Below are 57,671 nucleotides of genomic sequence, written 5' to 3'. Positions count from 1 at the left end.
GGGTGGCAGGGCGAGGATCGGGGTGGAGGCGTACAGCTTGATCCGCTCGGTCACCGCGGCCAGGCCCGCCATCAGCGTGAACGACTCCAGGCAGTGGTCCCAGAACTCCGTCTCGCCGCCGAAGCCCTTGAGTTTGATCATCGACAGGGCGAAGTCGAGCCCGTGCTCCTCGGCCTTGCGCACGACCGCCTTGTTCAGCTCGAAGGTCGGCAGATACTGCGGGGAACTCTTCGAGATGAGCCAGCCGTTGTTCCCAATGGGGATGAAGACACCGATGTCCACGCCGTTCCGTCCGTCCATGATCGGATACTTCCCGCACGGCGACGCGTTACACGAGTGCCGTTTCGACAACTCGCCTTGCTCCAGCGACTGTTGATGCACGGCTGAACGAGGAGACCTGGAAGGGAATCCGTGAAACAGGTTTCGAACAGGGAAAGGAACGATACGTTCCTTGCATGAACGCACGGCTCGCTCTGCTGGACACGGTCGCCCCCGGTGTCACGGAGAGCGAGGTCTTCCGGCTGGCGTTGCAGCATGCGATGGGAGAACTGAGCGCACTCGGCGCCGCCGTGCACCTGCGGGGTCCGATGTCCGCCTTGCGCCTGGTGTCGGCCGTGGGGCTGCCGCCCGCGCTCACCCGTTCCTGGGAGATCATCGACCAGGAGGGCCCGTTGGCCCCGGCCCGTGCGCTGCACCGGGGCAGCGGAGTGTGGATTCCGCTCGCTGACGCCGGTCGCCACACCGCGTCCGGCACGGGTCCCGCCACCGATCCCGCAGCAGTCCGTCGTCCGGGAGCCGCCCGCTCGGCCGGCCCCGGCGCCGCCGCCGTCCCGGGCGCCCCGGTCACCGGCTCCTCAGGCGGCCCGGCCGCAGGCTCCTCGACCAGTCCGGCCGCCGATCGGACCGCAGGCTCCTCAATCAGCCCGGCTGCCGACCGGACCGCGGGTTCCGTGGCCGGCCCGGCCACCGGCCGCACGACCGCGCCGGGCGCCCCGGGCGCCGGACGCGCCGCCGCCCCGGCCGCCGGACTCGGCACCGCCCCGCCCGGCGCCGGCGCCCCCACCTTCGCCGCCAGACCGACTGATCCCGTCTGGCCCGGCACCGGTCTGGCCGCGCTGCCGCTCTTCAGCGGCCGGCGCAGTGTCGGCGCGCTGACCGTCCTGGCGGGCGAGCGGGGCGAGCCCACCCGGACCGAATGGGACTTCCTGCGGTCCGTCGTCGCCTGGACCGAGGACCGCATGGCCCAGGCCCCGCCGCCGTCCGGCCACGCGCGGGCCGAACTGAGCGACACCAGGCTGCGGCAGGCGCTGAAGGAGGTCCAGGTCGGGTCCTGGGACTGGGACATCCGCAGCGGCGACCTGATCTGGGACGACGCGGCCCTGGCGCTGTACGGCACCCGCCCCGACGACTTCACCGGCAAGATCGAGAACTGGATGCGGATCGTCCACCCCGACGACCTTGCTCCGACGCTGGCGGCGGCCCAGCGGGCGATCCTCGACCACAGCGTCTACGAGGCCGAGTACCGGGTAAGGCGCCTCGACGGCACGTACGGCTGGACCCAGGCCCGCGGCCGGGCCACCTACGACGAGCGGGGCGAGCCGCTGCGGATGATCGGGGTCGGCTGGGAGAGCAACGAGTCGCGCACCGCCCGCGCCCTCGGGCGGGCCATGCGGCACATGAGCGACGGCTTCCTCGCGGTGGACGACCACTGGCGGATCACCTTCGCCAACCTGACGGCCGAGCGGTTCCTCGGCTCCTCGGAGGAGGAGTTGTTCGGGCAGCTTCTGTGGGATCTGCCGACCGCACGGCAGGTGCCCGGCCTGGAGAGCAGGTGCCGGACCGCCGCGGCCGAGGAGAAGCCCGTCGGTTTCGATGTACCCATGCCGGACTCGGAGCGGCGGCTGCATGTGCGGCTGGTGCCGGGCCCCGACGGGCACACCCTGTACTTCACCGACGTCACCGACAAGCGGCGGCTGGCCGGCGAACGCGCCACGGCCAAGCGCGCCGCGGCCGAGCGGTCGGCCCGGATCGCGGAGCTGAACGCCGACCTGGCCAAGGCCACCACCTCGCAGGACGTGGTGGACGCCGCCGCCCGGCGGGTGCTGCCGCCGTTCGCCGCCACCGGCCTTCTGGTGCAGGTCATCGAGGACGAACGGCTCCACTACGTCGGCGCCGTCGGCTACCCCGACGACTTCCTGCGGGCCATCAACTACCGCCCCCGCACCCCCGACCCGGCCTGGGACGCGATCGTCACCGGCCAGCCGCTGTTCGTGTGCTCGCCGCAGGAGATGGCCACGCTCTACCCCAAGCTGTCCGACCTGCCGGAACGCTCCGGCAAGCGGGCGTGGGCGTTCCTGCCGCTGACGGCGTCCGGCCGGACGTTCGGGGTGTGCGTCGTCTCCTTCGCACAGCCACGCCGCCTCACCGACGAGGAGCGCGCCCTGCTGAGCACGATCAGCGCGCTCGTCGCCCAGTCGCTGGAGCGGGCCCGGCTGTTCGACGCCGAGTACACCCGGTCGCGCGAGCTCCAGCGCAGTCTGCTCCCGCAGGCGCTGCCCGAGCTGCCCGCGTGCACGGCCGCCGCCCGCTATCTGCCGGCCGGGCAGGGCGCGGACGTCGGCGGCGACTGGTACGACGTCATCCCGCTGTCGGGCGGGCGGGTCGCGCTCGTGGTCGGCGACGTCATGGGGCACGGGCTGCCCGAGGCGGCCACCATGGGCCGGCTGCGCACCGCCGTGCACACCCTGGCCGACCTCGAACTGCCGCCCGACGAGATCATGAGCCACCTCAACGACATCGTCGTCGGCATGGGCGAGGCGTCGTACGTCACCTGTCTGTACGCGCTCTACGACTCCACGACCCGGATCTGCGTTCTGGCGCGCGCCGGGCATCCGCCGCCCGCGCTGGTCCACCCGGACGGCACCGTGCGCTTCCCGGAACCGGACGCCGACCCTCCGCTGGGCGCGGCGGAGCCGCCGTTCGAGACGGCCGAGCTGGAGGTGCCCGAGGGCAGCATGCTCGTGCTCTACACCGACGGGCTGATCGAGTCGCCGAAGCGGGACATCGACGAGGGCATGGCGGATCTGGCCCGGATGCTGAGCACGGCGTACCGGGACGGCGCGGTGACCAGCACGGCGGATCTCGAACGCCTGTGCGACACACTGACGGACGGTCTGCTGCCCGTCGACCAGCAGGCGCCGGACGACGCGGCGTTCCTCCTCGCCCGGCTGCACGCGCTGCCCACCGACCGGATGGCGTCCTGGCCGCTGTCCGACGACCCGAAGGCGGCCGGGCAGGCCCGCCGGCACGTCCGCGAGCAGCTCGCCGTCTGGGATCTGGACGACCTCACACCCACCACGGAGCTGCTGGTCAGCGAGCTTGTCGGCAATGTCGTACGGCATGCCCGCGGCCCGGTCCGGCTGCGTCTGCTGTACGGCGCCGAACTGATCTGCGAGGTGTACGACGGCAGTCAGACGATGCCCCGCATCCGCCGCGCGAAGGAGACCGACGAGGGCGGCCGTGGGCTCCAGCTGATCACGGCGCTCAGCGGGCGGTGGGGCGCGCGCTACACCCCGACCGGCAAGTGCATCTGGACCGAACAGCCGCTGGCGGGCCCGGGGGACGGGCCGGCCGACCCGACGGCGCTGATGTTCGCGGACGCGGCGGCGTTCACCGGCGACTGGGAGGCGCTGTCGTGACCCGTCAGGGGTCTATGAGTCCGGCCCGGATCGCGTAGCGGGTCAGTTCCAGCCGGTCGCGCATGCCGAGCTTGTACAGGAGGTTGGCGCGGTGGCGTTCGACCGTCTTGGCGCTGATGAAGAGCAGCGCGCCGATCTCCCGCGAGGTGTGGCCCTCGGCGACGAGCTTGAGGATCTCCTCCTCGCGCTCGGTGATGGGCCGCTCGGGCAACCCGTCGCCGCGGTGCAGCCGCTCCAGGTACGAGCGGACCAGCGCCCGCTCCGCCCCCGGGTAGATGAACGGCTCGTCGCGCATCACCGCCCGGCACGCCTCGACCAGATCCCGGTCGGCGACCGACTTCAGCACATAGCCGCCGGCTCCGGCCCTGAGGGCCTCGAAGAAGTACTGCTCGTTGTCGTACATGGTGAGGATGAGGATCTTCAGGTCGGGCAGCCGCCGGGACAGCTCGCGGGCCGCCTGCAGCCCGGTCATCCGGGGCATGGCCACATCGAGGACGGCGAGATCGACGTCCCCGGCCCGCGCCCGCTCGACCGCCTCCGCCCCGTCCCCCGCCTCGGCCACGACCGTCAGATCGGACTCCCCGTCGAGAATGAGCCGCACACCGCGACGGACGAGGGTGTGATCGTCGGCGAGCAGCACCCGAACCGGCCCGCCGCCGGTCACCGGCCCGCTCCGAGCAGCACCACCGGCTTCACCGGCACCCGCAGGCGTACGGCCGTCCCCACGCCGTCGGCGCCCTCGCCCGCCGCCCCGATGGTCAGCATCCCTCCGATCAGCAGCGCCCGCTCCCGCATCCCCCCGATCCCGGCGCCTTCCCGGACCGCCGTACCGAGGCCTCGGCCGTTGTCCCGTACGAGGACCTCGATGCCGTCGGCGACCGGGCGCAGCCGGAGTTCGGCGCGGTCGGCGCCGGAGTGGCGGGCGGTGTTGGTGAGGGCCTCCTGGGCGACCCGGTAGAGCACGAGTTCGGTCTCCTCGGTCAGCGGGGGCAGCCCGGCGCGCAGGTCGTGGCGGACGGTCAGCCCATGGGTGGTGAACTCGCCCGCGAGCGAACGCAGCGCGCTGAGCAGCCCCAGCTCGTCGAGGACCCCGGGACGCAGCCGGCGGGCGATGCGCCGGATCTCGTCGAGCCCGGCCCGGGTGGCCTCCTGTGCCTGGCCCAGTTCCTCGCGCAGATCGCCCGGCGCCCGGTCGGCGACCCGCTTGAGCTGGAGAAGCACCGCGGTGAGGGTCTGGCCCACCTCGTCGTGCAGCTCGCGGGCGACGCGGTGCCGCTCGCGCTCCTGCGCGGACAGCGCCCGCCCCGCGCTCGCGGCGCGCTCGGCCTCCAGCCGGTCGAGCATGGCGTTGTACGTCGTGATGAGCGCGGCCGTCTCGACCGGACCGGAGACGACGGCCCGGGCGCCGGGCCGCAGCAGGTCGGCGTCGGCCATGGCCCGGCCCAGCCGCCCCAGCGGGGCAAGGCCGACCCGCAGCACGAGGACGTTGACGGCCAGCAGCACGGCGAGCCCGCCGAGGACGGTCAGCGCCTCGCCCGGCAGCACCGGCGTGGAGACGGTGACCGGACCGAGCAGCAGCGCGGCGGCGGCGACGAGCCCGACGGCGTTGAGGGCGAAGATCCGCACGAACAGCGACACGCCCCGCACCTCTTCTCTCCCGCCACGCCTCCACAGCACCTCCGTCACCAGCCTCCCGGCACTCCCCCGGGCCCGTCCATCCGTCACAACACCCATGTCGCCACCGTACGGGCGGATGGCAGCATGGCGGATCGGGCACCCGTGACCGAACGACCAGTCAACGAACCAGCCAGCAAGGAGAAGAAACGTGTCTGCGCCACGCCTCCGGACGACACCGCTGCCAGGCATCGGGGTCCAGTACGACCTCGTGACGCGCGAGCAGGGCCACCTGTCGGTGGTGGCGCACCGCGACGGAACCCGCACGGTCAACGTGTACCGGACCGACGACCCGGACTCCTGCGCCCAGTCCCTGCGACTGACCGGCGCGGAGGCGGGCTCGCTGATCGACGCGCTCAAGCCGTCGCACCACAGCGCGAGCCTGCTGTACACCACGGACCTCGGGCTGATCGCGGAGCGCATCGAGGTCGCGGCGGCCTCGCGCTGGAACGGGCGGCTGCTGGGCGACACCCGGATGCGCACGGAGACGGGCGCGTCGATCGTGGCGGTGCTGCGGCGCGCCGAGGCGATTCCGTCCCCGGCGCCGGACTTCCGGCTGGCGGGCGGCGACACCCTCATCGTGATCGGCACCCGCGAGGGCGTGGACGCCGCCGCATCGATACTCGGGCGGGAGTGATCGCGTGCACTCCGCAACCCTGCTGATCGAGTTCGGCGCCATCATCCTGGCGCTCGGTCTGCTCGGCCGGTTCGCCGCCCGGTTCCGGTTCTCCCCCATCCCGCTGTATCTGCTGGCCGGTCTGGCCTTCGGCGAGGGCGGGCTGCTGCCGCTCGGCGCGAGCGAGGAGTTCGTCGCGACCGGCGCCGAGATCGGTGTGATCCTCCTGCTGCTGATGCTCGGTCTGGAGTACACGGCGAGCGATCTGGTCTCCAACCTGAAGTCCCACTACCCGTCGGGCGTGGTCGACTTCGCCCTGAACGCCCTGCCGGGGGCGGCGGCCGCGCTTCTGCTGGGCTGGGGTCCGGTGGCCGCGGTGGTCCTCGCCGGAGTCACCTGGATCTCGTCGTCCGGGGTGATCGCGAAGGTCCTCGGCGACCTGGGCCGGGTCGGCAACCGCGAGACCCCGGTGATCCTCAGCGTCCTCGTCCTGGAGGACCTGGCGATGGCGGTCTACCTGCCCATCGTCACCGCGCTGGTCGCCGGGGCGGGGCTGGCCGCGGGCAGTCTCACCCTGGCCATCGCGCTGGGTGTCGCGGGGCTCGTGCTGTTCGCGGCGGTGCGCTACGGCCGGGTCATCTCCCGCTTCGTCTCCAGCGACGACCCCGAGAAGCTGCTGCTGGTCGTGCTCGGGCTGACGATCCTGGTGGCCGGGGTGGCGCAGCAGCTCCAGGTGTCCGCGGCCGTGGGCGCGTTCCTGGTGGGCATCGCGCTGTCCGGGGAGGTCGCGGAGGGCGCGCACACGCTGCTGAGCCCGCTGCGGGACCTGTTCGCCGCGGTCTTCTTCGTCTTCTTCGGACTGCACACCGACCCGGCGAGCATCCCCCCGGTCCTTCTGCCGGCCCTGGCGCTGGCCCTGCTCACCGCCGCGACGAAGATCGCCACCGGCTACTGGGCGGCCCGCCGGGCGGGCATCTCGGTCAAGGGCCGCTGGCGCACGGGCGGCGCGCTGGTGGCGCGCGGCGAGTTCTCCATCGTCATCGCGGGCCTCGCGGTCACCGCGGGCATCGAACCGTCCCTGGGCCCCCTGGCCACGGCCTACGTCCTCCTCCTGGTCGTCCTGGGCCCCCTCACCGCCCGCTGGACGGAACCCCTGGCGACCCGCTGGACGAACCGCCGCCCGCCGCGTACGGACGACCCGGCGCCCCCGCTGCCGGAGTCCCGCCCGCAGACGCCGGTGGCCGACTGAAGCGTGGCGGGGCGTCCCCACCGGGCGCCCCTCCTCGTGTCGTAGGTCACAACACCTGATGGTCGAATCGTGGAGCCCCTGTGGGGCCTCCGTGGCATGCTCATGTTTCGTTACCGGCCGGTAGCCACGCGTGCCCGGCCGGTCTCCCTTGTCTCCCCCCTCCCCCACAGGACTGACCTTGCGCCGACGCACGAGGCACACCCATGCCCTCATGCCCGCCTTAGCCGTATCCGCCCTGCTCCTCGCCGTGGGCTGCTCCTCCCCCTCGGCCCACACCGAGTCCGCCGCCGCCACGGCCGGCCGACAGACCGACACCGCGGCCCCGGCCTCCTCCGACGACCGGTCCCTCACCGTCGCCGCCGCGCCCGCCGGCACCGCGACCGCCTCGGCCCACCCCGGCGACTCCGGCTCGAAGGCCCACCGGACCGAACTCAGCGTCGCCTCCTACGACAGCAAGACCCGCCGGGCCGTCATAGCCAGCAACTCCGGTACAGGGAACGCGAGTTCCTCGCCCTCCCCGAGCTCGACCTCCTCGGCCCCGGAGACCGCCTCCACCTCCCCGAGCGCCTCGGAGACCGGCGGCAGCGCCGACCGCACCGCCGTCGGCGACGTCATCGCCAGCGCCCCGGCCCCCGGTGCCCCGCAGGGCCTTCTCGCGAAGGTCACCAAGGTGCTCGGCGAGACCGACGAGGGCACGGCGGTGCAGACCGAACCGGCCCAGCTCAACGCGCTGCTCGGGGACGACACCGCGAAGGGCAGCGTGCCGGTCGACCCGGCGGCCTTCGACATCGACAAGCTGCTGCCCGACGTCGACGTCTCCTGGACCCGCACCGGTGACGTGCACGTCGGCCCGGAGGGCGCCACCGTCCCGCTCGGCAGCCTGCGGCTCGACGTCCGCGCCGAACTGCCGACCGTCACCAACGGCACCGCCTCCGCCGACGCCTCGGTCGAGGGCTTCGTCCAGGTCGCCCCCCAGGTCGACTTCCGCTACGGCGGCGAGGGCGCCGACGCCGCGCCCGCCTCGGCCTACCTGGGCGTGTCCGGCGACTGGACCTCGGGCTGGTCGCTGAAGGGCCAGGCCAAGGCCTCCGCCACCCCGGTGCGGATACCCTTCGCCACCCTGCACGCCGACCCGGTCCTCCAGGTCGGCCCCGTCCCGGTCGTCGTCAACCTCGACCTGACCTGCTACGTCCAGATCAGCGGCGACGGGAAGATCACCGTCGACGTGGAGCAGAGCATCGAGGGCGACTTCAAGGCAGGCGGCACCTTCGGCCTCACCCAGGGCTGGACCCCGGTCAGCTCCTCCGACATGACGAGCACCCCGGTACGGACCTCCGTCACCACCGCCGGAAGCGTGAAGGCGGCCCTCGGCGCCCAGGCCACCGTCGGCCTGTACGGCACTGTCGGCGTCGTCGCCGACCTCGCCCCGTACGTCCGTGGCGAGGGCGCCGGCACGATCACCGGAGGCCGACGGCTCCTGGGCGCTCTACGGCGGTGTCGACCTCAGCGGCACCCTGCGGCTGCAACTGACCATCTTCGGCACCCCGGTGTTCCAGAAGGACATCCCGCTGGGCGCCCTGCACCGCGAGTGGAAGCTGGCGGGCGGCGGAACCGCCTGACTGCGACCGGCCTCAGGACGCGCCGTCAGGTATCCACCCCTGGCGGCGCAGCACCGCCGACACGTCCGGCGCCGCGTAGTGCTCCCCCTTGAGGACCTTGCCGTCCGGGCGGCGGACCACCTGACCGTCCGGGCCCAGCTTGGTCATGTTGGAGCGGTGGATCTCGGCGATCACCGCGTCCAGGTCGATCCCGTGCACCAGCGCCGTGCCGTACGCGACGTAGACGACATCGGCCAGCTCGTGCGCCAGCCTGTCCAGGGGGCCGCCCACCGACACCTCGGCGACCTCCGCGGCCTCCTCGGCGAGCAGCTCCCCACGGTGCGCGGCGAGACGCGGGGACACCTCCGTCGGCGTACTGCGGGCGTCGAGCCCGAAGGCACGGTGGAACTCACGGACCAGGTCGGCGGGCGAGGAATTGCTCATGCACCGACTGTAACGACGACCACTGACAGTCCGGACACGGTAGCCGACCGCGCGCCCCGGCTGGCAGGATCGCCGCATGTCCAAGACGCTCCCCCAAATCGGCAGACGCCTGGCCCTGCGCAGCGCGGCGGTCGGTGTCGTCGTGCTCGGGCTGCTGCTGTGGTGGCTGTTCCCGCTGGGCGAGGACCCGCCCAGCGGGTCGATCACCTTCAGCACGGGATCAACCGGGGGCGTCTACCAGCAGTACGGCACGATGCTGCGCGACGAGCTCACGCAGGACATGCCCCGGCTGAAGGTGCGGCTGACGAACAGCCACGGTTCGCAGGACAACGTCGAGCGCGTGGCGACGGGCCAGGCGGACTTCACCATCGCTGCGGCGGACGCGGTACAGCTGTACGAGTCGGAGCACTCGGGGTCGGCGGCCGAACTGCGCGGGGTGGCCCGGCTCTACGACGACTACGTCCAGCTGGTGGTGCCCCGCGACTCGGACGTGCGTTCCATCGCCGACCTGCGGGGGAAGACGGTGTCGACAGGCCTGTCAGGCTCCGGTGTGCGGCTGATCGCCGAGCGGGTGCTCAAGGCGGCGGGCCTGGACCCGGCCAAGGACGTGGATGCGGTCGACGCGGGCATCGACACCGGCCCGCAGCAGCTGAAGGACGGGAAGATCGACGCGTTCTTCTGGTCCGGCGGGGTGCCGACGCGCGGCCTGGCGGACCTGGCGAACACCTTCACCTTCCGGTTCGTGCCGATCGAGGCCGACCTGGTCGCCAAGATGCACGACCAGGACAGCTCCACCAGCTACTACCGGGCCGCCAACATGCCCGAATCGGCGTATCCGATCATCCAGAACGGCGAGACCGTGCCGACGATCGCGGTGTCCAACGTGCTGCTGACCCGCACGGACATGAACCCGCGGATCACCGAGTGGCTCACCCGGACCGTGATCAAGAGCCGTGACAACATCGGCGGCAAGGTCCATTCGGCGCAACTGGTCGACCTGCGCACCGCCATCTACACCGACCCCCTCCCCCTCCACGACGGCGCCCGCCGCTACTACTACTCGGTCAAGCCGTAGACGGCGCCTGTCCATTCGGTCAAGAGGTCGACCGCCGGTCACGCCGCAGACCGCGACCTGGGCACCGCCACGGTCACCCGCAGCCCGTTCGGCTCGTGGTGGTCGTACGCCAGACTGCCGCCGCCCGCGGCCAGCAGGGTGCGGGCGATGGACAGGCCCAGTCCCGAGCCCTTGATGTTCTGGTGGCGGCCGCTGCGCCAGAAGCGGTCGCCCACGCGCGCGAGTTCCTCGTCGGTGAGACCGGGCCCGTTGTCGGTGACGACGACGGTCGAGGTCTCGCCGTCCACCGCGACCGTCACCTCGACGCGCTCCCCGACGGGCGTGAACTTGACGGCGTTGTCGATCAGCGCGTCCAGGGCGCTGGACAGCGTGACCGGGTCGGCCCAGGCGGTGGTGGCCGGGCAGTCGCCCACCAGCCGGACGCCCTTGGCCTCGGCGGTCGGCGTCCAGGCGGCGACGCGCTCGGCGGTCAGCGCGCCGATGTCGGTGACCCTGAGATCGGCCTCGGTGTGCTCGGCCAGGGCCAGGTCGAGCAGGTCGTCCAGCACGTGGGCCAGGCGTTTGCCCTCGCTCTGGACTGAGCCGATCTCCTCGTTCCCCTCCGGAAGTTCGTAGGCCAGCAGTTCGATGCGCAGCAGCAGCGCCGCGAGCGGGTTGCGCAACTGGTGCGAGGCGTCGGCGACGAAGGCGCGCTGCTGCTCCAGGACGTCCTCGACGTTGTCCGCCATCTCGTTGAACGACCGGGCCAGCCGTCTGAGTTCCGGCGGTCCCCCGGCCGCCGCGACCCGGGACTTCAGCCGGCCGCTCGCGATGGCGTGGGTGGTGAAGTCCAGGACGCGTACGGGCTTGAGGACCCAGCCGGTCAGCCGTAGGGCGGCCCCGATGGCCAGCAGCATCGCGGCGGCCTCGCCCGCGCCGATGATCAGCCAGCCGTGCAGGATCCGCGACCGCATCGGCCCGGTGGGCGAGTCGGTGACGACGACCGCCACGACGTCGCCGTCCCGGATGACCGGCGAAGCCACGACGAGGTGGCGGCTCTGCCATGGCCACACCTGCTGCGGGTCATGGCTGCGGCGGCTGAGCAGCGCCTCCGCGAACGCCTCGCGCACCTCACCCGAACGAGGGAGGAAGAAGCCCTCCGGTGCCCGGGCCAGAGGGGCGTCGGTGGGGTAGAAGACACCGGCACCGATGCCGTAGACGTGGTGGTAGCTCTCGATCTCGCGGCTAAGGGTCGCCCGTCGTTCGTCCATGGACGCGGACACGGAGCCGTCCGTGCTCGACGGCGCGGTGACGAACTGGGCGAGCGCGGCGAACCGCGCGGTGTCGTCGATCCGGTCGACGACCACCCTTTGCTGCTGGGCACCGGCCACGCTGACGGCGAGCGGCACCCCCAGGGCGAGCAGTACGGCCGCCAGCAGGACGATGAGCAGCGGCAGCAGACGTGTGCGCAATGTGCCCCGCTACGCGCCCGCCGGGGCGACGAGCCGGTAGCCGACGCCTCGCACGGTCTCGATCAGGGCAGGCATGCGCAGCTTGGCGCGCAGCGAGGCGACGTGCACCTCCAGGGTGCGCCCGGTCCCCTCCCAGCTGGTGCGCCATACCTCGCTGATGATCTGCTCGCGCCGGAAGACGACCCCGGGCCGCTGGGCGAGCAGGGCGAGCAGATCGAACTCCTTGCGGGTCAGTTGGATTACCGAACCGTCCACCGTGACGCGCCGGGTGGGCAGCTCGATAAGGACCGGACCGAGGCGCAGCGCGTCCTCGCCGCTGCCGGCCGCGTCCTCGTGGACGGTGCGCCTGCTGACGGCGTGGATCCGGGCGAGCAGCTCTCCGGTGTCGTACGGCTTCACCACGTAGTCGTCGGCGCCCAGGTTGAGGCCGTGGATGCGGGAGCGGACGTCGGAACGGGCGGTCACCATGATCACCGGGGTGGCCGTACGTTTTCGGATCTTGCCGCAGACCTCGTAGCCGTCCTGGTCGGGCAGGCCCAGGTCGAGCAGGACGACCCCGAAGCCGGGACCCTCGGGGACCAGCGCCTGGAGGGCCTCCTCGCCGTTGCGGGCATGCGTGACGTCGAAACCGTGCCGCCTGAGGACCGCGGACAGTGCGGCGGCGACATGGTTGTCGTCCTCGACGAGGAGCAGTCTCATCCCGGCCCCCTCCGATTCATCGGCCGTTTGGTCTGGCTATGTACAAAAACAGCGACACACGCGCGCGTGCACCATCGCAGTCACGCTGATGGACGATGACGCCGTCAAGTCGGTTCCGGTTGCGGGCGGCTTCCGTTATCCCCCCGATACATCCCCCGGAGATGCGCGCAGTTCGCAAGTGCTACGACACGTGTCCGATTGCTATCGGATCGTGATGCTCAGATTCCCCTCAGATGTAATGACGCTGGTCGTGGCGGGTTATTACTGTCCTCCGAAACCGAGGAGGACGGAGCCTGAGAGCGATGACCGAAGTATCGGTGGCCAAGGAAGATGCGGCCCCATCCGGCGATCTCGTCGTCCTGAAGAGCGTCAACAAGCACTTCGGCGCGTTGCACGTGCTCCAGGACATCGATCTGACGATCACCCGCGGCGAGGTCGTCGTGGTCATCGGGCCCTCCGGGTCCGGAAAGTCGACCCTGTGCCGCACCATCAACCGCCTGGAGACGATCGACGAAGGCTCGATCACGATCGACGGGAAGCCGCTGCCCGCGGAGGGCAAGGCGCTGGCCCGGCTGCGTGCCGACGTCGGCATGGTCTTCCAGTCGTTCAACCTCTTCGCGCACAAGACCGTGCTCGAGAACGTGATGCTGGGCCAGATCAAGGTCCGCAAGACGGACAAGAAGAAGGCCGAGGAAAGGGCCCGGGCACTGCTGGACCGGGTAGGAGTGGGTACTCAGGCGGACAAGTACCCCGCACAGCTCTCGGGCGGCCAGCAGCAGCGTGTGGCCATCGCCCGGGCGCTCGCCATGGACCCGAAGGTCATGCTCTTCGACGAGCCGACATCGGCCCTCGACCCGGAGATGATCAACGAGGTTCTCGAGGTCATGCAGCAGCTCGCCCGCGACGGCATGACCATGATCGTCGTCACCCACGAGATGGGCTTCGCCCGTTCGGCCGCGAACCGCGTGGTCTTCATGGCCGACGGCCGCATCGTCGAAGAGGCCGTACCCGACCAGTTCTTCAGCAACCCGCGCAGCGACCGTGCGAAGGACTTCCTGTCGAAGATCCTTCACCACTGACAAAACCCGCACCGCATCAGTCCTTCATCACCCATCCTTCACCACCAGGGAAGTAGTCATGAAGCTTCGCAAGGTCACCGCCGCCTCGGCCGCCGTCATCGCCCTCGCCCTCTCCGCCACCGCGTGCGGCGGCGACAGCAAGGACGACGCGGGCAGCAGCTCCAGCAGCGGCAGCGGTGGTGGCGGCACCATCAAGGTCGGCATCAAGTACGACCAGCCCGGTCTCGGTCTGAAGAAGCCCGACGGCTCCTTCGCGGGCTTCGACGTGGACGTCGCGACGTACGTCGCCAAGCAGCTCGGCTACGAGCCGGACAAGATCGAGTTCGTAGAGACCAAGAGCGCCGACCGCGAGAACGCCCTCGCGCGCGGGGACGTCAAGTTCATCGCGGCCACCTACTCGATCAACGACGAGCGCAAGCAGAAGGTGGACTTCGCCGGCCCCTACCTGCTGGCCCACCAGGACCTGCTGATCAAGTCGGACTCGGACATCACCAAGGGCACCGACCTCAACGGCAAGAAGCTGTGTTCCGTGACCGGTTCGACCTCGGCGCAGAACGTCCAGAAGTCGATCGCGCCGAAGGCGAACCTGAAGGAGTACAGCACCTACTCGGAGTGCATCGCCGCTCTGCAGAACAACGCCGTGGACGCGGTGACCACCGATGACTCGATTCTCGCCGGCTTCGCCTCCCAGGACCAGTACAAGGGCAAGTTCAAGCTCGCGGGCCTGAAGCTCAGCAACGAGAACTACGGCATCGGCGTCAAGAAGGGCGACACCGCGACCCTCGACAAGATCAACAAGGCCCTGGAGCAGATGGTGAGCGACGGCTCCTGGGACAAGGCGGTCACCGCGAACTTCGGCCCGGCGGACTACAAGAACGAGCCTGCTCCGAAGATCGGCGTCATCGTCCCGAACGCCTCGTAATCACAGCCCAGCCCAGCGGGGTTCCCGCGGTGCGCCGCCGTCCGTTGCGATCAGGGCGGCGGCGCGCCCGCCCTCCACATACGTCACCCACCCGGAAGCGCGGGAGATCGTGTTCGATTTTCTTGAAGGTTACGACGTCCTCGGGGCGTTCTGGATGACAGTGAAACTGACCGCTCTCTCCGCCGTGGGCTCCCTGATCTGGGGCACTCTGCTGGCCGCGATGCGGGTCAGCCCGGTCCCGCTGATGCGCGGATTCGGCACCGCCTACGTCAACATCGTCCGGAACATCCCTCTGACGGTCATCATCCTGTTCTGTTCGGCCGGCCTCGCCGACGTCTTCGGGGTCACCATGGGCGCCGAGGACTTCAAGATCCAGGGCTTCCGGCTGGCCGTACTCGGTCTGGTCGCCTACACCGCGGCCTTCGTCTGCGAGGCGCTGCGCTCGGGCATGAACACGGTGCCGCTCGGCCAGGCGGAGGCCGCCCGGGCCATCGGCCTGAGCTTCACCCAGACCCTGTCGCTCATCGTGCTGCCACAGGCGTTCCGTTCGGTCATCGGCCCGCTGGCCAACGTACTGATCGCGCTCACCAAGAACACCACTGTCGCGGCCGCCATCGGCGTCGCCGAGGCCGCCTATCTGATGAAGACGATGATCGAGAACGAGGCGCAGACGCTGCTCATCGGCGCGGTCTTCGCGTTCGGGTTCGTGGTACTGACCCTGCCGACCGGCCTCATCCTGGGCTGGCTGGGCAAGCGACTGGCGGTGAAGCGATGAGCTCGGTCCTTTACGACACACCCGGCCCCCGCGCCAAGCGGCGCAACGTCCTCTTCACGGTGGTCTTCTCCGTCCTGCTCGCCCTGCTCCTGTGGTGGGTGTGGCAGAAGATGGACGACAAGGACCTGTTCGCGTCCGCCCAGTGGAAGCCGTTCACCGAGTCGGAAGCCTGGACGACGTATCTCCTGCCCGGCCTCGCCGACACACTGAAGGCCGCCTCCCTCGCCATGGTGATCGCCCTCCCGATGGGCGCGGTCTTCGGCATCGCCCGGCTGTCGGACCACCGCTGGGTGCGGGCCGTGTCCGGCACGGTGGTGGAGTTCTTCCGGGCCATCCCGGTCCTGCTGCTGATGCTCTTCGCCAACGAGTTCTACGCCCGCTCCACGAACGTCAGCAGCGAGGACCGGCCGCTCTACGCGGTCATCACCGGCCTGGTGCTCTACAACGCGGCCGTCCTCGCCGAGGTCGTCAAGGCGGGCATCCTGGCCCTTCCCAAGGGCCAGACGGAGGCGGCGTACGCCATCGGTCTGCGCAAGGGGCAGACGATGGGCAGCATCCTGCTCCCGCAGGCGGTCACCACGATGCTTCCGGCGATCGTCAGCCAGCTGGTCGTCATCGTGAAGGACACCGCCCTGGGCGGTGTGATGATCGGTTTCACGGAGCTGCTCAACACGCGCGGCACCCTGGCGGCCAACTACGCCAACCCGATCCCGAGCTTCATCGTGGTCGCGGTCATCTTCATCGCCCTGAACTTCATCCTGACCACCTTCGCGAGCTGGCTGGAGCGCCGGCTGCGGCGCAGCAAGCGCAGCACGGGCGCGGTGCTCGGCGTGGACAAGGTGGACGACCTCAACGCGGCCGAGGTCGGTGGCGGCTTCGGGGCTGGCGCGGGCGGCAGCATCTGACGCACACTCAAGTGATGTGACCCAGTGATGTGATCTGCCGGAGGCAGTGGCCCGCGCGCCGCTGCCTCCGTCGCTTGACGCAAACAACGCCAATGGGTTGCATACGTTCTGTGATCGTGCACCCTGCTCCAACCTGTTGTTCACTCACGCCCGCGAGGACACCGTCGAAGGCAGGGAGTGCCGCGCCGTGGACCCGGTGATCATCGTCGGAGCGGGGCCCGTGGGGCTCACGCTCGCCCTGGCGCTGGCGCGCCAGGAGGTGCCGTCCGTCGTGCTCGACGAGGGTCCGGGCAAGGACGAGCCACGGCTCGCGCGCACCGCCGTCCTGCGCGAGGACACCACCGCCCTCGTCGAACGGCTCACCGGCACGCCGTTGGACGAGCTGGGTCTGCGCTGGGCCGGATGGCGGTCGATGCGGCGCAAGCAGGTGACAAACGAGGTCACGTTCGGCGACGACGAGCCCGCACCCCTGCACATCGCCCAGCACGAGCTGACCGGCGCCCTGCGCACCGCCGTCGCGGGCGAGCGGCTGGTGAAACTCACCGTGGACAGCCGGCTGGACACGGTCGAGCAGGAACCTTCCGGTGTCACGGTCCACACCCGCGGCCCCCGGGGCACCTGGTGGCGCGGCAGCTATCTGATCGGCTGCGACGGCCCCCGCTCCACGGTCCGCAAGCTCCTCGACATCCGCTTTCCCGGCCGTACGGCGGTGGAGCGACACGCCGTGGCGGCGCTGCGCGCGGAACTTCCGTGGGACGGCGAGGCGTTGTTCCATCGGACACCGCCGTGGCGGACGTCCGGTCCCTCCGCCGGGGAAATCACCGGACGCCCGCTCCCGGACGGCGTCTGGCGCCTGGACTGGCTGCTCCCGCCCGGCAAGGACCTGGTCACCCCCGAGCTGCTGCTGGCCCGCGTCCGCGAGACCCTGGCGGGCTGGAGCGAGGGCCCGCCCCCGGCGTACGACCTGCTGGACACCGGCGTCCACATCGTGCACCACCGGCTGGCCCGCCGCTGGCGGGTGGGCCGGGTGCTGCTGGCCGGGGACGCCGCGCACCTGCTCGGCGCGTTCGGCACCCAGGGCCTCGACGAGGGGCTGCGGGACGCCGACAACCTCGCCTGGAAGCTGGCCCTGGCCTGGCACCACGGGCCGCACGAGGCGCTGCTGGACAGCTACCAGACCGAGCGGCGCGCCGCCGTCTCCGGCCGACTGCGCGCCGCCGACCAGGCACTGCCGCTGCTGCGCGGCGGCAGCGGCATAAGGGCATACGTCCCCGGCGCCGCCCGCGGCCACGACGTGCTGCTCTCCGACGGCCACCTCGGGCGCGGCCCGCTGGGCGCGCCGGGCCTGTACGACGCCTCCCCGCTCGCGCCCCGGCACCTGGAGGCGGAGGTACCGGTGGAGACGCTCCCCGGGGCGCCGGTGGAGGACGTCCGGGTGACCGCCGAGGACGGCTCCTTCGTACGGCTGCGGGACCGGTTCGGCCGGGGTGCGCTGCTCGTCGTCCTGATCGCGCCGGGCACCGGTGTGTGGGAGCGCCGGCACTGGGTGGGCGCCGGGCTCATGCCCCGGCTCGCCGCCGCCGTGACCGCCCTGCCGAGCCCGGCCGAGCTCCTGGTCGCCGAGAGCTACCCCGGCGCGGCGGCCCACACTGTCCTGCTGATCCGCCCCGACGGGCATCTGGTGACCGCGCTGAACGGCGTGCGCCCTGCCGACCTGTACACGGCGGCGGAGGCGACGGTGGGCGGAGGGCCCGCGGCGGGGACGGATGCGGGAGTGGAGGTGGGGACGGGGACGGGGACGGCGGAGGGGGCCACGGCCGGCTCGGCTGCGAAGTGACGTTCATGTGGGGCGGGCGTTCATGTGAGGCGGGCGTTCGTGTGGGGTGCGGGCGTGTGGGGCGGGCGTGTGGGGCGGGCGTGTGGGGCGGGCGTGTGGGGCGGGCGTTCCTGTGAACGCACTGCCCGACGCCGCGCTGTCCGCATGGTGACAGCGAGTTGACCGGCCCGCACCGGCATGGTCTACTCCGAATCGTGACCGACACCTGTGTGCGCCTGTGGCGGAGGGTCCATATGGACCTTGTCCGCTACGTGGGCTATGTGTGTCACGCCTCCTGCTGAACTCGCACCTCTTTCTTCCACCAGCGCGCGCCGCCGATGAGCTCCCGCCTCTCGTGCGCGCCCGCTTCCGCGATCGTTCTCAGGACGGTACCCGTGTCTGTCTCACCCTCCGTGTCCGCCGCCGTCGCCGCGCCCACCCAGGCGGACCTCCTCGACTTCGTCCGCCGTACGGCCGCCGACGCCGAGCTGATCGCCTCCCTCCCCCTCGACCCCGAGGGCCGCACCTGGGTGCGTCTCGAGGGCCCCGGCGGCAGCGAGGCCTGGCTGATCGGCTGGCCGCCCGGCAGCGGCACCGGCTGGCACGACCACGCCGACTCGGTGGGCGCCTTCCTCACCGCGCGGGGCGAGCTGAGGGAGTTCTCGCTCGCCGCGCGGCTGCCCACCGACGGCTGGAAGACCCTGGAGCTGTCCGAGGACGTGGACCGCGAGCGCCGGCTGCCGGCCGGCCGGGGCCGCTCCTTCGGACACCACCACGTCCACGAGGTCCTCAACGAGTCCGCCTCGGACCACGCGATCTCCGTCCACGCCTACTACCCGCCGCTGCCGCGCATCCGCCGCTACAGCCGCACCGGACAGGTCCTGCGCCTGGAGCAGGTCGAGCGCCCGGCGGACTGGCAGTGAGCGGCGAGCGGCCCGTCGGCATAGACGAGCACCTGGAGCGGGTCCGCGCGGAGTACGCGCGCGTGGAGGCATCCGAGGCGTACGACGACGCCCGCGCGGGTGAGGCGCTGCTCGTCGACATCCGGTACGCGGCCCTGCGCGAGCGGGACGGGGTGATACCCGGCGCGCTGGTCGTCGAGCGCAACGAGCTGGAGTGGCGGCTCGACCCTCAGGGCAGCCACCGCCTCCCCGAGGCCACGGACCACGACCTCCGGGTCGTCGTGATCTGCAACGAGGGTTACGCGTCGAGCCTCGCCGCGGCCTCCCTCCACCAGCTGGGCCTGCACCGGGCCACCGACCTGGTCGGCGGCTTCCAGGCGTGGAAGGCAGCGGGCCTGCCGGTAACCCGCTGACGGGCCCTGCCCTCTGCTCTGCAGGCCCGCCTCCGGGCCGGGCCGGCCTTGGCTTGAGTCCCGGCTCGGTCTCGTCTCCGGGCCGGGCTCGCTGCTTTCCGGCTGGGCCTGCCGAGCTTGGCCATCGGACCCGACTCGGTTTCCCGGCCGGGCTTGCTTCCTTCGGGGGCGAGCTTGGCCTTGAGGCCCGGCTCGGCTTCCCGGCCGGGCTTGCTTCCTTCGGGGGCGAGCTTGGCCTTGAGGCCCGGCTCGGCTTCCCGGCCGGGCTTGCTTCCTTCGGGGGCGAGCTTGGCTATCCGCCCCGGCTCGGTCACCTTTCCAAGCCGGGCTTGCTTCTCCCTCCGGGCCCGGCTTGGCCTTCGGCCTCAGACCACTGCCACTCTCAGTGCCCGGCCCGGCCCAGCCCAGCCCTGCCTTGCGACCCCGCCTTGGTTTTCAGACCTGGCTTCGGTCGTCTGGCCCGGCTCGACCTTCGGGCCGGTTTCTGACCTCCGGGGGGGCCGGATCTTCAGTCCCGGGCTTAGCCCCGGGCACGCTTGGCCCCTGGCACGCTTGGCCCCGGCCCCGCTTACCCCGGACCAATCCCGGCCCCAGACCCCCAGCCTGCCTCCGGCCCCGCTTGCCCGGAGCGACCCCGGCCTCCAGACCCCCAGCCGCCCGGGGCCCGCTCAGCTCCCGAAGCGACCGACCCCGCCTCTGGACCAATCCGAGCCCCCGGCCGATTGCGCGGCTCGGTCCCGATGCCTCACTCCCTGACCGGTCGCGGCTCGGTCCCGATGCCCTCACTCCCTGGCCGTAGCCACCGTCACCGCCCGTACCCGCAGGGCGACCCGGCCGGGCAGGGCGGTGGCGACCAGCGCGAGGAGTCCGGCGCCGGCGACCACGGTGACGTAGGTCAGCGGGAGTACCGACGGTGCCGCCCGCCCCGTCATGCCCACGCTGAAGGCGGTCAGCACGGCCAGGGTGATCCCGCTGCCGAGGACGGTGGCGAGGAGCAGGACCGACAGCGCCTCGGTGCGCAGCATGCGCAGCACCTGACGGCGGGTGGCCCCCGCGAGGCGCAGCAGCGCGAACTCGCGGACGCGCTCGGACACCGACATGGCGAGCGTGTTGACCACGGCGATCGCGGTGAACGCCAGCACGAGCCCCATCGCGAGGAAGTTGACCTCGGCGTTCGCCTGCTGCCGCTCGGCCTGGAGCGAGTCGGCGGCCTCCCGAGAAATCACCGCGAGTCCCGGGAACTCACGCAGCGTAGTCGAGAGTTGTGTCTGTGTGCGGCCCGTGCTGACGAGAAGGGAGGTGGAGAGCGGGTTGTCGACGTGGCGGGCGACCAGGTCGTGCGCGAAGGTGAGGTCTCCGAAGCCGAGGCCCCTGGAGTAGACGGCGGCGACGGTCAGCGTGGCGGGCGTGCCGTCGCCGAGCGTGAGCTTCAGGGTGCTGCCGGGCGCCAGATGGAGCTGGTCCGCGGCCAGTTCACTGACGGCGACAGTGTGTTCGGTGAGCTTGCCGAGGGAGCCGGCGGTGACGTCCGGATCCCAGGTGTGGGCGAGTCCGGCCGGGGTGACGCCCTGGGCCGGGTACTTGTCGAGACCGACCCGGACGATGGTGTGGACGACTTCGGTGACCACGTCGTGCCGCGCACGCAACTCCCGTGCGGCCTGCGTCGGGACGCCGGGCCCCCGGGAGTCGACGACCCAGTCCGCGCGGACGCCCTCACGGGCCTGGGCGCGGGCCGCGTCACCGAGGGTGGGCTGCACGAACAGCACCGTGCAGGTCATACCGATCAGCAGGGTGAGCGGGGTGACCACGGAGGCCATACGGACGGCGTTGCCGCGCAGGTTGGCGGTGGCGAGCCGCCCGCCGGGGCCGGTCAGCCGCAGCGGACCGGCGAGGAAGAGGACGGCCGCCTTGACCAGGAGCGGCCCGAGCAGCGCGACGGAGGTGGAAAGGACGACAACGGCGAGAAAGGTCACGGGAGTCGAGGCGGGTTCGGTCCGCAAGACGCTGAGCACGGCGACGAGAGCGGCGCCGCCGGCGAGCAGCAGCAGACCGGCCAGGGTACGGCCCCAGGCGGGCCGGGTGCGTTCGGCGCGGGCTTCGGCGAGCGCCTCGGCCGGGCGGATCCGGGAGACCCGGCGGGAGGCGATCCGCGCGGCGGCCCAGGCCCCGAGAAGGGTCGCGGCGACGGCGGCGAACGGCGGGAAGACGCTCACGGTGTGCTGAAGCGTTGCGGGCACGGCGCCGAGGGCGATGAACCTGCCGTGCAGCCAGCCGCCCAAGGGCAGTCCCAGACAGGCGCCCGCCAGGCCGGCGGCGGCTCCGACGATCAGGGCCTCCCTGCCCAGGAGCCTGCGGATCTGCCCCGGGGTGGCGGCGACGGCGCGCAGCAGGGCGAGTTCGCGCTGGCGCTGCTGCACCGTGAGCGCGAAGGTCCCGACGACCACCAGGACCGCCACGAGCAGCGAGGTGCCACCCATCGCACCGCCCATGCTGACGAGCTTGGTGCGGGCCGCCGCGGCGTCCAGGAACTCGACCGGGCCACGGCCGTCACCGGCGCTGACCTGGGCGCCGGTGCCGTGCAGCGCCGTGGCCACGGCCTGCTTCACCCGGTCCGGATCGGCACCCGGCTCGGGCAGCACGCCGTATGCGGTGACCTGCCCGGGGTGCGCGGCCAGCCGACGAGCCTCGGTGGCGGAGAAGAAGAGCGAGGTCTGGTGGCGTACCGCCGTGGCGGGAGCGGCGACGCCGGAGACCCGGTAGGTGCGCGGGGCCTGGGTCGACTGGACGGTGAGCCGGTCGCCGGGCGCGAGGTGGGCGCGCTCGGCCAGGCCGCGGTCGACGACGACATCCGTCGCGCCCTTGGGCGCCGTGCCCATGGTGAGCCGGTACGGCGTCAGCGCGGCGGAGTCCCAGCCGTGTCCGTACACGGGCGGCCCGTCGGCCACCGGGGTGCCGTCGCGTGCCAACGGCTCGGCCAGGAAAGTGAGTTCGGGCACGACCCGGGCGACTCCGGGGGTGTCGGCGATCCTCGCGCCGAGCCCGGCGGGGAGCCAGGCGCGCTCGGCGATGGGCTTGGCCTTGTGCTTGACCTTGGTCTTGCCCTTCTTGTGCTTGACGGTGGTCCGGTGGACGTTCTGGTCGGCGGAGACGACGACCGGGGTGGCGGCATAGCGCTCGGTGCGGATGGTGCCGCGCAGTCCGGTCTCGAGCAGGGTGCCGCACGCGGTGATCAGGGCGGCGGCGCACATCAGGGCGAGAAAGGCGCCGAGGAAGCCTGCCTTGCGGGCGCGGACGGTCTTCAGGGCGTAGCGCAGCATCATGAGGGGCGGCTCTCTCCTGTGTCGTCCGCTCTGTTGTCCGCGGAGGTGTGGTTCTCGGGGGCCGGGTACGCGAGGAACCGGGTGAGAAGGGTGCGGGCACCGGGCGGCGTCTCGGACTCGGGGCGCTTGTAGCGGTTGAGGAGGGCGATGTACTCCTCGAAGAACTCCCGGAGTTCGGGCAGCGTGAGCCGGATCGTGCCGCGCGAGTAGGGAAAGGCGTCCGCCCACGGGTCGTCGTCGGCCGCGTCGCGTTGGAGCCGCTCGAAGAGGTCCAGGTCGGCGGCGTATGCGTGATGGTTCAGCTCGTCCATCACATGCCGCATCTCGGGGCTCTGCCGGCTGCGCGGCGGGAAGCGGCGGTCGCCGGGGACGGCCCGCCACCACCGCTCCCGATGAGCGGACGGCACGGTCGGCCGATCCCCTGCCGGCTCACCGTCCGTCTCCTCGACGAATCCGTACCTGGCCAGTTCGCGCAGGTGGTAGCTGGTGGAGCCGGTGTTCAGCCCGAGCGCCCGGGCGAGCGTCGCCGAGGTGGCCGGACCGTGCAGGGTGAGATGTTCGAGCATGCGCTGCCGCCGGGGCTGCGCAAGCGCCTTGAGCGCGGCAAGGTCATGGAGCTCGACGGGGTCACCGGGTTCCTGGGGCATGCGTACACACTCGCCTGTGCACACACTTCTGTGCATTGAGGCGGCCCGGCGTCCTCAGCGGGGGGTTATCCCCCCTGTCACCCCTATCGCGATGCGACCCGGTTCGCGTCTACCGAGGCGCGCTCAGAACCCGTCCTCCGCCGGGAACTCCGTCTCCTCGCCCTCTTCCTCCAGCGCCTGCCGGACCACCCGCAGGGCCATGCCCTCGGAATAGCCCTTGCGCGCGAGCATGCCCGCGAGACGGCGGAGCCGTTTGTCGCGGTCGAGACCGCGCGTCGCGCGCAGTTTGCGGGCGACGAGTTCGCGCGCGGTCTCCTCCTCCCGCTCGGAGTCGAGTTGGCCGACGGCCTCGTCGATCAGCGCCGGGTCGACCCCCTTGGTCCGCAGCTCCTGTGCGAGCGCGCGCCGGGCCAGTCCCCGGCCGTGGTGCCGTGACTCCACCCAGGCGTCCGCGAAGGCACCGTCGTTGATCAGCCCGACCTCCTCGAACCGTGAGAGCACCTCCTCGGCCACGTCGTCCGGGATCTCCCGCTTGCGCAGGGCGTCGGCGAGCTGCTTCCGCGTGCGCGGGGTCCCGGTGAGCAGGCGCAGGCAGATCGCCCGTGCCCGCTCAGCCGGGTCCCCCGAAGGCTGCTCCTTCTCGGCCCTCGACGAGTGGGAAGCGCCTTCGTCTTCGGTGGACGGTTCCGCGGAACCACGCCCACGGCGCCCACGCCCGCCGCGTGGGCCACCCGCGCCGCCCCGGCCCCTTCCGGCGCGACCACCACGGCGCGGGCCGGTGCCGCCCGCACCGGTGCCGCCGTCACCGCCGTAGGCGCCTCCGTGGGAGTCGCCGTCCGGCCGGTCGTCACCGCCCCGGGCGAAGCCGCCGTCCCCGCTCCCCGGCTCCCAGGGGGTACCGGGGTGTGCGTCGTACTCAGCCCAGTCCGTTCGTCGTGTCACGGGTCAGCTCTTGGCAGCCGCGGCCTTGGGCTTGGCGGTCTTGGCGGCGGGAGCCGGAACCGTCTTGGCGTCGTCCCCGGGCGTGCCCGGAGCGCTCGGAGCGGCCGAGGCGTCCGCGCCCGGCTCCGCGGCGGCCTGCTCCGCCGGGCGGACGCCGACGCCCAGCTTCTCCTTGATCTTCCTCTCGATCTCGTTGGCGAGATCGGGGTTGTCCTTCAGGAAGTTGCGGGCGTTCTCCTTGCCCTGGCCGAGCTGGTCGCCCTCGTACGTGTACCAGGCGCCGGCCTTGCGGACGAAGCCGTTCTCCACGCCCATGTCGATCAGGCCGCCCTCGCGGCTGATGCCGTGGCCGTAGAGGATGTCGAACTCGGCCTGCTTGAAGGGCGGCGCGACCTTGTTCTTGACGACCTTGACGCGGGTGCGGTTGCCGACCGCGTCGGTGCCGTCCTTCAGGGTCTCGATGCGGCGGATGTCGAGGCGCACCGAGGCGTAGAACTTCAGCGCGCGGCCACCGGTCGTGGTCTCCGGGGAGCCGAACATCACGCCGATCTTCTCGCGGAGCTGGTTGATGAAGATCGCGGTGGTCTTGGACTGGTTGAGCGCGCTGGTGATCTTCCGCAGCGCCTGGCTCATCAGCCGGGCCTGCAGACCCACGTGACTGTCGCCCATCTCGCCCTCGATCTCCGCGCGCGGGACGAGCGCGGCGACGGAGTCGATGACGATGAGGTCCAGGGCACCGGAGCGGACCAGCATGTCCACGATCTCCAGGGCCTGCTCGCCGTTGTCGGGCTGCGAGAGGATCAGGTTGTCGATGTCGACGCCGAGCTTGCGCGCGTACTCGGGGTCGAGGGCGTGCTCCGCGTCCACGAAGGCCACCTGGCCGCCGGCCTTCTGGGCGTTCGCCACCGCGTGCAGGGTCAGGGTCGTCTTGCCGGAGGACTCGGGACCGTACACCTCCACCACTCGGCCGCGCGGGAGACCGCCGACACCGAGGGCGACGTCGAGGGCGGTCGACCCGGTGGGGATGACCTCGATGGGTTCGTTCGGTCGCTCGCCCATGCGCATGACCGCGCCCTTGCCGAACTGCCGTTCAATCTGTGCGAGTGCGGCATCCAGGGCCTTCTCGCGGTCGGTTCCTGCCATGGGTTCCACCCGATTTGCTTGAGTCGATCGCTTCACGTCAAAGACGCTAACGCCTGCCACTGACAATGCGCCCCGACGCCGGTTCGCCCTGTGGATAACTCAGGGACTTATCTACCCACAACGGGGTGAAACTCCCACCGGAGGCTTCGCCGGAGCCTCCATAAGAATGGATGTTCGATTTTCGTGTCAAGCGCAGCCGGCCACACCCGCGTCCACCCGTTCCGGCACCCGGCAAGGCCGCGACCCCCACCGCACACCCTCTAGCATGTAACGCATGATGGACTCGAATGCCCCTTACGAACTGCGCGTGGGAGTGCCTTCCGTCGAGGTCTTCCGCCGCCTACGCACCGACGCGGGGCTCTCCGACAAAGCTCCCGAGGCGGTCGCGCTCGCCCTGCCCAACACGTGGCACGGCGTGGTCCTCCATCACAAGGGTGAGCCCATCGGCATGGGGCGGATCATCGGTGACGGCGGCACCGCGTTCCAGGTCGTCGACATCTGCGTGCACCCCGCGCACCAGGGGCGGGGACTCGGCAAGCGCATCATGACTGCGCTCGCCGAGGAGTTGGAACGCCGGGCGCCCGCCACCGCGTACGTCTCCCTGATCGCCGACGGCCCCGCGCGCTTCCTGTACGAGAAGTTCGGCTTCGCCGACACCGCCGCGCACAACTCGATCGGTATGTACCGCTTGATGGGCGCGAGTTGAAGTCATGGCCGGCTGAAGCGGTCGGTCTCAGCTTCGTCCCCCTGTGACTCCCCATGTGCTCCCCGTGTCGTACGGCGGGTGTCTCCGGCCGGAGGACGACGGTGCGGAGCACTCCCGGAACCCTGGGGCCATGAAGAATCCGCGTCCGGCCGAGCGCCTGTGCCAGGTCACCGGCCTGCTCCTCGTCCTGTCCGGCCTCGCCCACCTGGTGGTGTTCGCGGTCGACGGCGGCCCCTGGGACGGCCCCGTCTCCTGGCGCAAGCCCGTCACGTTCGGGCTCTCCTTCGGCCTGACGCTGATCGCGATCACCTGGGTGACGTCGTACCTGCGGATCGGGGCGCGACTGCGCACCGTCCTGCTCGTCGTCTTCGCCGCGGACTGCGTGGTGGAGGTCGGCGGCATCACCCTTCAGGCGTGGCGGCGGGTGCCCTCGCATCTGAACATGGAGACGCCCTTCGACACGGCGGTGTCCATGACGCTGGCGGTGGGCGGCGGTGTCCTCGTGGTGCTGCTCACCGTCTTCGCCGTGGCGTCCTTCCGGCACCGGCCGGCAGGTCCGGCCGGAATGGCCTTGGCGGTCCGCTCCGGCTTCGCAGTCCTGCTGGTCGCACTCGCCTCCGGTGCGGCGATGATCGCGCGCGGTGTCGTCCTCACCCGCACCGGCGACCAGGAGGCGGCGTACCACTCGACAGCCCCGCTCAAGCCCCTGCACGGGGTGAGCCTGCACGCCGTCCTGGTCCTGCCCGCGCTGGCCGAACTGCTGACGTTCACGCCCTGGAGCGAGACCGTACGCCGACGGATCGTGGCCACAGCGGTCGGCTGCTACGCGGCGGCGGTCGCCACGGCCGGGGTGTGGGCCGTACTCACGTACTCAGCCTGAGCCTACGAGGCCTACCAAGATCGACCAGGACTGCCGCAGGCTCGCCTGAGGCAACGGAAAGCGACACCCAAGGCCTCCCCGGCTCAACCCGTCCCACCCGTCCCACCGGTCCCACCGGTCCCACCGGTCCCACCGGTCCCACCGGTCCCACCGTCCCCCGTGCCTTCCCTGCCCGTTCCGTCCTGCGGACCCTCTGGCCCCTCCGGACCCGCCGTGTCCCGCGGCGCTCCGGTCGCCCGCCGCCCCGGGGCCCCGGTCCCCGCCGCCCGCTGCTGTGTCCGCGCCCAGAGGCGCCGCGCACGGGCAAGGCTCGTACCCTCGCCACGGCCGCGGTGGCCGTGGACCCGGGGGTCGTCCGTGACGTCGTAGCGCTTCACGTACGCGCCCAGGAAGGCCTGGAGCGTGGCGACCGCCGGGATGGAGATCAGCGCGCCCACGGCGCCGAGGAGGGCGGTGCCGGCGATGACCGATCCGAAGGCGACCGCCGGGTGGATGTCGACGGTCTTGGAGGTCAGCTTGGGCTGCAGCATGTAGTTCTCGAACTGCTGGTACACCACGACGAAGACCAGCACCCACACCGCGTACAGGGGCGAGACCGTGAAGGCGATCAGCATGGGCAGCGCGCCCGCGAGATAGGTGCCGATGGTCGGGATGAACTGCGAGACCACTCCCACCCACACGGCGAGCACGGGCGCGTACGGGATGCCGAGGGCCTCCAGGAGTACGTAGTGCGCGACGCCCGAGATCAGCGCCATCAGCCCGCGTGAGTACAGGTACCCGCCGGTCTTGTCGACGGCGATCTCCCACGCGCGCAGCACCTCGGCCTGCTTCGTGGGCGGCAGGACGGAGCACAGCGCGCGCCGCAGCCGGGGTCCGTCGGCGGCGAAGTAGAACGAGAACAGCCCGATCGTCAGCAGCTGGAAGAGACCGCCCAGGACCTGGGTGGACACGTCCAGCACGCCGGCCGCGCTGTTCTGCGCGTACTTCCTGAGCCAGTCGGAGTGGAGCAGACCCTCCTGGATGTCCACGCGCCGCAGTTCGGTGTGGAACGTCGTGTTGACCCAGTTGATCACGGAGTCGAGGTACTCGGGGAAGCCCTCGATCATCTTGATGATCTGCCCGGCGAGCATCGAGCCGAGCAGTGTGAAGAACCCGGCGACCACGATCAGGAGACCGAAGAAGACGAGGAAGGTGGCGAGCCCCCTGCGCACGCCGCGGGCGGCCATCCGGCTCACCGCGGGCTCCACGGCGAGCGCCAGGAAGAACGCGATGAGGATGTTGATCAACAGGCCGATGAGCTGGTGGAAGGCCCAGGTGCCGAGCTGGAACACAGCGATGAGGGCGAGCGCCAGCACCATCGCGCGCGGAAGCCAGCGCGGCATGCGCTCGGATGGGTGCTGACCGGACTGCCCGGTCTCGTCAGTGGGTGCCACGGATCAAGTCTCGCCTACGCCACTGACATTGCGGGAGCCACCTGCGCTCTTCCCTTGCGGATCAACGCATCTCCTGTGGAACGTTCATCACCGCGCAGACGACGCGCCACACGTCCTTGGCCTCCCAGCCGTGCGCCAGCGCCTCGTGAACGGTGTGTCCGCCGAGCTCCGTCATCACGTGGTCGCGCGCGAAGGTCTCGGCATACCCCGCGCCGAAGTGCTCGTCCATCCGCTGCCAGAAGACCGTCAACCGCATGACTCCAGTATCCCGCGCCCGAGGGGTGGCCCCCGCCGCGGCCGTCGCCGAGACCGCTTTCCGTCCTACGGTCTGACCCATGGCCGATTCAGGAGCTTCCCCACTCTCCCCGACGCCCCCGGCGCGCTCCCCGCTGTTCCGCGCCGAGCAGTTCGTCTGGCTCACCGCGCGCGTGCTGGAACAGCGCCTCTTCGCGTACGTCTTCCTGCACGGCGCCGCCGATCCCGTGGAGGCCGCGCTCGACGCCTACCGCAACGAGGACGGCGGGTACGGTCACGCGCTGGAACCCGATCTCCGCGGTCCCGTCAGCCAGCCCCTGCACACCGCCCACGCGCTGCGCGTCCTGGACTCCGTCGGCCGCCTCGGCGGACGGCGCGTCGAGCGGGTCTGCCGCTACCTGACCTCGGTGTCGACCGCCGACGGCGCGCTGCCCGCGGTCCATCCCAGCCAGCGCGGCTACCCGACGGCGCCGTTCGTCAGGGTCGTGGACGACCCGCCCAGCGAGCTGCTGACCACGGGACCGGTGGTGGGCCTGCTGCACCGCAACGAGGTGTGGCACGCCTGGATGTTCCGGGCCACGGACTTCTGCTGGCAGGCGGTGGACTCCCTGGAGCGGTCGCACCCGTACGAGATCGAGGCCGCCGTGGCCTTCCTGGACTCCGTCCCGGACCGCCCGCGCGCGGAGGCCGCCGCCGACCGGCTGGGCCGCCTGGTGCGCGCGCACCGGCTCGCCGCGCTCGATCCGGAGCACCTGGACGCGTTCCCGGTCGCGCCCGGCTACGCCCCGCACGAGCACCACTTCCCGCACGACTTCGCCCGCACTCCGCGTTCTCTGGCACGCGCGTGGTTCACGGACGACGAGATGGCACGCTCCCTGGACTTCCTCGCGGACGAGCAGCAGAGCGACGGCGGCTGGCCGATCCGCTGGCGCCGCTGGGAACCGGCCCCCGCCCTGGAGGCCCGCCCCATGGTCACCATCGAGTCCCTGCGCACCCTGAAGGCGTACGGCCGCACCATCGGCTGACGCCGACCGAGGCAGTTGTGCCACCCCGGCCGACCGAGGCAGCGGGACCGACAGGGGCACGCCTCAGCCCTGGCTCACCCACCCCATGCCCGCACCCCCGCCGTGACCGCGACAGCCGCCGCCACAACCAGCAGGAAGGGCGCCCGCAGTACAAGTGCCACGGCGGCGGCTGCGAGCCCCTCAGCCCTCGCGTCCAGGACGAGCTCCAGGCCATCGGCGAAGGTCTGCTGGGCCGTGAGAGCGGCGAGCAGGGCGACGGGCAGCAGGGCCGCGAGCCGCCGCACGAGGGGCCGCTCGAGCGCACCGGCGGGCACGAGCAGCCCGGCGAGCTTGACGGCGTAACAGCCCAGGGCGGTCACGCCGACAGCGATCCAGACGTTCACCGTGTGCCCCCTCGCCCGGCACCCCTGCGCCGCCCCGCGACATACAACACGGCCGGTGCGGCGAGAGCGGCCAGCAGCACCGGTACCCCGGCGGGCAGGAAGGGGAGCAGACCCAGCCCGAGCAGCACCGCGAGCCCGGCGACGGCCCGGTCGACCCCGGTCTTCAGCATGGGCGCGAGCAGCGCCAGGAAGACGGCGGGCCCGGCCGCGTCCAGCCCCCACGCGTCCGTGTCCCCGATGGCCTCGGCCCCCAGGGCGCCCACCAGGGTGGTGAGGTTCCACAGCAGGTACAGACTCAGCCCGGTGACGGCGAAACCGATCCGCGCGGCCCGCCGCCCGGGCTGCGCCAGCGACACGGCCGTCGTCTCGTCGATCACCCAATGAGCGGCGAACGGACGCAGCACGCGCGGGAGGGCCAGCAACTGCGACAGACGGAGCCCGTAGAACGCGTTGCGCACCCCGAGGAAGAAGGCGCCCGCGGCTGCCGTGAGCGGGTTGCCGCCCGCAGCCAGCGCCCCGACCAGGGCGAACTGGGACGCGCCGGTGAACACCAGGAGGCTGAGCGCGCAGGTCTGCCACACGGTGAGTCCGCTGCCCGCCGAGGTCACCCCGAAGGCGAACCCGGAGAGCCCCACGGCGATCCCGACGCCCAGGGCGTCCCGGACGACGACGGCGTCCGGCTTTCCCGCACCGTCGGCGGGTATGTCTGCGCGAGCTGTCTGAGCCGCGGTTGTCTGTTCTGGCACGCCTAGGACGGTAGGGACCAGGGCAGACGCGTGTCTTGTACGTTCTTGCGCTCCCGCTGGTAGGCCCCCGGCGGCACGCCCACGATCCGGGTGAAGTGCCGGTTGAGGTGCGGCTGGTCGGTGAACCCCACCAGGACGGCCGCCTCGGCGGGTGCCGTTCCGGCGTCCAGCAGCCGCCGCGCCCGCCGCACGCGCGCGTCGGTCAGCCAGGTGTGGGGCGGCATGCCGTACGCGTCCCGAAAGGCCCGCAGCAGGGCGAACGAACTGCTCCCCAGGTCCCCGGCGAGCCGCTCGAGGGTCGGCGGTTCGGCCATCCGCTCCTCCAGCACGGCACGCGCGCGTGCCGCGATCCGTGCCCCGGCCGTCCGCACCTCGCGCCGCGGAAGCGGCCCTCCGTTCAGCCGCAGCAGCCGTGTCACGGCCACCCGCAGCAGGGTGTCGGCGGCCAGCGCGTTGCCCTCTTCGGCGGCCCGGAGCACCTGGTGCACCAGCGCCACGGTGTGCGGATCGTCGAGCACCGGACTCAGGAACCCCGGGGTGCCGCGCAGGGTCGTGGTCTCCGCGGCGATACCGGCCACGACGTCGGGGGACGGGTACACGGCCCCGTACCGCCATCCCTCGGGCACTCCGGCCCGCCCGGTGTGCGGGGTGTCCGGGTTGACCAGCGCGAGCGCTCCGGCACCGGCGTACTGGTCGGCACCATGGTGGTGGAAGACCTCGACGCCCTCGGCGATGGCGGCGATCACGAAGTGCTCGTGGGTGTGCCGGACGAACGTCTTGCGTACGTACCGGGCCCGCAGCAGGTCGACATCGGGCAGGTCGGCATACCGCCAGTGCCGCGCCACATCACCCGATCCCGCCATGCCCCCATTCTCCGCGACGGGCCACGAGCAGCACGTCGCGAATCACGTGCCCCACACAACGAACCCCGAAGTGCACCACATCACCGCAGGTCAGCGTGCTTGTCAGTGGGTGGGTGCAGGATGGACGCATGGTCAGCTCCGCACACCGAGCCCTCGACGGCTTCTCCCCCGCGACCCGCGGCTGGTTCACGGGGGCGTTCTCCGCGCCCACCGCGGCCCAGGCGGGCGCGTGGCATGCCATCACCGAGGGCTCGGACGTGCTGGTGGTGGCCCCGACCGGCTCCGGCAAGACCCTGGCCGCGTTCCTCGCCGCTCTGGACCAGCTCGCCTCCTCACCCCCGCCGGCCGACCCGCGAAAGCGCTGCCGGGTGCTCTACGTCTCCCCGCTGAAGGCCCTGGCCGTCGACGTCGAGCGCAACCTTCGCAGCCCCCTGACCGGCATCCGCCAGGAGTCCGTCCGCCTGGGGCTGCCCGAGCCCGAGGTCAGGGTCGGCATCCGCTCGGGCGACACCCCGGCGGCCGAGCGCCGCGCGCTGTCCACGCGCCCGCCGGACATCCTGATCACCACGCCCGAGTCCCTGTTCCTGATGCTGACGTCGGCCACCCGCGACGCGCTGACCGGCGTCGAGACGGTGATCCTCGACGAGGTGCACGCGGTCGCCGGCACCAAGCGCGGCGCCCATCTCGCGCTCTCCCTGGAGCGGCTGGACGAGCTGCTGCCGAGGCCGGCCCGCCGCATCGGCCTCTCCGCGACCGTCCGCCCGGTCGACGAGGTGGCCCGCTATCTCTCGCCGCAGCGCAAGGTGGAGATCGTCCAGCCGAAGTCGGGCAAGGAGTTCGACCTCTCGGTCGTGGTCCCCGTGGAGGACCTGGGCGAACTGGGCGGCTCCCCGGTGGCCGACGGCTCCGAGGGAGCGGAGCGCCCGTCGATCTGGCCGCACGTCGAGGAGCGGATCGCCGACCTCGTCCAGGCCCACCGCTCCACGATCGTGTTCGCCAACTCCCGCCGCCTCGCCGAGCGCCTGTGCAACCGCCTCAACGAGATCGCGTACGAGCGCGCCACCGGTGAGCCCCTCGACGAGCACCACTCCCCCGCCGAGCTGATGGGCGGCTCGGGAGCCGCCCAGGGCGCCCCGCCGGTCATCGCACGCGCCCACCACGGCTCGGTCTCCAAAGAGCAGCGCGCCCTGGTCGAGGAGGACCTCAAGGCAGGCCGCCTCCCCGCGGTCGTCGCCACCTCCAGCCTCGAACTCGGCATCGACATGGGCGCCGTCGACCTGGTGGTCCAGGTCGAGTCCCCGCCCTCCGTCGCCTCCGGCCTCCAGCGCGTGGGCCGCGCGGGACACCAGGTGGGCGCGGTCTCCACGGGCGTGGTCTTCCCCAAGTACCGCGGCGACCTCGTCCAGGCGGCGGTGGTCACCGAGCGCATGCGCACGGGCTCCATCGAGTCCCTGAGGGTGCCCGCCAACCCCCTGGACGTCCTGGCCCAGCAACTCGTCGCGATGACGGCCCTGGACACCTGGCAGGTCGACGACCTGCTGAGCACGGTCCGCCGCGCGGCGCCCTTCGCGTCCCTCCCCGAGTCCGCCTTCACGGCCGTCCTGGACATGCTGGCCGGCCGCTACCCGTCCGACGCTTTCGCCGAACTGCGCCCACGCGTGGTGTGGGACCGCATCGCCGGCACGGTCACCGGCCGCCCCGGCGCCCAGCGCCTCGCCGTCACCTCCGGCGGCACCATCCCGGACCGCGGTCTGTTCGGCGTCTTCCTGGCGGGCGCCGACCCCAAGAAGGGCGGCGGGCGGGTCGGCGAACTCGACGAGGAGATGGTCTACGAGTCCCGCGTCGGGGACGTCTTCACGCTCGGCACCAGCTCCTGGCGCATCGAGGACATCACCCGCGACCGTGTCCTGGTCTCCCCGGCCCCCGGTGTCCCCGGCCGCCTGCCGTTCTGGAAGGGCGACCAGCTGGGCCGGCCGCTGGAACTGGGCCGCGCGGTCGGCGCGTTCCTGCGCGAGGTCGGCTCCCTGCCCAAGGACGACGCCCGGCTGCGTCTGCTCGCCGCGGGCCTGGACGCCTGGGCGGCCGACAACGTACTCGCCTACCTGGACGAACAGCGCGAGGCCTGCGGCCATGTCCCCGACGACCGCACGATCGTCGTGGAACGCTTCCGCGACGAACTCGGTGACTGGCGGGTCGTCGTGCACTCCCCCTTCGGCGCCCAGGTCCACGCCCCCTGGGCGCTCGCCCTCGGCGCCAAGCTCTCCGAGCGGTACGGCATGGACGCCCAGGTCATGCACGCCGACGACGGCATCGTGCTGCGCCTGCCGGACGCCGACCTGATGGGCCTGGACCTGCTCGACCAGGAACCGATGAAGGCCGGCACGGAATACGACGCCGAACAGGCCCCGGTCGGCGCGGCGGACGTCGTCTTCGACAAGGGCGAAGTGGACCAGATCGTCACCGACCAGGTCGGCGGCTCGGCCCTGTTCGCGGCCCGCTTCCGCGAGTGCGCCGCACGTGCGCTGCTGCTGCCGCGCCGCAGCCCCGGCAAGCGCACCCCACTGTGGCAGCAGCGCCAGCGCGCCGCCCAACTGCTCCAGGTGGCGAGCGAGTTCGGCTCGTTCCCGATCGTCCTGGAGGCGGTCCGCGAGTGCCTCCAGGACGTCTTCGACGTCCCCGGCCTGGTCGAGCTGATGGGCGACCTGGAATCCCGCAAGGTCCGCCTGGTCGAGGTCACCACCCCCGAGCCGTCTCCCTTCGCCCGCTCCCTCCTGTTCGGCTACGTCGCCCAGTTCCTGTACGAGGGCGACTCACCGCTCGCCGAGCGCCGCGCCGCCGCCCTCTCCCTGGACTCCCGTCTGCTGGCCGAGCTGCTGGGTCAGGCGGAGCTGCGCGAGCTGCTCGACGCCGAGGTGCTCACCGAGTTGGAGCGGGAGCTGCAGTGGCTCACCGAGGACCGCCGGGTGAAGGACACCGAGAGCGTCGCCGACCTCGTCCGCCTCCTCGGCCCGCTCACCGACGCCGAACTGGCCGAGCGCGGCGCCGCACCGCACTGGGCAAAAGAGCTGGCCGCCGCCCGCCGCGCGATCAAGGTCCGGATCGCCGGGACAGACCACTGGGCGGCGATCGAGGACGCGGGCCGGCTGCGCGACGCCCTCGGCACCGCGCTGCCCGTCGGCGTCCCGGAGGCCTTCACCGAACCGGTGAAGGACCCCCTCGGCGACCTCCTCGCCCGCCACGCCCGTACCCACGGCCCGTTCACCTCGGCCGGTGCGGCGGCCCGCTTCGGCCTCGGAGTCGCGGTCACCGAGGGCGCCCTCCAGCGGCTCGCGGCGAGCGGCCGGGTCGTCCAGGGCGAGTTCCACCCCGCCGGCATCGGCCAGGAGTGGTGCGACGCGACCGTCCTGCGCAGGCTGCGACGCCGCTCCCTGGCCGCGCTGCGGCAGGAACTCGAACCGGTCCCGCCGCCCGCCCTCGCCCAGTTCCTGCCCCAGTGGCAGCACATCGGCAAGGGCCACTCCCTGCGCGGCGTGGACGGTCTGGTGCGCGCGCTCGAACAGCTCCAGGGCGCCTCGGTCCCCGCCTCGGCCCTGGAGAAGCTCGTGCTGCCGTCCCGGGTCAGGGACTACGCCCCGGCGCTGCTCGACGAACTCACGGCCGCCGGAGAGGTGGTCTGGGCGGGCGCGGGCGCGCTCCCCGGCAAGGACGGCTGGGTCTCCGTCTACCTGGCGGACGCGGCCCCTCTGCTCCTTCCCCCGCCCCACCCGCTGGAGCTCACCGCCCTCCACCAGTCCGTCCTGGACACCCTCTCCGGGGGCTACGGCCTGTTCTTCCGCCAGATCGCCGACCAGGTGCGCGCCACCACCCACCCCGACGCCACCGACCCCCAACTCGCCGACGCGGTCTGGGACCTGACCTGGTCCGGCCGCCTCACCAACGACACCCTCGCCCCGATGCGCTCCTTCCTCGGCTCGGGACGTACGGCAGGTTCCACGGCCCACCGCGCCAAGCGCACGATCCCGCGCGGTCGCTACGGCTCCCTGACAGCCGCCGCCCGCCCGGCCTCCCGCACCGGCCCCCCGACCGTGGCCGGCCGCTGGTCCCTCCTCCCGGCCCAGGAGGCCGACCCCACCGTCCGCGCGCACGCCGTCGCCCGCGCCCTGCTCGACCGCCATGGCGTGGTGACCCGGGGCGCTGTCGCCGCCGAGGGCATCGAGGGCGGCTTCTCGGCGACCTACCGCGTCCTGTCCGTCTTCGAGGAGACCGGCCAGGCACGACGGGGCTACGTCGTCGAGGGACTCGGCGCCGCGCAGTTCGCGATGGACGGCGCGGTGGACCGCCTGCGCGCGGTGGCCAACGCCCGCGACCGCGACGAGCCCCTGCCCACACCCGCCCCGTCCCCTCCAGCCGACGGTTTCTCACCGCAACCCCCCGAAGGCACCGACCCCAACGACCCCGACGGCTTCCACTGGGACACCCCCGTCCTCGACGACCCCTTCGCCTCCCCCGGCGCCGGCGGCCCCCGAGGCGGCGGCACCGCCTTGTCCCACGGCACGGCAGCCCCATACGGCTCGGCGGAGACCTCGTACGGCTCGATGGAAACCCCGTACAGCTCACCCTTCGCCGATCGCCGCAACCGCCGTACCCGCGACTCCTCCCCCGCCTCCCGCGCGGTCGTCCTCGCCGCCGCCGACCCGGCGAACGCCTACGGCGCCGCCCTGCCCTGGCCCGAACCGCCGACGGGCGCCGGACACAAGCCGGGCCGCAAGGCGGGCTCTCTCGTCGTGCTCGTCGACGGCGAGCTGACGCTCTACATGGAGCGTGGCGGCAAGACCCTGCTCGCCTGGCCCGCGACGCCCGGCTCGGACAGCTCCCCCACCGACGACCCACGGCTGCGCGGCGCGGCGGAAGCCCTCGCCCTGGCCGCCCGCGCGGGCAACCTCGGCACGGTCACCGTCGAACGGGTGAACGGCACCGCGGCCCTGACGTCCCCCTTCGGCGCCCTCCTGGAAGGAGCGGGCTTCATCGCCAACCCCCGCGGCCTCCGGATACGAGCATGACCACGACAGCCCAGCCCACGGCAGCACGCATGCCACCCTTGACCCATGCCCGAAGGTGACACGGTCTGGCAAGCCGCGAAGCGACTGCACGACGCCCTCGCGGGCGAGGTGCTGACCCTCAGCGACTTCCGCGTGCCCAGGTACGCCACCGTGGACCTGACCGGCCGCCATGTCCTGAGCACGGTCCCACGCGGCAAACACCTGCTCACACGCGTCGAGGGCGGCGTGACCCTGCACACTCATCTGCGCATGGAAGGCGTCTGGAAGATCTACGGCACCGACGAGCGCTGGAGGGGCGGCCCGGCGCACCAGATCCGGGCGGTCCTCGGCACGGCCGGCCGCACGGCGGTCGGCTACCGTCTCCAGGTCATCGATCTGCTGCGCACCACGGACGAGGAACGCGTCGTCGGCCACCTCGGCCCCGACCTGCTCGGCCCCGACTGGGACCCCGACCTCGCGCTGACGAACCTCCTCGCCGACCCCGCACGCCCCCTCGGCGAGGCCCTCCTCGACCAGCGCAACCTCGCCGGCATCGGCAACGTGTACAAGAGCGAGCTGTGCTTCCTCCTCGGGACCACCCCCTGGCTCCCGGTCGGCACCCTCCCCGCCGACCGCGCCGCGAAGCTGCCCGGCCTCGCCCAAAGACTGCTGGAGGCCAACCGCGACCGTGCCGTCCGCCGCACCACGGGCCTGCGCAACCAGGATCTGTTCGTCTACGGCCGCGCCCCCGGGCCCTGTCTGCGCTGCCACACGCCGGTCCGGGTGGCCGACCAGGGCGACGGCTCGCGCAGCCGCCCCACGTACTGGTGCCCGTCCTGCCAGACGGGTCCCGCCCCGGCGCCCGGTGCGCCGCGGGAGCGGCATGAACGTCAGCGCCGTACGACACCGTACGACTAATTGACGATCCGTCAGAAACCCTCGTACCGTCACCTCATGGCCGTGAAGGCGTACGACCTCACCGGACGGACCGCGTTCGTCACCGGCGCCGCGAGCGGGATCGGCCGCGCCTGCGCGCTGCTGCTAGCCCAGGCGGGCGCCACCGTGCACGGCGCGGACCTCGACGCGCGCGGGCTGCACGAGACCGCGACGCTGATCAAGGACCAGGGCGGGACCGCCGTCGTCCACCACCTCGACGTCACGGACCGCGCCCAGGTGCGACAGGCCGTGGAGTCCTGCGAGCGCCTGGACGCGATGGCCGCCGTCGCCGGAATCATGCACCGCAGCCCTGTCCTGGAGACCCGAGACGAGGACCTGGACCGCGTGCTGGCCGTCAACTTCAAGGGCGTGCTGTACGCCTGCCAGGAGGCGGCCCGGCTGATGCTGGCGCACGACACGCGCGGCAGCATCGTCACCATGGCCTCCGGAGCCGTCGACACCGGCGGCCCCGGCCTGCTCTGCTACGGAGCCGCCAAGGCGGCCGTGGTCCAGCTGACGAAGACGCTGGCGACCGAGGTCGGCCCGCACGGCATCCGCGTCAACGCCGTCGCACCGGGATGGATCCGCACTCCCATGACCGACCGCGACGATCCCGCGGCACAGCACCGCACCGAGGCGCTCATGGCCCGGATGTCGCCCCTGGGCCGGGTCGGCGAAGCGGAGGACATCGCCCACGCGGTGCTCCACCTCGCCTCGGACGCGTCCGCGTTCACGACGGGTCAGATCCTCCGCCCGAACGGCGGAGTGGCGATGCCCTGGTAACTCCCTCGGCAGCCCTGGTAGCTCCCTCGACGACCCCGATGGCTCCCTCGGTAATTTCGGCAGCCCCGATGGCCCCGGCAGCCCCGATAGCCCCGGCGGCAGCCGCTCCCGGTCCGCCGACAGCCACCGCACCCGGCCCCCGCCAGGCATTCCGCCACCGCCCCGTCTCCACCGCCCCCACGGCCCGGGCCTTGGCCACACAGTGCACCGGCAGCAGGCTCAGCCCCCATCCGCCGGCGGCGACGGTCCCCTCCAGTGCTCCGGCGCCCGGTGCCACGGCGAGCCTGACAACGGCCCACCACCACACGGCACCGAGCCCGAACAGAACCCCCCGGCGCACTATGCGGCCCGGCATGGCCCTCCCGCCTCAGACGTTCTCCGCCTGGAACATCCAGTGATGCTTCTCGAGATCCGCCGTGATGCCGATGAAGATGTCCTGGCTGACCGGGTCCGGGTGCTCGGTCGACACGACCCGTTCCCGCATCCGGGTGATGGCCGCGCCCAGCGCCGCCACGAGCGCGCCCACCGCGTCGGAGTCCTTGATCCAGCCGTCCCCGATCGTCCCGAGGCCGCTGCCGGCCGCGACGGTCGACGCACGGCCGTCCGGCGAGACCCCGAGCGCCGAGGCACGCTCGGCCACGGTGTCGGAGTGCGCGCGGGCGACGGACACGACCTCGTCCAGCTGAAGATGGATCGAACGGAACCGGGGCCCGACGACGTTCCAGTGGACCTGTTTGGCGAGCAGCGAGAGATCGATCAGATCGACGAGCGCGGTCTGCAGCGCGTCGGCGACGGTCTTCAGGTCGGTGTCGGACAACGGGCTCTTCACGACGTACATCCCTACCTCCGGTGTGTGGCGGCCGTCGAGGCCTCTTCACCATGACCGCAGTACCCCGGATGGGCAAACCGACGCAGAGAACGCGAAAAACCCCAGCCGCGCTCCTCCGGGCTGTTCCCGGAGCAGCCCCGGCCGGGGCCTCACACTGTCTGCCTGGGCGCCTGTCGGCTCACCCGCCCACGCGCGTGAGTGGTCTCACGCGGCGACCACGTCCACCGCCTCGGCGGGGGCCTTGATGGTCACCCGCTCCGGCGGCACACCGGTCACCGAAACGGAACCCAGCATCGGGCGGACCGACGTGGGCACAGGCTCGCTGGGGGTGGCCGCGGCAGACTGGGCCAGCTCGGCGAGGGCGAGCTCGTCGCTCACTTCCCGCATGAGCTCGGACATCCGTACGTCCAGCGCGTCGCAGATGGCGGAGAGCAGCTCGGAGGAAGCCTCCTTCTGCCCCCGCTCCACCTCGGAGAGATAGCCGAGTGAGACTCGGGCGGACGAGGAGACTTCGCGCAGAGTACGGCCCTGGCGCTGGCGCTGCCGACGCAGCACGTCACCCAGCAGGCGACGGAGCAGAATCATCGGTGGCTCCCTCCTCGGACCGCGTAGCCGCATCCTTCACGCCCCACCGTACCGCCTTGCGCTGCGGCCGTGCGGGGAGCGATGTCGTGTTCACTCAGGGCTGCAAACATCAAAACCCCCCGTTCTGTTCCGTATCCTGTGCCCGCTCATTCCCGGTTTGTTCGCCCGCAAGCTCTGTCAGGAGCAGTGCGAGTACGCTCCGTACACTCTCTCTACGAATTTCCGCGCGGTCGCCGTTCAACCTCAGGGCCCTTACTTTTCCGCCAGGGGCGGAACCGGAATCCGGTCGGAACGGACCGTCCACAGCGACGAAGACCGTGCCGACAGGCTGTCCGTCCTGTGGGTCGGGGCCCGCGACACCGGTGGTCGCGATGCCCCAGTCGGCGCCCAGCGCCTTGCGCACTCCAGCCGCCATATCCGCCGCGACCTGCGGATCCACCGCTCCGCGCGCGGACAACAGCTCGGCGTCCACACCCAGCAGGCCCTGCTTCAGGTCGGTCGCGTAGGCCGTGACCGAACCCCGGAAGACCTTGGACGCTCCGGGCACCGATGTGATCTCGGCCGCAACCAGGCCACCCGTCAGCGACTCGGCCACAGCGAGCGTGCCACCCTTCACCGTGAGTAGTCGCACCACGTCGGTGGCGGGGGAATTCACGCTTCCGTCTCCTCCGACGCGGCCTCACGCTCGGCGATTCCCTGCCTGCGCAGCACAATGGCCTGTCTTACATAGTCGAGCCCGGTCACCACGGTCAGGACGACCGCCGCAGCCATCACCCACCACCTCAGAGTGGCCAGCCACCCCGTCAGTGCCAGGACGTACATTCCGACGGCCACGCCCTGGGTGAGCGTCTTGAGCTTGCCGCCCCGGCTCGCAGGAATCACGCCGTACCGGATGACCAGGAAACGCATGAGGGTGATCCCGAGTTCCCGGCCGAGGATCACGATCGTCACCCACCACGGCAGGTCGCCGAGCGAGGAGAGGCAGATCAGCGCCGCTCCCATGATCGCCTTGTCGGCGATGGGGTCGGCGATCTTCCCGAAGTCGGTGACGAGGTCGTACGCGCGTGCGAGGTGACCGTCGAACAGGTCGGTGATCATGGCGATGGCGAAAGCCGCCCAGGCGAGTGACCGCCAGGCCGGGTCGTAGCCGCCGTCGGCCAGCATCAGCGCGACGAAACCGGGCACCAGGATCAGCCGGAGCATGGTCAGCAGATTGGCGATGTTCCAGACGCTCGCCTGGTTGACGGCGGCAGCGGCGATCTTCCCACCGCGCGGCGCCCGCCCGGCGGCCCCCTGCCCGTCGACGGCGGACACATCCGGGACACCGGCACCCGCGCCACCACCAGCACCGGCACCGGCACCGGCACCGGCACCCGTGCCCATACCCGCACCCGCACCGACGCCGTCACCGACGCCGACGCCGTCACCGGCGAGAGTGCTGGCCTCCACCCCCTTCGCCTGCGCGGAGCCGCCCGCAGCCGATGCCGGGACACCCGTCATCTGCCCGCCTCCTCGCTACACCCGAACGAACCCTGCAGGGGCTCGGCCACCAGGTCGACACCTTCCGTACCGACCACCTTCGCCTCGACGATACGGCCGACCGTCAGGCCTTCGCCCGATGTGAGCAGCACCTGGCCGTCCGTCTCCGGCGCCTGATGGGCCCCTCGGCCGTACACACCGGCGTCGTCCGTGGCGTCCAGCGACTCGACCAGCACGTGCACCGTCTCACCCACACGCTCCTCGGCGCGCTGCGAGACGAGCTCCTCGGCGAGCCGGGAGACCCGGGCGAGCCGCTCCGCGACCACGTCCTCGTCCAGCTTGTTGTCGTACGTCGCGGCCTCGGTGCCCTCCTCGTCGGAGTACCCGAAGACACCGATGGCGTCCAGCCGCGCGCCGGTCAGGAAGCGTTCCAGCTCGGCCAGGTCGGCCTCGGACTCGCCGGGGAAGCCCACGATGAAGTTGGAGCGCACGCCCGCCTGGGGCGCCTTGCCGCGGATGGTGTCGAGCAGTTCCAGGAACCGGTCGGTGTCGCCGAAGCGGCGCATCGCGCGCAGCACTCCGGGCGCGGAGTGCTGGAAGGACAGGTCGAAGTAGGGGGCGATCTTGGGGGTGGACGTCAGGACGTCGATGAGACCGGGCCGCATCTCGGCCGGCTGGAGGTAGCTGACGCGCACCCGCTCCAGACCGTCGACCTCCGCGAGCTCGGGCAGCAGGGACTCCAGCAGACGGATGTCGCCGAGGTCCTTGCCGTAGGAGGTGTTGTTCTCGGAGACCAGCATGATCTCCTTGACGCCCTGTTCGGCCAGCCACCGTGTCTCGTTGAGCACGTCGCTCGGGCGACGCGAGATGAAGGAGCCGCGGAAGGACGGGATGGCGCAGAAGGAGCAGCGCCGGTCGCAGCCGGAGGCGAGCTTGACCGAGGCGACCGGTGCGCCGTCGAGCCGCCGACGCAGGGGCGCACGGGGGCCGGAGGCGGGGGCGAGGCCGTCCGGAAGGTCGGTCGGGCCGTGCCCGGGCAGGGCCACCTCGGCGGCCGACTCCTGCCGCTGGGCCGGGCTGATCGGCAGCAGCTTGCGCCGGTCGCGCGGGGTGTGGGAGGCGTGGATGCCGCCGCTCAGGATGGTCTGGAGGCGGTCGGAGATGTCCGCGTAGTCGTCGAAGCCGAGTACGCCGTCGGCCTCCGGGAGGGCCTCGGCGAGTTCCTTGCCGTACCTCTCGGCCATGCAGCCCACCGCCACTACGGCCTGGGTTCTGCCCTGGCCCTTGAGGTCGTTGGCTTCCAGGAGGGCGTCGACGGAGTCCTTCTTGGCGGCCTCGACGAAGCCACAGGTGTTGACGACGGCGACGTCCGCGTCCTCGGCGTCCTCCACGAGTTGCCAGCCGTCCGCCTCCAAACGGCCTGCGAGCTCCTCCGAGTCCACCTCGTTACGGGCGCAGCCAAGGGTGACGAGTGCGACGGTACGGCGTTCAGGCATGGGCTCAAGACTACTTTGTCGCACCGACAACGAACGTCGACGGGGTTGGCGAAGATCGCCAACCCCGCTCGGTGCAAGGAACGGGTCACCCGGCCTGCGGGTCGCCCTTCGTGTACGTCAGTCGCTCCACCGCGCCGGGCTGGAAGTCGTCCTCGATCTTCTTGCCGTTGACGAAGAGGTCGATCGCCCCGGCGTCGCCGAGGACGAGGTTGATCTTCTCGCTGTCCTGGAAGGTCTTGGAGTCGCCCTGCTTGAGGAGGCCGTCGAAGAGCAGCCGGCCGTTGTGGTCCTTGGCGGAGATCCAGCTGCGGCCGTCGGTCGCGCTGACCTGGACGGTCACCTTGTCCTGGGGCGCGGCGGCGATGGCGCTGTCGGAGGGCTCGGGCTTCTCGTCGATGGGCTTGTCGACCTTGGTGGTGGGCGAGGCACTGGGGCTGGCCGCGGGGGTGGTGCCCTCGGCGACCTGCTGCTTGGACCCGCTGTCGCCGCCCTTGAAGGCGGTGAAGCCGACGAATCCGATGACGGCGACGATCGCGGCGACCATCGCCGCGGTCCAGTTCGGCCCTCGCCGCTCGGGCCGGATGCGCTCGGCCTCGAAAAGAGGTGCGGGGGCGGTCGGGGCGGGACGGCCGCCGTGGGTGGCGTCGTACCGCTCGATCAGCGGGGCGGGGTCGAGGTGGACGGCTCTGGCCAGGGTCCGGATGTGCCCGCGCGCGTAGACGTCTCCGCCGCAGGGGGTGAAGTCGTCGGCCTCGATGGCATGGATGATGGCGATACGGACCCGGGTGGCGGTACTGACGTCGTCGACGGTCAGCCCGGCCGTGATGCGCGCCTCGCGCAGGGCACGGCCGATGGAGAAGTTGGCTTCCTCGGACGGGTCTTCGAACGGACGCTCGTCTTCAGGGGAGTTGCCGATGGACACGGGGGCGCCTTTCGAGCGTGTAGCCACCTGTGCTGGAGGTTCAGTCTAGGGGGGGTGCCAAAGGGAGGGGCAACCGGACAGTAGGACTTTGTACGCCATCGGAATGGCCGGACACCCCGATGACAGGCCAGACACGGCTCCGGACTGAAAGCCGCACCTTTCCTCTCGCTCAACTGGACGTACGCCAAAGGGAAACGGTTGCCCTGCGTTTTCTAACGGGTGAGTCACGCTCGCGAACGGGTGAGTCGTTCGCACTCGCCTCCCTCACCAGCACGCCTACCCCGCGGACTCCCCGCGAATCACCGCGAGCACACCATCCAGTTCTTCCGGCTTCACGAGCACGTCCCGCGCCTTGGATCCCTCGCTGGGGCCGACGATGTTCCGCGACTCCATGAGGTCCATCAGCCGGCCGGCCTTGGCGAAGCCGACGCGCAGCTTGCGCTGGAGCATCGAGGTCGACCCGAACTGGGTGGAGACGACCAGCTCGGCCGCCTGGCACAGCAGGTCGAGGTCGTCGCCGATGTCCTCGTCGATCTCCTTCTTCTGCTTGGTGCCGACGGTGACGTCGTCCCGGAAGACCGGCGCCATCTGGTCCTTGCAGTGCTGCACGACGAGCGCGACCTCGGCCTCGGTCACGAACGCGCCCTGCATACGGGTGGGCTTGTTCGCGCCCATCGGCAGGAACAGCCCGTCGCCCTTGCCGATCAGCTTCTCGGCGCCCGACTGGTCCAGGATGACCCGCGAGTCGGCGAGCGAGGAGGTGGCGAACGCGAGCCGCGAGGGCACGTTCGCCTTGATCAGACCGGTCACGACGTCGACCGACGGCCGCTGCGTGGCGAGCACCAGGTGGATACCGGCCGCGCGCGCGAGCTGCGTGATCCGGACGATCGCGTCCTCGACGTCGCGCGGCGCGACCATCATCAGGTCGGCGAGCTCGTCCACGATCACCAGCAGATACGGGTACGGCTGAAGCTCCCGCTCGCTGCCCTCGGGCGGCTTGACCTTGCCGTTCCTTATCGCCTCGTTGAAGTCGTCGATGTGCCGGAAGCCGTACGCCGCGAGGTCGTCGTAGCGCAGGTCCATCTCCCGTACGACCCACTGCAGCGCCTCGGCCGCCCGCTTCGGGTTGGTGATGATCGGCGTGATCAGGTGGGGGATGCCCTCGTAGGCGGTGAGTTCGACGCGCTTGGGGTCGACCAGGACCATCCTCACGTCCTCGGGAGTCGCGCGGACCATGACGGACGTGATCAGGCAGTTGATGCACGACGACTTACCGGAACCGGTGGCTCCGGCCACCAGGATGTGCGGCATCTTCGCCAGGTTGGCCATCACATAGCCGCCCTCGACATCCTTGCCGAGCGCCACCAGCATCGGGTGGTCGTCCTCGGCGGCGTCCGCGAGCCGCAGCACGTCCCCGAGGTTGACCATCTCCCGGTCGGTGTTCGGGATCTCGATGCCGACCGCCGACTTGCCGGGGATGGGGCTGATGATCCGCACATCGGGGCTGGCGACGGCGTACGCGATGTTCTTGGTCAGCGCGGTGATCCGCTCGACCTTGACGGCGGGTCCGAGCTCGACCTCGTAACGGGTGACCGTCGGCCCGCGCGTGAAGCCGGTGACGGCGGCGTCGACCTTGAACTCGGTGAAGACGTTCGTCAGCGAGGCGACGACGGCGTCGTTGGCGGCGCTGCGCGCCTTGCCGGGGCCGCCGCGCTCCAGGAGGTCCAGCGAGGGCAGCGAATAGGTGATGTCACCGGAGAGCTGGAGCTGCTCGGCGCGCGGCGGAAGGTCGCGCATCTCCTCCGGCGGCGCCTTGGTCAGATCGGGGACCGCGCCACCGGTCTTGAGCTTCTCCTGCCTGGGCCGCGCGCCCGGGACCGGCGTCGGGGTGGTCGGCTCGCGGTCGCCCACCCGCACGCCCTGAGTGAGGTCGGCGACGAGCGGCGAGGGCGGCATGCCGTGCAGCACGGCACCGTCGAGGTCGGCCGCGGCAGCCGCGGCGATGTCCACGGCGTCCGGCTGACGGTCCGTCGCGGGCTGCGGCACGGCGGAGCGCCGGGGCCGGCCGCGGCGCTTGGTGAGGGCCTCCTGCTCGGCGCCGTCGGGGTCGTACGACTGCGGGGCGCCGGAGCGCCTGCGGGGGCGCCCGGGCAGCGCCTCACGCCACTGCTCGTCGTAGCGCGCCTCGTCCTCCGGGAACTCCTCGTACTCGTCGGCCGCCGGGTCGTCCAGCACGCCGAGGCGGACCCCGAGCCGACGCAGCCGCTGCGGGATCGCGTTGACCGGGGTGGCCGTGACGACCAGCAGCCCGAAGATCGTGAGCAGCGCGAGCAGCGGTACGGCGAGAACCTCGCCCATGGTGTACGTCAGCGGGGTCGCCGCGCCCCAGCCGATGAGGCCGCCTGCGTCCCTTATCGCCTGCATGCCGTCGCTGCGGGCGGGCGCGCCGCAGGCGATGTGGACCTGGCCGAGCACGCCGATGACGAGCGCGGACAGTCCGATCACGATGCGGCCGTTGGCCTCCGGCTGCTCCGGGTGCCGGACGAAGCGCACGGCGATGACCGCGAGCAGGATCGGCACCAGCAGGTCGAGCCGGCCGAAGGAGCCGGTCACGAGGATCTCGACGAGGTCGCCGACGGGCCCCTTGAGGTCGGCCCAGGTGCCCGCGGCGACGATCAGGGCGATTCCGAACAGCAGCAGGGCGATGCCGTCCTTGCGATGGGCGGGGTCGAGGTTCTTGGCACCGTTCCCTATCCCGCGGAACACGGCGCCGACGGCGTGCGCCAGGCCGAGCCAGAGAGCGCGCACGAGCCGGTAGATGCCCCCGGTGGGACTCGGCGCCGGCTTGGGCGCCGGCGCCGCCTTCTTCGCCGGAGCTCTCTTGGCGGGCGCCTTCTTCGCCGGGGCCTTCTTGGCGGCGGCCTTCTTCGCCGCCGCCTTCGCGGGAGCAGCAGCCTTCTTGGCGGGCTGCTTCTTGGCTGCGGACGGACGTGAGGCCATGGGGGTGAGGTTACCGGGGGAGGCGCCAGGGGACACGCGTGCCCGCTGCTTCACCCGTTCGTGTCGCTCCGACGCGGACACGAAACTGACGCGTCCGCTTGACGGGGCCGGAGAGCCGGCGCATCCGCCCTGTGAGGGCGTGGAACTGACCCACGCTCACGCCCAACCGCCCTCGCCCCCCACCTCGGTTCAGCTCTGCGACGGCAGCGAGGCCGCGCCGTTTCCGGTGCCCGGCTCCAGAGCGTCCAGCGCCCGCCGCAGACCGGTGAGTTTGCGCTCCAGGTGCGCCGCCGTGGCCACCGCCGCCGCGTCCGCCGACTCGTCGTCCAGCTGCTTGGACAGCGCCTCCGCCTGCTCCTCGACGGCCGCGAGCCGTGCGGACAGCTCGGCCAGCAGCCCCGCCGACTCCCTGGCACCGCCGCCCGCCACGGGCTTGCCACCGCCCTCCAACTGCAGTCGCAGCAGCGCCGCCTGCTCCCTCAGCTGACAGTTCTTCATGTACAGCTCGACGAACACGGAGACCTTGGCCCGCAGCACCCACGGGTCGAACGGCTTGGAGATGTAGTCCACCGCGCCGGCCGCGTACCCCCGGAAGGTGTGATGCGGGCCGTGGTTGATCGCGGTGAGGAAGATGATCGGGATGTCCCTGGTGCGCTCCCGCCGCTTGATGTGCGCGGCCGTCTCGAAACCATCCATTCCCGGCATCTGGACGTCCAGCAGAATGACCGCGAAGTCGTCCGTCAGCAGTGCCTTGAGCGCCTCTTCCCCGGACGATGCCCGCACCAGTGTCTGATCGAGCGCCGAGAGGATCGCCTCCAGCGCCAGCAGATTCTCCGGCCGGTCATCGACCAGGAGGATCTTGGCCTTCTGCACCATGGCCCGCCCTCCTCGCCCCGGCAGTGCACCGGGCGCCGCCCCTGGGGACGACTCCTTTGCGCCGCCCTTCCTTGTGCCGGTCATGGTAGCCGCACCCCGACCGTCGCCACACCCTGTCACCGTGATGTCACTGTGCACGTAGCAGGAACGCAGCAGGAGACCAGAAGGTTCCCCGAATCCCGCTCCGCTACACAGAGCCGCACACCCTGAGTCAACAACTCCTCACACCTTCCGCGCGTTCCCGGCACACGAACGGGATTCCGTCACGCGTCCCGCATCCATTGCTGCATCACCGACAGCAGGTGATCGGGGTCGACCGGCTTCGTCACATAGTCGGAGGCACCCGACTCGATCGCCTTCTCCCGGTCGCCCTTCATCGCCTTCGCCGTCAGCGCGATGATCGGCAGCCCGGAGAACTGCGGCATCCTGCGGATCGCCGTGGTGGTCGCGTAGCCGTCCATCTCCGGCATCATGATGTCCATCAGGACGACCGCCACGTCGTCGTGCTGCTCCAGGACCTCGATGCCCTCCCGGCCGTTCTCCGCGTACAGCACGGACAGGCCGTGCTGCTCCAGGACGCTGGTCAGCGCGAACACGTTGCGGATGTCGTCGTCGACGATGAGCACCTTCTCGCCGCCGAACCGGATGCCCACACGCGTGTGCGGCGACGCCCACTGCCCCGGCTCGCCGACCTGCGGCTCGCCGCCCACCGAGCGCCGACGGCGCCGGAAGAGCGCCGCCGCCCCGTTCTGCGTCTCCTGGTACGACTTCACCTCGGCCGGCGTCTGGATCTGCGCCGGGGACAGCTCCGCCAGTTCGGCCGCCCCGTTCTCCGAGGCCACCAGGTCACCGGCCTCCAGCGCGGGCACGATCTGCTGGTAGCCCTGCGGAGGCAGCTCGGTGGGGTGCAGCGGCAGGTACAGCGTGAACGTCGAGCCACGGCTCGGCTCGCTCTGGGCGTAGATCTCACCGCCGAGCAACTGCGCGATCTCCCGCGAGATCGACAGCCCCAGCCCCGTACCGCCGTACTTGCGGCTGGTGGTGCCGTCCGCCTGCTTGAACGCCTCGAAGATCACCCGCATCTTGCTCGCGGCGATCCCGATCCCGGTGTCGGTCACCGAGAACGCGATCAGCGCGGCGTCCGGATCCGTGAGCGAACCGGCCTCCAGCAACTGCTCCTTGATCGCCACCGGTACGTCCGCCCCGGCCGGCCTGATCACCAGCTCGACCGACCCGGAGTCGGTGAACTTCACCGCGTTGGACAACAGGTTGCGCAGCACCTGCAACAGCCGCTGCTCGTCCGTGTGCAGCGTGGCCGGCAGCTCCGGCGAGACCCGTACGGACAGGTCGAGGCCCTTCTCCGCGGTCAGCGGCCGGAAGGTGGCCTCCACGTAGTCGACGAGCTGCACAAGCGCGATACGCGTCGGGGAGACGTCCATCTTGCCCGCCTCGACCTTCGACAGGTCCAGGATGTCGTTGATCAGCTGGAGCAGGTCGGAGCCCGCCCCGTGGATCGTCTCGGCGAACTCGACCTGCTTCGGCGAGAGATTGCCCTCCGCGTTGTCCGCGAGCAGCTTCGCGAGGATCAACAGCGAGTTGAGCGGCGTACGCAACTCGTGCGACATGTTGGCGAGGAACTCGCTCTTGTAGCGCATCGACACCGCGAGTTGCTCGGCACGCTCCTCCAGGACCTGCCGCGCCTCCTCGATCTCGGTGTTCTTCACCTCGATGTCACGGTTCTGCCGGGCCAGCAGCTCGGCCTTCTCCTCCAGTTCGGCGTTGGACGCCTGGAGGGCCTTCTGCCGCTGCTCCAACTCCGCCGAGCGCTCCCGCAGCTGCTCGGTCAGCTCCTGCGACTGCTTCAGCAGCAGCTCGGTCTTGGTGTTGACGGAGATGGTGTTGACGCTCGTGGCGATCATCTCGGCGAGCTGGTTGAGGAAGTCCTTCTGGATCTGGGTGAACTTCGTGAACGACGCCAGCTCGATCACCCCGAGCACCTTGCCCTCGAACAGCACCGGCAGCACGATCACCTGCGCGGGCGGCGCCTCGCCCAGCCCCGAGGAGATCTTCAGATAGCCGCTCGGCGCGTTCTCCACGAGAATCGTCCGCTTCTCCTCGGCGGCCGTCCCCACGAGCGCCTCACCCGGCCGGAACGAGGTCGGCATCGACCCCATCGAGTAGCCGTACGACCCCAGCATCCGCAGCTCGTAAGGGTCGTCCGTGCCGTCCGCCGACGGCATCGCCAGGAAGAACGCGCCGTGCTGGGCGGCCACCAGGGGCGGCAGCTCGCTCATGATCAGCGAGGCCACGTCCTCCAGGTCGCGCCGCCCCTGCATCAGGGCCGACACGCGCGCGAGGTTGCCCTTGAGCCAGTCCTGCTCCTTGTTGGCGATCGTGGTGTCGCGCAGGTTGGCGATCATCTTGTTGATGTAGTCCTGGAGTTCCTGGATCTCCCCGGACGCGTCCACGTCGATCTTCAGGTTCAGGTCGCCGCGGGTCACCGCGGTCGCCACGCGCGCGATGGCACGCACCTGCCGGGTCAGGTTCCCGGCCATCTCGTTCACCGACTCGGTGAGGTCCCGCCAGGTGCCGTCGACGTCACGCACGCGTGCCTGTCCGCCCAGCTGCCCCTCGGTGCCCACCTCGCGGGCCACGCGCGTGACCTCCTCGGCGAAGGACGACAGCTGGTCGACCATCGTGTTGATGGTCGTCTTCAGCTCCAGGATCTCCCCGCGCGCATCGATGTCGATCTTCTTCGTCAGGTCGCCCTTGGCGATGGCCGTCGTGACCATGGCGATGTTGCGCACCTGGCCGGTCAGGTTGGACGCCATGCCGTTCACCGAATCGGTGAGGTCCTTCCAGGTGCCCGCCACCCCCGGCACATGCGCCTGACCGCCCAGGATGCCGTCCGTGCCCACCTCACGGGCCACCTTGGTGACCTGCTCGGCGAACGAACTCAGCGTCTTCACCATCGTGTTGAAGGTGTCGGCGAGCTGCTGTACCTCGCCGCGCGCCTCGATCGTCACCGTCCGCGTCAGGTCGCCGTTGGCGACGGCCGCGGCCACCTGGGAGATGTTGCGCACCTGCATGGTCAGGTTCTTGGCCATCAGGTTGACGTTGTCGGTGAGGTCCTTCCAGATGCCCGTCACGCCCGACGCGTGCGCCTGGCCGCCCAGGATGCCCTCGGTGCCCACCTCGCGGGCCACCCGGGTCACCTGCTCGGCGAACGACGACAGCTGGTCGACCATCGTGTTGACGGTCGTGACGAGCTCGAGAATCTCGCCCTTGGCGTCGACGGTGATCTTCTTCGACAGGTCGCCCTTGGCGACCGCGGTCGTGACCTCCGCGATCTGGCGCACCTGGATGGTCAGGTTGTTCGCCATGAAGTTCACCGACTGCGTGAGGTCCTTCCAGGTGCCGGAGACACCCTGCACCTCGGCCTGCCCGCCGAGCTGCCCCTCCGTACCCACCTCGCGGGCCACGCGCGTGACCTCCTGGGCGAACGACGACAGCTGGTCCACCATCGTGTTCAGGGTGTTCTTCAGCTCCAGGATCTCCCCGCGCGCGTCCACGGTGATCTTCTGGGACAGGTCACCGCGCGCCACCGCCGTGGCGACCTGCGCGATGTTGCGCACCTGGGCGGTGAGGTTGCCCGCCATGCCGTTCACGGAGTCCGTCAGGTCCCGCCAGACACCCGCGACCCCGGGCACCTGCGCCTGCCCGCCCAGCCGGCCCTCGTTGCCCACGTCCCGGGCCACCCGGGTCACCTGGTCGGCGAACGCGGAGAGCTGGTCGACCATCGTGTTGATGGTGTTCTTCAGCTCCAGGATCTCCCCGCGCGCGTCCACGTCGATCTTCTGCGAGAGGTCGCCCCGGGCCACGGCCGTCGTCACCTGAGCGATGTTGCGCACCTGGGAAGTCAGGTTCCCGGCCATGGAGTTCACGGAGTCCGTGAGCTCCTTCCAGGTGCCCGAGACGCCGTCCACGCGCGCCTGCCCGCCCAGCCGCCCCTCGGTGCCCACGTCCCGGGCCATCCGCGTCACCTGGTCGGCGAACGACGACAACTGGTCCACCATCGTGTTCACGGTGTTCTTCAGCTGGAGCATCTCGCCGGAGACGTCCACGGTGACCTTCTGCGACAGGTCGCCGTTGGCCACCGCCGTCGTCACCTGGGCGATGTTCCTCACCTGTCCGGTGAGGTTCCTGAACGCCGTGTTGACGGAGTCCGTCAGATCCTTCCAGGTACCCGCCGCACCCGACACCTGCGCCTGGCCGCCCAGCTCACCCTCGACACCGATCTCCCGCGCCACGCGCGTGACCTCGGCACCGAACGCCGACAGCTGGTCGACCATCCCGTTGACGGTGTTCTTCAGCTCCAGCATCTCGCCGGCCACGTCCACCGTGACCTTCTGCGACAGATCGCCACTGGCCACCGCCGTAGTCACGGCCGCAATGTCCCTCACCTGAGTGGTGAGATTCCGGAACACCGTGTTGACGGAGTCCGTCAGGTCCTTCCACGTACCCGCCGCACCAGGCACGTTCGCCTGGCCGCCCAACTGCCCCGCGGCCCCCACCTCGTTGGCCACGCGCGTGACCTCGTCCGCGAAGATCCGCAGCGTCTCGGTCATCTGGTTGATCGTCTCGGCGAGCTGCGCGACCTCACCGCGCGCCGGCACCGTCACCTTCCGCGACAGGTCACCGTTGGCGACCGCCGTCATCACCTCGGACACCCCGCGCACCTGGGCCGTCAGATTGCCGGCCATGGTGTTCACCGAATCGGTGAGTTCCTTCCACACCCCGTCGACACCCGAGACCTGCGCCTGGCCGCCCAGCATGCCGTCGGTGCCCACCTCGCGGGCGACGCGCGTGACCTCGGACGAGAACGCGGAGAGCTGGTCCACCATCGTGTTGACGGTGTTCTTCAGCTCCAGCATCTCGCCTTCGACGTGAACCGTCACCTTTCGGGACAGATCACCCTTGGCCACCGCCGTCGTCACCAACGCGATGTCCCGCACCTGCGCCGTCAGCCGGTACGCCATCGTGTTGACGGACTCGGTGAGGTCCTTCCATGAACCGGACATACCGCGCACCTGGGCCTGCCCGCCCAGCTTGCCCTCGGTGCCCACCTCGCTGGCCACGCGCGTGACCTCGTCGGTGAACGTCGACAACTGGTCGACCAGGTTGTTGACCGTCCGCCCGACCTTCAGGAACTCCCCGCGCAGCGGATGCCCGGTCCCCTCCGGGGTGTGCGTCCTGAGCTCCATCCGCGGCGACAGATCGCCCTCGGCCACCGCCGACAGCACCCGCCCGACCTCGGACACCGGCCGTACGAGGTCGTCGACCAGCGCGTTCGAGTTGTCGATGGCCGTCGCCCACGACCCCTCGCAGGCACCCGTCTCAAGACGCTCGGTGAGCTTGCCCTCACGCCCGACCATGCGACGTACGCGCGAAAGCTCACCCGTAAGGTGGAGATTCCGGTCGGCCACCTCGTTGAAGACGGCCGCGATCTCCGACATCACGCCGTCGCCGGACACGGTGAGCCGCTTGCGGAAGTTCCCGTCCCGCATCGATCCCAGGGCCCCGAGCAGCCGGTTCAAGGCCGCCGTGTCCACTGCCGTGGTCCCACCGCGAGGGGTGCGCCGACTGCTCAGGGACCTGCCGCTCTTCACGCGCGCCTCAGTTCCCCGCGTCGCTGCGCCAGACTCCACTTGTCCCTCCCGGAGGGGTCGACCGTTACCGCTGTACTGGGTGTTACTGCTCGACGAACCGCTCGCTGACGGCTTCCGCCCGATGTAACCAGGCGGATCCCGGGGCTGCTGCCCGCTGTACGCAGAAGACACCCAGTCTGCCCGGACCTTCACAACAAGCTTGCCCAGTGTTTCACCCTCGCCGAACCCGGCCATAACAGTTCGGCAGCTTCGCACATCGTCCGCACACTCTCGGAGCTCTCGGGGCGGAACACAGCTGACCGGCATCCGCAGGGACGGGGAAGGAAAGTAACCTTGCATGCGGCTGTCCAGCCGCGCCGGTCCGTCCGGCCTGGGCGGTGGCACGAGGCACGAGCGGGCATCGGAGGGGCGGCCGCACAATGACCACCGGACTGATCCCGGGGGGACAGCCCCCGGACCCCCGGCCATCGGGCATGCGCCCACCGCACCAGCGGCGTGACCAGGACGGCCTGGCATCCCCGCATGTCGACAACCGGCCGAGGAGTTCTGTGATCACCGCGCGCGCGGCTGCCACCTTCGAGCCCGCCGGGCGATCCGTCGCGACCGCCCGCTCGTTCGTCCGCGACACGCTGCAGGGCTGGGGCTTCGCCGACATCGTCGATGACGCCGTGGTCCTCACCAGCGAGCTGGTGACCAACGCGGTCGTCCACGCGGGCACCCACGCCGACCTCCTGTGCCTGCGTTCCGAGGACGGGGTACGGATCGAGGTGGCCGACCGGTATCCGGAGCGCGAGATCCCCCTCCAGGGCCCCCTCTCCAGCATGGGCAGCCCCGACCGCGAGGGCGGCCGGGGCCTCCAGCTGTGCGCGGCCATCGCGGGCCGCTGGGGCGTCGAGTACACGCCCACCCACAAACAGGTCTGGTTCCAGCTCGACCTCCCCGACCGCCCGGTGGGCACCCGCGCCGCCGGCCCGTCCCTGCCCGCCGACCTCCTCCCGCTCGCCGACAGCCGGGTACGCGTCGCGGTCGTCCAGATCGACCGCACGGGCGCCATCTCGGCATGGAACGAGGACGCCGAGGAACTCTTCGGCTACCCGGCCGACCAGGTGACCGGCAAGCCCCTCACCGACCTCGCCGCCTGGCCGCACACCCCCGGCACCGGCACCGGCATCGCCGAGGCCCTCCAGCTCTCCCGCTGGGAGGGCAGTTACGGCATCCGCGGCTCCTCCGGCCGGGTCACCCCGGTGTACGCCTCCCACCTCCGCGTCCGCGACACCAACGGCGAGCCCTCCACCGTCTGCCTCCTGGTCCGCGACCACGAACGCGCCGTCCTGCAGACCCCGTTGCGCGTCCCCGCCTCCGACACGACGACCGGCTCCGACGGCCAGAGCAACGACCCCTTCGAGGTCTTCATCGGCTCCCCCGCCCCGGACGACCTCGACGGCCTCCTGCAGCGCACGGTGGAGCGCGCCCGCGACATGCTCGACGGCGACTCCGCCTTCCTCCTCCTGGCAACGGACGACGAGACCGAACTGGAGGTCCGCGCCTCCACGGGCCTGCCCTCCGCCCGCCAGCGCTTCGCGCGCGTGCCCGTCGAAGCGGGACCCGGCCGCTACGGCTCGGCCCGTATGCCGGCCGTCCACGAGGACCTCGCGGCGGTCCCCGGCGCCGTCCCCCTCCTCAACGGCACCGGCATGCGCTCGGTGGTGACCGTCCCGCTCAAGGTCGAGGGCCGCCTGACGGGCTCCCTCGGCGTCGCCGCGGAGGCCGCCGCCCGCTACTCCAACGAGGAGGCCCTGCGCCTCCAGTTCGCCGCCGACCGCATCGCACTGGCCGTCGAATCGGCCCGCCTGGGCGAGCTGGAGCGTCTGCGCAGAGGCTCGCTCAGCTTCCTCGTCGAAGCCTCCGACCTCCTGGCCGGCACGCTGGACCGCGACCAGACCCTGGCCCTGATGGCCCAGATGACGGTCCCGACGCTCGCCACCTGGTGCGCGGTCTACACCATCGCCGACCAGGCCTCCGACCCGTACTTGTCGTACGTCCTCCACGAGGACGAGGAACTGATCGACGGCATCAAGTCGTTGCTCTCCAAAATCGCCCCACCGGACCCGGTACCCACCCCCGGCGCCCGCGTCTGGGCGGCGCCCGGCGAGGCCGCCCACGAGGCGGCGCTGCGCAGCTCGATGCGCAGCCTCGGCCTGACCGGCGGCCCCACCCACCAGGTCTCCTCCGGCATCGGCCCCACGCTCGCCACGGCCTCCGCGGTCGGCGGCGAGACGGTCGTCCTCCCCCTGGTGGCCCGCAACCGCGTCATCGGCATGCTGACCCTCGGCAAGCCCACCGACGAACACTTCCGCCAGGAGATCCTGGAACTGGCCGAGGACTTGTCCCGCCGGGCCGCGCTCGCCCTGGACAACGCCCGCCTCTACTCCGAGCGCACGGCCATCAGCCAGTCCCTCCAGCGCAGCCTCCTGCCCCCGGAACTCCCCGTGATCGACGGCGTCGAGGTCGAGGTCATCTACCGCGCGGCCGGCGAGGGCAACGAGGTCGGTGGCGACTTCTACGACCTCTTCCCGATCAGCGACGGCGCCTACGGCTTCGCCATCGGCGACGTCTGCGGCACCGGCCCGCACGCGGCAGCGGTGACGGGCCTCGCCCGCCACGCCCTCAGGCTGCTGGCCAGGGAGGGCCTCAGCGGCCCGGCGGTCCTGGAGCGCCTCAACTCGGCCATCCTCGACGAGGGCGCCCGCAGCCGCTTCCTGACCCTCCTCTACGGCGAGATGCGCCCCCAGGCGGACGGCAGCGCGGAACTGAAGGTGGTCTGCGCCGGCCACCCCCTCCCCCTGCGTCTCCGCCAGGACGGCACGGTCGAACCCGCGGCCGAACCCCAGCCCCTCCTGGGCGTCATGGAGGACCTGGAGCTCTACGAGCAGGCGATCACCCTCGACCCGGGTGACGTCCTCCTCTGTGTCACGGACGGGGTCACCGAGCGCCGCGAGGGCACGCGCATGCTGGGCGACGACGGTCTCGCCGATGTCCTGACGACCTGCACGGGTCTCACGGCCGGCGCGGTGGCCGCCCGCATCATGCGCGCGGTCGAACGCTTCGCCTCGGACGCCCCGTCCGACGACATGGCGATCCTGGCGATGCGACTGGCATGAGAAAGGCCCCCGCCCGAAAGGGCGGAGGCCTTTTGTATGGAGCCCCCAAACGGAATCGAACCGTTGACCTTCTCCTTACCATGGAGACGCTCTACCGACTGAGCTATAGGGGCCAGTTGCTTTCGGGGTTTCCCCCGCAGCAACACAATAGATCATACCCCGAACGAGCCCGTGCTCCCAAACTCATTCAGAAGGCGGGCTGAAGCAGCCCGCCGAGGGCATTGCAGGCCGCAACCACGCGCTGCATGTCCCGCTTCGTGAGCGAGGCGTCCACCGGCAGCGCCAACGTTTCATCGGCCGCGAGTTCGGTTTCCGGCAACGACACACAGCGCCGGAACTCGGGCAGCCGGTGCGTCGGAGTCTTCACCGGAACCCGGCAGTCAACTCCCCGCCCCCGCAAGGCCCGGGCGAAGGCATCCCGGTCGGGCCGCCCGTTCCCCGGGACTCGCACGACGTACTGCTGGTAGGAGTGCCCGTCACCGCCATCCGGCGTCCGCACCCCGCGCAGCCGGGCATCAAGATAGGCCGCCCGCTCCCGCCGCCGCGCGATCTCGTCGTACGGCGCCTCGGACTCGCCCTGCTCCAGCACCAGCAGCCCGTGCCGCTGCCCCACCCCGTGCAACCGCGGCACATCCGCCGGCCGCCCGAAGCGGTGTACGACAACCACGGCCGCGGTACGCGCAGTTACGGCCGCTTCGACAGCTGACGCGTCCAGGCAGTACGTCACCGGATCCACGTCGGCGAACACCGGCAGCGCACCCGCGAGGGTGACCGCTTCGGCGACCTCGGCGTTCCCGAAGGCCGGCACGATGACCTCGTCACCGATCCCGACGCCTGCGGCCCTGAGCATTGCAGCAGTACCCATGTCGTGGATGCTGCGGTCGCAACGTGAACTTCAAGTAACGGCAAACAAAAAAGGGCTGGACCCGGAAACAAAGTTCCGGGCCCAGCCTTCTGAATGATTGTTCGGCGGTGTCCTACTCTCCCACAGGGTCCCCCCTGCAGTACCATCGGCGCTGTAAGGCTTAGCTTCCGGGTTCGGAATGTAACCGGGCGTTTCCCTCACGCTATGACCACCGAAACACTATGAAGTTACGACCGGAAAAAGACACAGTCGTTGCCTCAGAACTAACACAGTGGACGCGAGCAACTGAGGACAAGCCCTCGGCCTATTAGTACCGGTCACCTCCACCCATTACTGGGCTTCCAGATCCGGCCTATCAACCCAGTCGTCTAC

Annotated in this window: 43 protein-coding genes, 1 tRNA gene, 1 rRNA gene and 1 pseudogene (1 of these 46 running past the window's edge); 19 read left to right on the top strand and 27 right to left on the bottom strand. The window is 71.2% G+C overall.

What is annotated here, in order from left to right:
• A protein-coding gene (gene rutA / locus ACFPIH_RS11195; RefSeq protein WP_381186093.1) for a pyrimidine utilization protein A crosses the window boundary here: on the bottom strand, positions 1 to 282 show its 5' portion. Its footprint begins 789 nt before the window's first position; 282 of the gene's 1,071 nt are visible here — the first part of the coding sequence; its start codon is at positions 280 to 282; its stop codon lies beyond the left edge, outside the window.
• A gap of 173 nt (positions 283 to 455) precedes the next feature.
• Here rutA and ACFPIH_RS11190 point away from each other — a divergent pair, with 173 nt between their 5' ends.
• Positions 456 to 3,698, top strand: a complete 3,243-nt coding sequence (locus ACFPIH_RS11190; RefSeq protein ID WP_417801370.1) for a SpoIIE family protein phosphatase — start codon at positions 456 to 458, stop codon at positions 3,696 to 3,698.
• 4 nt (positions 3,699 to 3,702) lie between these two features.
• On the opposite strand, the gene ACFPIH_RS11185 is transcribed toward ACFPIH_RS11190, so the two are convergent.
• Positions 3,703 to 4,362 carry a response regulator gene (locus tag ACFPIH_RS11185; protein WP_381186045.1) on the bottom strand — a complete coding sequence of 220 codons (660 nt, stop codon included), beginning with the start codon at positions 4,360 to 4,362 and terminating at the stop codon, positions 3,703 to 3,705.
• Positions 4,359 to 5,336: a sensor histidine kinase gene (locus ACFPIH_RS11180; protein ID WP_381186042.1), complete on the bottom strand. Its 978-nt coding sequence runs from the start codon at positions 5,334 to 5,336 to the stop codon at positions 4,359 to 4,361. Before ACFPIH_RS11180 ends, ACFPIH_RS11185 begins: the two co-directional genes overlap by 4 nt.
• A 187-nt stretch (positions 5,337 to 5,523) precedes the next feature.
• Between ACFPIH_RS11180 and ACFPIH_RS11175 the strand changes: the two genes are divergently transcribed.
• The 3 genes from ACFPIH_RS11175 to ACFPIH_RS11165 all read left to right on the top strand — a co-directional run bounded on the left by ACFPIH_RS11175 (position 5,524) and on the right by ACFPIH_RS11165 (position 8,948).
• Complete coding sequence (locus tag ACFPIH_RS11175) at positions 5,524 to 6,009, top strand: cation:proton antiporter regulatory subunit (RefSeq protein ID WP_381186039.1); 486 nt, start codon at positions 5,524 to 5,526, stop codon at positions 6,007 to 6,009.
• 4 nt (positions 6,010 to 6,013) lie between these two features.
• A complete protein-coding gene (locus tag ACFPIH_RS11170) occupies positions 6,014 to 7,237 on the top strand; it encodes a cation:proton antiporter (protein ID WP_381186037.1) in 1,224 nt (407 codons plus the stop codon).
• A gap of 211 nt (positions 7,238 to 7,448) precedes the next feature.
• Positions 7,449 to 8,948, top strand: coding sequence for a hypothetical protein (locus ACFPIH_RS11165; RefSeq protein WP_381186035.1), 1,500 nt, complete (start codon positions 7,449 to 7,451; stop codon positions 8,946 to 8,948).
• On the opposite strand, the gene ACFPIH_RS11160 is transcribed toward ACFPIH_RS11165, so the two are convergent.
• Positions 8,869 to 9,279 carry a pyrophosphohydrolase domain-containing protein gene (locus ACFPIH_RS11160; RefSeq protein ID WP_381186032.1) on the bottom strand — a complete coding sequence of 137 codons (411 nt, stop codon included), beginning with the start codon at positions 9,277 to 9,279 and terminating at the stop codon, positions 8,869 to 8,871. The two genes, ACFPIH_RS11165 and ACFPIH_RS11160, sit on opposite strands and share 80 nt — an antisense overlap.
• Before the next feature lie 76 nt (positions 9,280 to 9,355).
• Here ACFPIH_RS11160 and ACFPIH_RS11155 point away from each other — a divergent pair, with 76 nt between their 5' ends.
• The gene (locus ACFPIH_RS11155; protein ID WP_381186030.1) at positions 9,356 to 10,354 is read left to right on the top strand and encodes a TAXI family TRAP transporter solute-binding subunit; all 999 of its coding nucleotides are present in this window, start codon (positions 9,356 to 9,358) and stop codon (positions 10,352 to 10,354) included.
• A gap of 38 nt (positions 10,355 to 10,392) precedes the next feature.
• Here ACFPIH_RS11155 and ACFPIH_RS11150 read toward each other — a convergent pair whose 3' ends face one another.
• Together ACFPIH_RS11150 and ACFPIH_RS11145 are read right to left on the bottom strand one after the other, a co-directional pair.
• Entirely contained in the window at positions 10,393 to 11,805 is a 1,413-nt protein-coding gene (locus ACFPIH_RS11150) for a sensor histidine kinase (protein WP_381186028.1), read from the bottom strand.
• Between the two features lie 9 nt (positions 11,806 to 11,814).
• Positions 11,815 to 12,504 (bottom strand): response regulator transcription factor, encoded by a 690-nt coding sequence (locus ACFPIH_RS11145; RefSeq protein ID WP_381186025.1) that lies wholly within the window; start codon positions 12,502 to 12,504, stop codon positions 11,815 to 11,817.
• A 302-nt stretch (positions 12,505 to 12,806) separates the two neighbouring features.
• Here ACFPIH_RS11145 and ACFPIH_RS11140 point away from each other — a divergent pair, with 302 nt between their 5' ends.
• The 7 genes from ACFPIH_RS11140 (at position 12,807) to ACFPIH_RS11110 (ending at position 19,316) form a co-directional block, all read left to right on the top strand.
• A complete protein-coding gene (locus ACFPIH_RS11140; RefSeq protein ID WP_381186022.1) occupies positions 12,807 to 13,583 on the top strand; it encodes an amino acid ABC transporter ATP-binding protein in 777 nt (258 codons plus the stop codon).
• Positions 13,584 to 13,641: 58 nt separating this feature from the next.
• Entirely contained in the window at positions 13,642 to 14,505 is an 864-nt protein-coding gene (locus ACFPIH_RS11135) for a glutamate ABC transporter substrate-binding protein (RefSeq protein WP_381186019.1), read from the top strand.
• 109 nt (positions 14,506 to 14,614) lie between these two features.
• Positions 14,615 to 15,280, top strand: coding sequence for an amino acid ABC transporter permease (locus ACFPIH_RS11130; protein ID WP_381186017.1), 666 nt, complete (start codon positions 14,615 to 14,617; stop codon positions 15,278 to 15,280).
• Positions 15,277 to 16,185, top strand: a complete 909-nt coding sequence (locus ACFPIH_RS11125) for an amino acid ABC transporter permease (protein WP_381186015.1) — start codon at positions 15,277 to 15,279, stop codon at positions 16,183 to 16,185. Before ACFPIH_RS11130 ends, ACFPIH_RS11125 begins: the two co-directional genes overlap by 4 nt.
• Positions 16,186 to 16,372: 187 nt before the next feature.
• Positions 16,373 to 18,022: an FAD-dependent monooxygenase gene (locus tag ACFPIH_RS11120; protein ID WP_381186012.1), complete on the top strand. Its 1,650-nt coding sequence runs from the start codon at positions 16,373 to 16,375 to the stop codon at positions 18,020 to 18,022.
• A gap of 317 nt (positions 18,023 to 18,339) precedes the next feature.
• Complete coding sequence (locus ACFPIH_RS11115) at positions 18,340 to 18,924, top strand: cupin domain-containing protein (protein ID WP_381186009.1); 585 nt, start codon at positions 18,340 to 18,342, stop codon at positions 18,922 to 18,924.
• The gene (locus ACFPIH_RS11110) at positions 18,915 to 19,316 is read left to right on the top strand and encodes a rhodanese-like domain-containing protein (RefSeq protein WP_381186088.1); all 402 of its coding nucleotides are present in this window, start codon (positions 18,915 to 18,917) and stop codon (positions 19,314 to 19,316) included. Before ACFPIH_RS11115 ends, ACFPIH_RS11110 begins: the two co-directional genes overlap by 10 nt.
• 782 nt (positions 19,317 to 20,098) lie before the next feature.
• Here the strand turns inward: ACFPIH_RS11110 and ACFPIH_RS11105 are convergent.
• From ACFPIH_RS11105 to recA, 4 genes are all read right to left on the bottom strand, one after another.
• Positions 20,099 to 22,636 carry an FtsX-like permease family protein gene (locus tag ACFPIH_RS11105; protein ID WP_381186006.1) on the bottom strand — a complete coding sequence of 846 codons (2,538 nt, stop codon included), beginning with the start codon at positions 22,634 to 22,636 and terminating at the stop codon, positions 20,099 to 20,101.
• On the bottom strand, positions 22,633 to 23,283 hold the full coding sequence (locus ACFPIH_RS11100) for an ArsR/SmtB family transcription factor (protein ID WP_381186004.1): 651 nt from the start codon (positions 23,281 to 23,283) through the stop codon (positions 22,633 to 22,635). The genes ACFPIH_RS11105 and ACFPIH_RS11100 overlap by 4 nt, the downstream gene beginning before the upstream one ends.
• Positions 23,284 to 23,406: 123 nt before the next feature.
• Positions 23,407 to 24,225 carry a recombination regulator RecX gene (recX, locus tag ACFPIH_RS11095; RefSeq protein WP_381186002.1) on the bottom strand — a complete coding sequence of 273 codons (819 nt, stop codon included), beginning with the start codon at positions 24,223 to 24,225 and terminating at the stop codon, positions 23,407 to 23,409.
• A gap of 3 nt (positions 24,226 to 24,228) precedes the next feature.
• Entirely contained in the window at positions 24,229 to 25,368 is a 1,140-nt protein-coding gene (gene recA / locus ACFPIH_RS11090) for a recombinase RecA (protein WP_381185999.1), read from the bottom strand.
• 274 nt (positions 25,369 to 25,642) lie between these two features.
• On the opposite strand from recA, the gene ACFPIH_RS11085 reads away from it, so the two are divergent.
• Both ACFPIH_RS11085 and ACFPIH_RS11080 read left to right on the top strand, forming a co-directional pair.
• Positions 25,643 to 26,074: a GNAT family N-acetyltransferase gene (locus ACFPIH_RS11085; protein ID WP_381185996.1), complete on the top strand. Its 432-nt coding sequence runs from the start codon at positions 25,643 to 25,645 to the stop codon at positions 26,072 to 26,074.
• A 130-nt stretch (positions 26,075 to 26,204) separates the two neighbouring features.
• Complete coding sequence (locus tag ACFPIH_RS11080) at positions 26,205 to 26,954, top strand: hypothetical protein (protein WP_381185993.1); 750 nt, start codon at positions 26,205 to 26,207, stop codon at positions 26,952 to 26,954.
• Between the two features lie 83 nt (positions 26,955 to 27,037).
• Here the strand turns inward: ACFPIH_RS11080 and ACFPIH_RS11075 are convergent, their stop codons facing one another.
• Positions 27,038 to 28,336, bottom strand: a complete 1,299-nt coding sequence (locus ACFPIH_RS11075; protein ID WP_381186085.1) for an AI-2E family transporter — start codon at positions 28,334 to 28,336, stop codon at positions 27,038 to 27,040.
• A gap of 112 nt (positions 28,337 to 28,448) precedes the next feature.
• A complete protein-coding gene (locus ACFPIH_RS11070; RefSeq protein ID WP_381185991.1) occupies positions 28,449 to 28,643 on the bottom strand; it encodes a DUF3046 domain-containing protein in 195 nt (64 codons plus the stop codon).
• A gap of 79 nt (positions 28,644 to 28,722) precedes the next feature.
• Between ACFPIH_RS11070 and ACFPIH_RS11065 the strand changes: the two genes are divergently transcribed.
• Complete coding sequence (locus ACFPIH_RS11065; protein ID WP_381185988.1) at positions 28,723 to 29,667, top strand: hypothetical protein; 945 nt, start codon at positions 28,723 to 28,725, stop codon at positions 29,665 to 29,667.
• A 74-nt stretch (positions 29,668 to 29,741) separates the two neighbouring features.
• Here ACFPIH_RS11065 and ACFPIH_RS11060 read toward each other — a convergent pair whose 3' ends face one another.
• The 3 genes and pseudogenes from ACFPIH_RS11060 to ACFPIH_RS11050 all read right to left on the bottom strand — a co-directional run.
• Complete coding sequence (locus ACFPIH_RS11060; RefSeq protein ID WP_381185986.1) at positions 29,742 to 30,050, bottom strand: AzlD domain-containing protein; 309 nt, start codon at positions 30,048 to 30,050, stop codon at positions 29,742 to 29,744.
• Positions 30,047 to 30,796, bottom strand: a complete 750-nt coding sequence (locus ACFPIH_RS11055; protein ID WP_381185983.1) for an AzlC family ABC transporter permease — start codon at positions 30,794 to 30,796, stop codon at positions 30,047 to 30,049. The genes ACFPIH_RS11060 and ACFPIH_RS11055 overlap by 4 nt, the downstream gene beginning before the upstream one ends.
• 32 nt (positions 30,797 to 30,828) lie before the next feature.
• A pseudogene (locus tag ACFPIH_RS11050) lies at positions 30,829 to 31,659 on the bottom strand (AraC family transcriptional regulator); the annotation flags it as partial.
• 128 nt (positions 31,660 to 31,787) lie between these two features.
• Between ACFPIH_RS11050 and ACFPIH_RS11045 the strand changes: the two are divergent.
• Genes ACFPIH_RS11045 through ACFPIH_RS11035 form a run of 3 tightly spaced genes read left to right on the top strand, consistent with a single transcriptional unit; the run spans position 31,788 to position 38,417 of the window.
• Positions 31,788 to 36,719: an ATP-dependent helicase gene (locus ACFPIH_RS11045; RefSeq protein ID WP_381185980.1), complete on the top strand. Its 4,932-nt coding sequence runs from the start codon at positions 31,788 to 31,790 to the stop codon at positions 36,717 to 36,719.
• Positions 36,720 to 36,764: 45 nt separating this feature from the next.
• Positions 36,765 to 37,616, top strand: coding sequence for a DNA-formamidopyrimidine glycosylase family protein (locus ACFPIH_RS11040; protein WP_381185977.1), 852 nt, complete (start codon positions 36,765 to 36,767; stop codon positions 37,614 to 37,616).
• Positions 37,617 to 37,652: 36 nt separating this feature from the next.
• Positions 37,653 to 38,417, top strand: a complete 765-nt coding sequence (locus ACFPIH_RS11035; protein ID WP_381185974.1) for an SDR family NAD(P)-dependent oxidoreductase — start codon at positions 37,653 to 37,655, stop codon at positions 38,415 to 38,417.
• Between the two features lie 367 nt (positions 38,418 to 38,784).
• On the opposite strand, the gene ACFPIH_RS11030 is transcribed toward ACFPIH_RS11035, so the two are convergent.
• The 9 genes from ACFPIH_RS11030 to ACFPIH_RS10990 all read right to left on the bottom strand — a co-directional run bounded on the left by ACFPIH_RS11030 (position 38,785) and on the right by ACFPIH_RS10990 (position 53,312).
• Complete coding sequence (locus ACFPIH_RS11030) at positions 38,785 to 39,255, bottom strand: Dps family protein (RefSeq protein ID WP_381185971.1); 471 nt, start codon at positions 39,253 to 39,255, stop codon at positions 38,785 to 38,787.
• A 195-nt stretch (positions 39,256 to 39,450) separates the two neighbouring features.
• Positions 39,451 to 39,831, bottom strand: a complete 381-nt coding sequence (locus ACFPIH_RS11025; RefSeq protein ID WP_015657463.1) for a helix-turn-helix domain-containing protein — start codon at positions 39,829 to 39,831, stop codon at positions 39,451 to 39,453.
• Between the two features lie 109 nt (positions 39,832 to 39,940).
• On the bottom strand, positions 39,941 to 40,486 hold the full coding sequence (locus tag ACFPIH_RS11020; protein ID WP_381185968.1) for a CinA family protein: 546 nt from the start codon (positions 40,484 to 40,486) through the stop codon (positions 39,941 to 39,943).
• Positions 40,483 to 41,331: a CDP-diacylglycerol--glycerol-3-phosphate 3-phosphatidyltransferase gene (pgsA, locus tag ACFPIH_RS11015; RefSeq protein WP_381185965.1), complete on the bottom strand. Its 849-nt coding sequence runs from the start codon at positions 41,329 to 41,331 to the stop codon at positions 40,483 to 40,485. Before pgsA ends, ACFPIH_RS11020 begins: the two co-directional genes overlap by 4 nt.
• Positions 41,328 to 42,806 carry a 30S ribosomal protein S12 methylthiotransferase RimO gene (rimO, locus tag ACFPIH_RS11010; RefSeq protein WP_381185963.1) on the bottom strand — a complete coding sequence of 493 codons (1,479 nt, stop codon included), beginning with the start codon at positions 42,804 to 42,806 and terminating at the stop codon, positions 41,328 to 41,330. Before rimO ends, pgsA begins: the two co-directional genes overlap by 4 nt.
• An 85-nt stretch (positions 42,807 to 42,891) precedes the next feature.
• Positions 42,892 to 43,728, bottom strand: coding sequence for a helix-turn-helix domain-containing protein (locus tag ACFPIH_RS11005; protein WP_381185960.1), 837 nt, complete (start codon positions 43,726 to 43,728; stop codon positions 42,892 to 42,894).
• Positions 43,729 to 44,004: 276 nt separating this feature from the next.
• Positions 44,005 to 46,728 (bottom strand): DNA translocase FtsK, encoded by a 2,724-nt coding sequence (locus ACFPIH_RS11000; RefSeq protein WP_381185958.1) that lies wholly within the window; start codon positions 46,726 to 46,728, stop codon positions 44,005 to 44,007.
• Positions 46,729 to 46,917: 189 nt separating this feature from the next.
• Positions 46,918 to 47,604, bottom strand: coding sequence for a response regulator (locus ACFPIH_RS10995; protein ID WP_381185955.1), 687 nt, complete (start codon positions 47,602 to 47,604; stop codon positions 46,918 to 46,920).
• 263 nt (positions 47,605 to 47,867) lie between these two features.
• The gene (locus ACFPIH_RS10990; protein WP_381185953.1) at positions 47,868 to 53,312 is read right to left on the bottom strand and encodes a HAMP domain-containing protein; all 5,445 of its coding nucleotides are present in this window, start codon (positions 53,310 to 53,312) and stop codon (positions 47,868 to 47,870) included.
• A gap of 380 nt (positions 53,313 to 53,692) precedes the next feature.
• Here ACFPIH_RS10990 and ACFPIH_RS10985 point away from each other — a divergent pair, with 380 nt between their 5' ends.
• A complete protein-coding gene (locus ACFPIH_RS10985) occupies positions 53,693 to 56,434 on the top strand; it encodes a SpoIIE family protein phosphatase (RefSeq protein ID WP_381185951.1) in 2,742 nt (913 codons plus the stop codon).
• A gap of 37 nt (positions 56,435 to 56,471) precedes the next feature.
• Here the strand turns inward: ACFPIH_RS10985 and ACFPIH_RS10980 are convergent.
• The 3 genes from ACFPIH_RS10980 to rrf all read right to left on the bottom strand — a co-directional run bounded on the left by ACFPIH_RS10980 (position 56,472) and on the right by rrf (position 57,515).
• Positions 56,472 to 56,547, bottom strand: a tRNA-Thr gene (locus tag ACFPIH_RS10980).
• A 74-nt stretch (positions 56,548 to 56,621) separates the two neighbouring features.
• The gene (locus ACFPIH_RS10975; RefSeq protein ID WP_381186082.1) at positions 56,622 to 57,284 is read right to left on the bottom strand and encodes a DegT/DnrJ/EryC1/StrS family aminotransferase; all 663 of its coding nucleotides are present in this window, start codon (positions 57,282 to 57,284) and stop codon (positions 56,622 to 56,624) included.
• Positions 57,285 to 57,398: 114 nt separating this feature from the next.
• Positions 57,399 to 57,515: ribosomal RNA gene (gene rrf, locus ACFPIH_RS10970) — 5S ribosomal RNA — on the bottom strand.
• Positions 57,516 to 57,671: the final 156 nt, after the last annotated feature.

Source organism: Streptomyces vulcanius, from assembly GCF_042653945.1.
Lineage (GTDB): Bacteria > Actinomycetota > Actinomycetes > Streptomycetales > Streptomycetaceae > Streptomyces > Streptomyces mangrovi.
This window is presented reverse-complemented; position numbering and strand designations above follow the sequence as displayed.

Excerpts from the sequence above, each read along its gene's own strand:
- ACFPIH_RS11165 (WP_381186035.1), top strand. The coding sequence starts at position 7,449 with ATGCCCGCCTTAGCCGTATCCGCCCTGCTCCTCGCCGTGGGCTGCTCC.
- recA (WP_381185999.1), bottom strand. The coding sequence starts at position 25,368 with ATGGCAGGAACCGACCGCGAGAAGGCCCTGGATGCCGCACTCGCACAG.
- ACFPIH_RS11135 (WP_381186019.1), top strand. The coding sequence starts at position 13,642 with ATGAAGCTTCGCAAGGTCACCGCCGCCTCGGCCGCCGTCATCGCCCTC.
- ACFPIH_RS11075 (WP_381186085.1), bottom strand. The coding sequence starts at position 28,336 with ATGCCGCGCTGGCTTCCGCGCGCGATGGTGCTGGCGCTCGCCCTCATC.
- ACFPIH_RS11115 (WP_381186009.1), top strand. The coding sequence starts at position 18,340 with ATGAGCTCCCGCCTCTCGTGCGCGCCCGCTTCCGCGATCGTTCTCAGG.
- ACFPIH_RS11030 (WP_381185971.1), bottom strand. The coding sequence starts at position 39,255 with ATGTACGTCGTGAAGAGCCCGTTGTCCGACACCGACCTGAAGACCGTC.
- ACFPIH_RS11140 (WP_381186022.1), top strand. The coding sequence starts at position 12,807 with ATGACCGAAGTATCGGTGGCCAAGGAAGATGCGGCCCCATCCGGCGAT.
- ACFPIH_RS10985 (WP_381185951.1), top strand. The coding sequence starts at position 53,693 with ATGACCACCGGACTGATCCCGGGGGGACAGCCCCCGGACCCCCGGCCA.
- ACFPIH_RS11080 (WP_381185993.1), top strand. The coding sequence starts at position 26,205 with ATGAAGAATCCGCGTCCGGCCGAGCGCCTGTGCCAGGTCACCGGCCTG.
- ACFPIH_RS11035 (WP_381185974.1), top strand. The coding sequence starts at position 37,653 with ATGGCCGTGAAGGCGTACGACCTCACCGGACGGACCGCGTTCGTCACC.
- ACFPIH_RS10995 (WP_381185955.1), bottom strand. The coding sequence starts at position 47,604 with ATGGTGCAGAAGGCCAAGATCCTCCTGGTCGATGACCGGCCGGAGAAT.
- ACFPIH_RS11100 (WP_381186004.1), bottom strand. The coding sequence starts at position 23,283 with ATGCCCCAGGAACCCGGTGACCCCGTCGAGCTCCATGACCTTGCCGCG.
- ACFPIH_RS11070 (WP_381185991.1), bottom strand. The coding sequence starts at position 28,643 with ATGCGGTTGACGGTCTTCTGGCAGCGGATGGACGAGCACTTCGGCGCG.
- rimO (WP_381185963.1), bottom strand. The coding sequence starts at position 42,806 with ATGCCTGAACGCCGTACCGTCGCACTCGTCACCCTTGGCTGCGCCCGT.
- ACFPIH_RS11000 (WP_381185958.1), bottom strand. The coding sequence starts at position 46,728 with ATGGCCTCACGTCCGTCCGCAGCCAAGAAGCAGCCCGCCAAGAAGGCT.
- ACFPIH_RS11065 (WP_381185988.1), top strand. The coding sequence starts at position 28,723 with ATGGCCGATTCAGGAGCTTCCCCACTCTCCCCGACGCCCCCGGCGCGC.
- ACFPIH_RS11160 (WP_381186032.1), bottom strand. The coding sequence starts at position 9,279 with ATGAGCAATTCCTCGCCCGCCGACCTGGTCCGTGAGTTCCACCGTGCC.
- ACFPIH_RS10975 (WP_381186082.1), bottom strand. The coding sequence starts at position 57,284 with ATGCTCAGGGCCGCAGGCGTCGGGATCGGTGACGAGGTCATCGTGCCG.
- ACFPIH_RS11085 (WP_381185996.1), top strand. The coding sequence starts at position 25,643 with ATGATGGACTCGAATGCCCCTTACGAACTGCGCGTGGGAGTGCCTTCC.
- ACFPIH_RS11145 (WP_381186025.1), bottom strand. The coding sequence starts at position 12,504 with ATGAGACTGCTCCTCGTCGAGGACGACAACCATGTCGCCGCCGCACTG.
- ACFPIH_RS11125 (WP_381186015.1), top strand. The coding sequence starts at position 15,277 with ATGAGCTCGGTCCTTTACGACACACCCGGCCCCCGCGCCAAGCGGCGC.
- pgsA (WP_381185965.1), bottom strand. The coding sequence starts at position 41,331 with ATGACGGGTGTCCCGGCATCGGCTGCGGGCGGCTCCGCGCAGGCGAAG.
- ACFPIH_RS11045 (WP_381185980.1), top strand. The coding sequence starts at position 31,788 with ATGGTCAGCTCCGCACACCGAGCCCTCGACGGCTTCTCCCCCGCGACC.
- ACFPIH_RS11040 (WP_381185977.1), top strand. The coding sequence starts at position 36,765 with ATGCCCGAAGGTGACACGGTCTGGCAAGCCGCGAAGCGACTGCACGAC.
- ACFPIH_RS11025 (WP_015657463.1), bottom strand. The coding sequence starts at position 39,831 with ATGATTCTGCTCCGTCGCCTGCTGGGTGACGTGCTGCGTCGGCAGCGC.
- ACFPIH_RS11190 (WP_417801370.1), top strand. The coding sequence starts at position 456 with ATGAACGCACGGCTCGCTCTGCTGGACACGGTCGCCCCCGGTGTCACG.
- ACFPIH_RS11155 (WP_381186030.1), top strand. The coding sequence starts at position 9,356 with ATGTCCAAGACGCTCCCCCAAATCGGCAGACGCCTGGCCCTGCGCAGC.
- ACFPIH_RS11105 (WP_381186006.1), bottom strand. The coding sequence starts at position 22,636 with ATGATGCTGCGCTACGCCCTGAAGACCGTCCGCGCCCGCAAGGCAGGC.